This window comes from Streptomyces sp. NPDC005141, from assembly GCF_053599975.1.
Genome location: NZ_JBSFYW010000002.1, coordinates 229,438 through 285,815, shown reverse-complemented (window position 1 = coordinate 285,815; position 56,378 = coordinate 229,438). Strand labels below are relative to the sequence as shown.

General features: G+C 71.3%; 53 protein-coding genes and 2 pseudogenes (1 of these 55 running past the window's edge). 28 read left to right on the top strand and 27 right to left on the bottom strand.

The window, feature by feature from the left end; all coding sequences use genetic code 11:
• A protein-coding gene (locus ACWD68_RS02705) for a PASTA domain-containing protein (RefSeq protein WP_451804644.1) crosses the window boundary here: on the top strand, positions 1–755 show its end. 973 nt of this gene lie to the left of the window's left edge; the window shows 755 of its 1,728 coding nt (coding positions 974–1,728); the start codon falls outside the window, past its left edge; the stop codon is at positions 753–755.
• A 259-nt stretch (positions 756–1,014) separates the two neighbouring features.
• Positions 1,015–1,737, top strand: a complete 723-nt coding sequence (locus ACWD68_RS02700; RefSeq protein WP_451804643.1) for a hypothetical protein — start codon at positions 1,015–1,017, stop codon at positions 1,735–1,737.
• Between the two features lie 18 nt (positions 1,738–1,755).
• On the opposite strand, the gene ACWD68_RS02695 is transcribed toward ACWD68_RS02700, so the two are convergent.
• Entirely contained in the window at positions 1,756–2,622 is an 867-nt protein-coding gene (locus tag ACWD68_RS02695) for a ribonuclease BN (protein WP_451804642.1), read from the bottom strand.
• A 95-nt stretch (positions 2,623–2,717) separates the two neighbouring features.
• Positions 2,718–4,109, bottom strand: coding sequence for an arabinofuranosidase catalytic domain-containing protein (locus ACWD68_RS02690; protein WP_451804641.1), 1,392 nt, complete (start codon positions 4,107–4,109; stop codon positions 2,718–2,720).
• A 634-nt stretch (positions 4,110–4,743) separates the two neighbouring features.
• Here ACWD68_RS02690 and ACWD68_RS02685 point away from each other — a divergent pair.
• Genes ACWD68_RS02685 through ACWD68_RS02655 form a run of 7 tightly spaced genes read left to right on the top strand, consistent with a single transcriptional unit; the run spans position 4,744 to position 13,821 of the window.
• A complete protein-coding gene (locus ACWD68_RS02685; RefSeq protein ID WP_451804640.1) occupies positions 4,744–7,509 on the top strand; it encodes a phosphoenolpyruvate synthase in 2,766 nt (921 codons plus the stop codon).
• Positions 7,506–9,152 carry a hypothetical protein gene (locus ACWD68_RS02680; protein WP_451804639.1) on the top strand — a complete coding sequence of 549 codons (1,647 nt, stop codon included), beginning with the start codon at positions 7,506–7,508 and terminating at the stop codon, positions 9,150–9,152. Before ACWD68_RS02685 ends, ACWD68_RS02680 begins: the two co-directional genes overlap by 4 nt.
• Before the next feature lie 55 nt (positions 9,153–9,207).
• On the top strand, positions 9,208–10,299 hold the full coding sequence (locus ACWD68_RS02675) for an SDR family oxidoreductase (protein WP_451804638.1): 1,092 nt from the start codon (positions 9,208–9,210) through the stop codon (positions 10,297–10,299).
• Positions 10,296–11,240 carry a nucleoside-diphosphate kinase gene (locus ACWD68_RS02670; RefSeq protein WP_451804637.1) on the top strand — a complete coding sequence of 315 codons (945 nt, stop codon included), beginning with the start codon at positions 10,296–10,298 and terminating at the stop codon, positions 11,238–11,240. The genes ACWD68_RS02675 and ACWD68_RS02670 overlap by 4 nt, the downstream gene beginning before the upstream one ends.
• A gap of 10 nt (positions 11,241–11,250) precedes the next feature.
• Complete coding sequence (locus ACWD68_RS02665) at positions 11,251–12,234, top strand: ScbA/BarX family gamma-butyrolactone biosynthesis protein (RefSeq protein WP_451804636.1); 984 nt, start codon at positions 11,251–11,253, stop codon at positions 12,232–12,234.
• Positions 12,235–12,280: 46 nt separating this feature from the next.
• On the top strand, positions 12,281–13,180 hold the full coding sequence (locus ACWD68_RS02660) for a hypothetical protein (protein WP_451804635.1): 900 nt from the start codon (positions 12,281–12,283) through the stop codon (positions 13,178–13,180).
• Positions 13,177–13,821 carry a nitroreductase family protein gene (locus ACWD68_RS02655; protein ID WP_451804634.1) on the top strand — a complete coding sequence of 215 codons (645 nt, stop codon included), beginning with the start codon at positions 13,177–13,179 and terminating at the stop codon, positions 13,819–13,821. Before ACWD68_RS02660 ends, ACWD68_RS02655 begins: the two co-directional genes overlap by 4 nt.
• 89 nt (positions 13,822–13,910) lie before the next feature.
• Here the strand turns inward: ACWD68_RS02655 and ACWD68_RS02650 are convergent, their stop codons facing one another.
• Both ACWD68_RS02650 and ACWD68_RS02645 read right to left on the bottom strand, forming a co-directional pair.
• Positions 13,911–14,651 carry a DUF4142 domain-containing protein gene (locus tag ACWD68_RS02650; RefSeq protein ID WP_451804633.1) on the bottom strand — a complete coding sequence of 247 codons (741 nt, stop codon included), beginning with the start codon at positions 14,649–14,651 and terminating at the stop codon, positions 13,911–13,913.
• Between the two features lie 353 nt (positions 14,652–15,004).
• Entirely contained in the window at positions 15,005–15,424 is a 420-nt protein-coding gene (locus ACWD68_RS02645) for an arsenate reductase ArsC (protein WP_451804632.1), read from the bottom strand.
• Positions 15,425–15,602: 178 nt separating this feature from the next.
• Here ACWD68_RS02645 and ACWD68_RS02640 point away from each other — a divergent pair, with 178 nt between their 5' ends.
• Positions 15,603–15,917: an ArsR/SmtB family transcription factor gene (locus tag ACWD68_RS02640; protein ID WP_451804631.1), complete on the top strand. Its 315-nt coding sequence runs from the start codon at positions 15,603–15,605 to the stop codon at positions 15,915–15,917.
• 36 nt (positions 15,918–15,953) lie between these two features.
• On the top strand, positions 15,954–16,745 hold the full coding sequence (locus ACWD68_RS02635) for an aquaporin (protein WP_451804630.1): 792 nt from the start codon (positions 15,954–15,956) through the stop codon (positions 16,743–16,745).
• A gap of 79 nt (positions 16,746–16,824) precedes the next feature.
• On the opposite strand, the gene ACWD68_RS02630 is transcribed toward ACWD68_RS02635, so the two are convergent.
• The gene (locus ACWD68_RS02630; RefSeq protein ID WP_451804629.1) at positions 16,825–17,193 is read right to left on the bottom strand and encodes an ArsR/SmtB family transcription factor; all 369 of its coding nucleotides are present in this window, start codon (positions 17,191–17,193) and stop codon (positions 16,825–16,827) included.
• Positions 17,194–17,381: 188 nt separating this feature from the next.
• Here ACWD68_RS02630 and ACWD68_RS02625 point away from each other — a divergent pair, with 188 nt between their 5' ends.
• Entirely contained in the window at positions 17,382–18,749 is a 1,368-nt protein-coding gene (locus ACWD68_RS02625) for an NAD(P)-binding domain-containing protein (protein WP_451804628.1), read from the top strand.
• Between the two features lie 49 nt (positions 18,750–18,798).
• Positions 18,799–19,260 carry an ArsI/CadI family heavy metal resistance metalloenzyme gene (locus ACWD68_RS02620; RefSeq protein ID WP_451804627.1) on the top strand — a complete coding sequence of 154 codons (462 nt, stop codon included), beginning with the start codon at positions 18,799–18,801 and terminating at the stop codon, positions 19,258–19,260.
• Positions 19,261–19,296: 36 nt separating this feature from the next.
• On the opposite strand, the gene ACWD68_RS02615 is transcribed toward ACWD68_RS02620, so the two are convergent.
• Together ACWD68_RS02615 and ACWD68_RS02610 are read right to left on the bottom strand one after the other, a co-directional pair.
• On the bottom strand, positions 19,297–20,442 hold the full coding sequence (locus ACWD68_RS02615) for an RNA polymerase sigma factor (RefSeq protein WP_451804681.1): 1,146 nt from the start codon (positions 20,440–20,442) through the stop codon (positions 19,297–19,299).
• 8 nt (positions 20,443–20,450) lie between these two features.
• Complete coding sequence (locus ACWD68_RS02610; protein ID WP_451804626.1) at positions 20,451–20,858, bottom strand: YciI family protein; 408 nt, start codon at positions 20,856–20,858, stop codon at positions 20,451–20,453.
• Positions 20,859–21,070: 212 nt separating this feature from the next.
• Between ACWD68_RS02610 and ACWD68_RS02605 the strand changes: the two genes are divergently transcribed.
• Genes ACWD68_RS02605 through ACWD68_RS02595 form a run of 3 tightly spaced genes read left to right on the top strand, consistent with a single transcriptional unit; the run spans position 21,071 to position 24,584 of the window.
• Positions 21,071–21,733 carry a TetR/AcrR family transcriptional regulator gene (locus ACWD68_RS02605; RefSeq protein WP_451804625.1) on the top strand — a complete coding sequence of 221 codons (663 nt, stop codon included), beginning with the start codon at positions 21,071–21,073 and terminating at the stop codon, positions 21,731–21,733.
• On the top strand, positions 21,730–23,088 hold the full coding sequence (locus ACWD68_RS02600; RefSeq protein WP_451804624.1) for an MFS transporter: 1,359 nt from the start codon (positions 21,730–21,732) through the stop codon (positions 23,086–23,088). Before ACWD68_RS02605 ends, ACWD68_RS02600 begins: the two co-directional genes overlap by 4 nt.
• Positions 23,088–24,584, top strand: coding sequence for a pyridoxal phosphate-dependent decarboxylase family protein (locus ACWD68_RS02595; RefSeq protein ID WP_451804623.1), 1,497 nt, complete (start codon positions 23,088–23,090; stop codon positions 24,582–24,584). The genes ACWD68_RS02600 and ACWD68_RS02595 overlap by 1 nt, the downstream gene beginning before the upstream one ends.
• 153 nt (positions 24,585–24,737) lie before the next feature.
• Here the strand turns inward: ACWD68_RS02595 and ACWD68_RS02590 are convergent, their stop codons facing one another.
• From ACWD68_RS02590 to ACWD68_RS02575, 4 genes are all read right to left on the bottom strand, one after another.
• Entirely contained in the window at positions 24,738–25,076 is a 339-nt protein-coding gene (locus tag ACWD68_RS02590; protein WP_451804622.1) for a hypothetical protein, read from the bottom strand.
• A 282-nt stretch (positions 25,077–25,358) separates the two neighbouring features.
• Positions 25,359–25,532, bottom strand: coding sequence for a hypothetical protein (locus tag ACWD68_RS02585; protein WP_356757293.1), 174 nt, complete (start codon positions 25,530–25,532; stop codon positions 25,359–25,361).
• Between the two features lie 25 nt (positions 25,533–25,557).
• The gene (locus tag ACWD68_RS02580) at positions 25,558–25,914 is read right to left on the bottom strand and encodes a PRC-barrel domain-containing protein (protein WP_451804680.1); all 357 of its coding nucleotides are present in this window, start codon (positions 25,912–25,914) and stop codon (positions 25,558–25,560) included.
• Entirely contained in the window at positions 25,898–26,854 is a 957-nt protein-coding gene (locus ACWD68_RS02575; RefSeq protein ID WP_451804621.1) for a LysR family transcriptional regulator, read from the bottom strand. The genes ACWD68_RS02580 and ACWD68_RS02575 overlap by 17 nt, the downstream gene beginning before the upstream one ends.
• A gap of 115 nt (positions 26,855–26,969) precedes the next feature.
• Between ACWD68_RS02575 and ACWD68_RS02570 the strand changes: the two genes are divergently transcribed.
• Complete coding sequence (locus ACWD68_RS02570) at positions 26,970–27,335, top strand: YybH family protein (protein WP_451804620.1); 366 nt, start codon at positions 26,970–26,972, stop codon at positions 27,333–27,335.
• A 121-nt stretch (positions 27,336–27,456) separates the two neighbouring features.
• On the opposite strand, the gene ACWD68_RS02565 is transcribed toward ACWD68_RS02570, so the two are convergent.
• Positions 27,457–27,879, bottom strand: a complete 423-nt coding sequence (locus ACWD68_RS02565; RefSeq protein ID WP_451804619.1) for a pyridoxamine 5'-phosphate oxidase family protein — start codon at positions 27,877–27,879, stop codon at positions 27,457–27,459.
• Positions 27,880–28,010: 131 nt separating this feature from the next.
• Between ACWD68_RS02565 and ACWD68_RS02560 the strand changes: the two are divergent.
• A pseudogene (locus ACWD68_RS02560) lies at positions 28,011–29,480 on the top strand (molybdopterin-dependent oxidoreductase); the annotation flags it as partial.
• Between the two features lie 104 nt (positions 29,481–29,584).
• Here the strand turns inward: ACWD68_RS02560 and ACWD68_RS02555 are convergent.
• The 4 genes from ACWD68_RS02555 to ACWD68_RS02540 form a co-directional block, all read right to left on the bottom strand.
• On the bottom strand, positions 29,585–30,688 hold the full coding sequence (locus tag ACWD68_RS02555; RefSeq protein ID WP_451804679.1) for a sensor histidine kinase: 1,104 nt from the start codon (positions 30,686–30,688) through the stop codon (positions 29,585–29,587).
• 7 nt (positions 30,689–30,695) lie between these two features.
• Positions 30,696–31,391, bottom strand: a complete 696-nt coding sequence (locus ACWD68_RS02550; RefSeq protein WP_451804618.1) for a response regulator transcription factor — start codon at positions 31,389–31,391, stop codon at positions 30,696–30,698.
• Between the two features lie 68 nt (positions 31,392–31,459).
• Entirely contained in the window at positions 31,460–32,170 is a 711-nt protein-coding gene (locus ACWD68_RS02545) for a VanZ family protein (RefSeq protein ID WP_451804617.1), read from the bottom strand.
• Between the two features lie 114 nt (positions 32,171–32,284).
• Positions 32,285–33,202: a LysR family transcriptional regulator gene (locus ACWD68_RS02540; RefSeq protein ID WP_451804616.1), complete on the bottom strand. Its 918-nt coding sequence runs from the start codon at positions 33,200–33,202 to the stop codon at positions 32,285–32,287.
• A gap of 100 nt (positions 33,203–33,302) precedes the next feature.
• On the opposite strand from ACWD68_RS02540, the gene ACWD68_RS02535 reads away from it, so the two are divergent.
• Positions 33,303–34,346, top strand: coding sequence for an NADP-dependent oxidoreductase (locus ACWD68_RS02535; RefSeq protein ID WP_451804615.1), 1,044 nt, complete (start codon positions 33,303–33,305; stop codon positions 34,344–34,346).
• A gap of 451 nt (positions 34,347–34,797) precedes the next feature.
• Here ACWD68_RS02535 and ACWD68_RS02530 read toward each other — a convergent pair whose 3' ends face one another.
• The 5 genes from ACWD68_RS02530 to ACWD68_RS02510 form a co-directional block, all read right to left on the bottom strand.
• A complete protein-coding gene (locus tag ACWD68_RS02530; RefSeq protein ID WP_451804614.1) occupies positions 34,798–36,222 on the bottom strand; it encodes an FAD-dependent oxidoreductase in 1,425 nt (474 codons plus the stop codon).
• Between the two features lie 14 nt (positions 36,223–36,236).
• Positions 36,237–37,415, bottom strand: a complete 1,179-nt coding sequence (locus tag ACWD68_RS02525; protein ID WP_451804613.1) for an MAB_1171c family putative transporter — start codon at positions 37,413–37,415, stop codon at positions 36,237–36,239.
• A gap of 64 nt (positions 37,416–37,479) precedes the next feature.
• On the bottom strand, positions 37,480–38,658 hold the full coding sequence (locus ACWD68_RS02520) for an MAB_1171c family putative transporter (RefSeq protein WP_451804612.1): 1,179 nt from the start codon (positions 38,656–38,658) through the stop codon (positions 37,480–37,482).
• Positions 38,655–39,161, bottom strand: a complete 507-nt coding sequence (locus ACWD68_RS02515) for a toxin (protein WP_451804611.1) — start codon at positions 39,159–39,161, stop codon at positions 38,655–38,657. The genes ACWD68_RS02520 and ACWD68_RS02515 overlap by 4 nt, the downstream gene beginning before the upstream one ends.
• A gap of 459 nt (positions 39,162–39,620) precedes the next feature.
• Positions 39,621–40,547 carry a helix-turn-helix transcriptional regulator gene (locus tag ACWD68_RS02510; protein ID WP_451804610.1) on the bottom strand — a complete coding sequence of 309 codons (927 nt, stop codon included), beginning with the start codon at positions 40,545–40,547 and terminating at the stop codon, positions 39,621–39,623.
• Positions 40,548–40,802: 255 nt separating this feature from the next.
• Here ACWD68_RS02510 and ACWD68_RS02505 point away from each other — a divergent pair, with 255 nt between their 5' ends.
• Together ACWD68_RS02505 and ACWD68_RS02500 are read left to right on the top strand one after the other, a co-directional pair.
• Positions 40,803–41,780, top strand: coding sequence for an aldo/keto reductase (locus ACWD68_RS02505; protein ID WP_451804609.1), 978 nt, complete (start codon positions 40,803–40,805; stop codon positions 41,778–41,780).
• A gap of 190 nt (positions 41,781–41,970) precedes the next feature.
• Complete coding sequence (locus tag ACWD68_RS02500; RefSeq protein WP_451804608.1) at positions 41,971–42,822, top strand: aldo/keto reductase; 852 nt, start codon at positions 41,971–41,973, stop codon at positions 42,820–42,822.
• A gap of 88 nt (positions 42,823–42,910) precedes the next feature.
• Here ACWD68_RS02500 and ACWD68_RS02495 read toward each other — a convergent pair whose 3' ends face one another.
• Both ACWD68_RS02495 and ACWD68_RS02490 read right to left on the bottom strand, forming a co-directional pair.
• Positions 42,911–43,279: a MerR family transcriptional regulator gene (locus ACWD68_RS02495; protein WP_451804607.1), complete on the bottom strand. Its 369-nt coding sequence runs from the start codon at positions 43,277–43,279 to the stop codon at positions 42,911–42,913.
• A gap of 116 nt (positions 43,280–43,395) precedes the next feature.
• Positions 43,396–44,436 (bottom strand): MDR family NADP-dependent oxidoreductase, encoded by a 1,041-nt coding sequence (locus ACWD68_RS02490; RefSeq protein WP_451804606.1) that lies wholly within the window; start codon positions 44,434–44,436, stop codon positions 43,396–43,398.
• Between the two features lie 361 nt (positions 44,437–44,797).
• On the opposite strand from ACWD68_RS02490, the gene ACWD68_RS02485 reads away from it, so the two are divergent.
• The 3 genes from ACWD68_RS02485 (at position 44,798) to ACWD68_RS02475 (ending at position 48,171) form a co-directional block, all read left to right on the top strand.
• Positions 44,798–45,733, top strand: coding sequence for an LLM class F420-dependent oxidoreductase (locus tag ACWD68_RS02485; RefSeq protein WP_451804605.1), 936 nt, complete (start codon positions 44,798–44,800; stop codon positions 45,731–45,733).
• Between the two features lie 312 nt (positions 45,734–46,045).
• Positions 46,046–46,861 carry a DUF427 domain-containing protein gene (locus ACWD68_RS02480; RefSeq protein ID WP_451804604.1) on the top strand — a complete coding sequence of 272 codons (816 nt, stop codon included), beginning with the start codon at positions 46,046–46,048 and terminating at the stop codon, positions 46,859–46,861.
• Between the two features lie 170 nt (positions 46,862–47,031).
• The gene (locus ACWD68_RS02475; RefSeq protein WP_451804603.1) at positions 47,032–48,171 is read left to right on the top strand and encodes a winged helix DNA-binding domain-containing protein; all 1,140 of its coding nucleotides are present in this window, start codon (positions 47,032–47,034) and stop codon (positions 48,169–48,171) included.
• A gap of 320 nt (positions 48,172–48,491) precedes the next feature.
• Here ACWD68_RS02475 and ACWD68_RS02470 read toward each other — a convergent pair whose 3' ends face one another.
• Positions 48,492–50,012, bottom strand: coding sequence for an alpha/beta hydrolase (locus ACWD68_RS02470; RefSeq protein WP_451804602.1), 1,521 nt, complete (start codon positions 50,010–50,012; stop codon positions 48,492–48,494).
• 97 nt (positions 50,013–50,109) lie between these two features.
• Here ACWD68_RS02470 and ACWD68_RS02465 point away from each other — a divergent pair, with 97 nt between their 5' ends.
• The 4 genes and pseudogenes from ACWD68_RS02465 to ACWD68_RS02450 all read left to right on the top strand — a co-directional run.
• On the top strand, positions 50,110–51,024 hold the full coding sequence (locus ACWD68_RS02465; protein ID WP_451804601.1) for a helix-turn-helix domain-containing protein: 915 nt from the start codon (positions 50,110–50,112) through the stop codon (positions 51,022–51,024).
• 371 nt (positions 51,025–51,395) lie between these two features.
• Complete coding sequence (locus tag ACWD68_RS02460; protein WP_451804600.1) at positions 51,396–51,959, top strand: RNA polymerase sigma factor; 564 nt, start codon at positions 51,396–51,398, stop codon at positions 51,957–51,959.
• A complete protein-coding gene (locus ACWD68_RS02455) occupies positions 51,956–52,900 on the top strand; it encodes a hypothetical protein (protein WP_451804599.1) in 945 nt (314 codons plus the stop codon). Before ACWD68_RS02460 ends, ACWD68_RS02455 begins: the two co-directional genes overlap by 4 nt.
• Before the next feature lie 151 nt (positions 52,901–53,051).
• Positions 53,052–53,360: pseudogene (locus tag ACWD68_RS02450) on the top strand (GNAT family N-acetyltransferase); the annotation flags it as partial.
• Here ACWD68_RS02450 and ACWD68_RS02445 read toward each other — a convergent pair.
• The 3 genes from ACWD68_RS02445 to ACWD68_RS02435 are packed head-to-tail and all read right to left on the bottom strand — an operon-like array spanning position 53,316 to position 55,968.
• Entirely contained in the window at positions 53,316–53,996 is a 681-nt protein-coding gene (locus ACWD68_RS02445; protein WP_451804598.1) for an ATP-binding cassette domain-containing protein, read from the bottom strand. The pseudogene ACWD68_RS02450 and the gene ACWD68_RS02445 overlap by 45 nt on opposite strands.
• A 20-nt stretch (positions 53,997–54,016) precedes the next feature.
• Positions 54,017–54,661, bottom strand: coding sequence for a hypothetical protein (locus ACWD68_RS02440; RefSeq protein WP_451804597.1), 645 nt, complete (start codon positions 54,659–54,661; stop codon positions 54,017–54,019).
• Positions 54,658–55,968: a hypothetical protein gene (locus ACWD68_RS02435; protein WP_451804596.1), complete on the bottom strand. Its 1,311-nt coding sequence runs from the start codon at positions 55,966–55,968 to the stop codon at positions 54,658–54,660. The genes ACWD68_RS02440 and ACWD68_RS02435 overlap by 4 nt, the downstream gene beginning before the upstream one ends.
• Between the last annotated feature and the right edge of the window lie 410 nt (positions 55,969–56,378).

The window sequence follows — 56,378 nt, the reverse complement described above, 5'->3', positions numbered from 1 at the left end:
CCTTCCGGCAGGTTCCGGCCTCGGCGCCCGGCTGGCGGGTCTGCTTCCAGACGCCCTCCCACACCGAGACGGTTCGCCCGTCCGCAAGTGCGCTGACGCTCTACGCGGTCCCCGAGAAGGAGGCATGCCCGACGCGGCTGCTCGACGTGCGGCGGATCGTCATGCCGGACCTCGTCGGCGAGAGGTTCGACGAGGCATCACGTGTCCTCGGTGACCTCGGCATCGAGCACCCGAACGCCTGGCACGCCTACACGGGGCGGCGTGTGGACGGCGGATCGCAGGACGTGGACGACTGGCGGGTGTGCCGCCAGGAGCCGGAACCGGACCGTGAGGTCTCGCTGCCCGTCCAGCCCGGCCTGTGGCTGATCGGTCCCGGTGAGCCGTGCGCCAAGCCCAGCCCGAAGCCCACTCCGAAGCCCAAGCCCAAGCCCAAGCCCAAACCCAAGCCGAAGCCCGAACCCGAGCCGAAACCGCAGCCGCGCACCGGGGGCACGAGCGGCTCCACCTCGACAGGTGGCACGTCGGGTGGCACATCGGGTGGCACGTCAGGCGGTGGCACCAGCGGTGGCGGTTCCACTGGCGGCTCCTCCGGGACCTCGGGTGGAACCACCGGCGGCACCGGCAGCCAGTCCGGCATCCAGTTCGGGCAGTACTGCTCTCCCGTGGGCGCCGTCGCGACCACTGCCGACGGGCGACCCGCGAAGTGCTTCATGGGCAGGGACGGCCGGGCTCGATGGGGCTACAACTCCGGCTGAGCTGAGACGGGGCTGCACCTCCCGCTGAAGCGGGCCGAACCGTGCGGGAGCCCTCGAAGTTGCCGGACACCGGCAGTCCAGCGGGGGCTCTACGTTTCCGAGCCGCACCCTGTCGACGATCGGTGGCGTGTGGCTGACTGGCCCGGAGCGAAGAGAACGCGGGGGAGCGGCGGTGCGGACGGTGGACGAGTGGGTGTCGGCGCGGAGTCGGCGCCGAGGGTGGCGGCATGCGGCGGCCTGGTCTCTGCTCGGATCGGCCTTGCTGGCGGTGGCCTTCGGTCTGACCACCGCCGTTCCTGATCGGGTCGCCACGGAGAGGGCGTTCCTGGCCGCCCGGCCCTGCGAAAAGGACGGAGCGGCCCCGGACACGGCGAACTGCCTGCGCACGATTCGCGGGACGGTCCTCTCCGCCGAGAACGCCAAGAGCGGCAGGGCGACGGTCTTCCGGGTGCGGTTGCGGCCGCCGGTTCCGGCCCCTGCCGACCAGGCGCTCGACCTCGACTCGCACGGCGATCTGTCGGAGCTCATCGAGGCGGGCGATGAGGTGGAGGTCACCGCCTGGCGGAACGTCCGGGTGTCCGTCAGCCACGACGGGGTCCACGAGACGCTTCCCGGGCTGCCGGACGAGGACGCCACCGTCTTCGTCGGATTCGCCCTGGCCGGTGACTGGCTCGCGGCGCTGGCCTTCGTCGCGGCTTTCGGGAGCGTCCGGCGGGCACGCCGCCTCGTCACGGGCCGCCCCGTCGTTCCCCCGGTCCCGTTCGGCGTGGCGAAGTGCCTGGGCGTCGTGGCCCTGCCGTTTGTCACGGCGCTCTGCGCCGGCCGGATCTGGGACGCCTGGACGGCCGTGGTCATGACGGTGGTCATCTCGGCGCTGACAGCCGTGCCGGTGACGATTCTCGCTCTGCACTGGGACCGGGAGCCGTCCCCGACACCCCTGCCCGACCGGCAGCCCGACCCTGAGCTCAGCCGGGCCGACTGACGGCGCACGAGACACGATTCATGGGTGTCGACGCCCGCGACGCCGGACCCGCTGCTTCAACGTATCGGCCATGGTGGGCAGTTCCTCGTGCACCAGTCGCCCCAGCAGTGCGCCGTCGAAGACGACGACGCCCACACCGACCAGCCAGGACTGGACGACCAGGACGGTACCGAACGGACCGTAGGTGACAGCGCTGGACGCGATCAGCGGTGAGAAGACGAGACGGGAGAAGACTCGAAGTCCGAGCAGCCCGAGGGCTGTCAGGGCCGCGCCGGGCAACAGGGCGCTCAAGGCGACGCGTCCGCCGAGCAGCATCCACTGAGACCACCAGAAGAACAGGACGGCGCTCAGTGCCGCGGTCAGTGTTCCGGCGGCCGAGTGGCGCCACAGTGTGGTCGTCGCTGTCACGTAGAGGGTTCCGATGAGAACGGCGAGCCACAGGACCTGCCGCCATCTCGCGTACCAGCGGGCCGGAGGCAGGTCCCAGACCTTCTCGTAGCCGGTCTGTACCGCCGCCCCGAAGCTCAGACCGAAGACGGCGAGCGCGGCGAGGCCGAAAGCGGTCGTGGTCTGCAAAACCTGGCCGGGTCGCGCGAACAACTGCGCGACCTGCTGCCGGGCGTCCCTCGACACGCCGAGCCCGTCCCCCAGCCACTGGGCGAACCCCCGCCCGTGCTCCGGATCGGCGGCGGAGACGACGATCAGGAGGGGTACCAGCGTGAGAAACCCGAGCGCTGCGAAGCCCAGCGACCTCTGCCCCACTTCGATCTCGTTGCTCCGCCGCCATCCCCGGCCGACCGGGGAATCGCGCAGCACACGGCACAGCCGTACCCGCACGGACGGGTGGTCGTGGGGGTCGGCGGCAGGGGAGCCCTTCTTCGGCATGCACGTCGACTATCACAGATGGCGACATGACCGACAGTCTCAAGGGATGGGTGACCCCGGTCGGACGCAGCGCGTCCGGCCGGGGCGAGGTGTGGTCAGCCCAGGGCGAACTTCTGGGCGGCGGATCCGTTGCAGTCCCAGATCCGCAGGCGGGTGCCGTTGGCCGTGGAGCCGTCGGGGGAGTCCAGACAGCGTCCCGACTGCGGGTTGAACAGCGAGCCGTCGGCGCGCTGCACCCACTTCTGGCCTCCCACCCCGTTGCAGTCCCACAGCTCGACCTGGGTGCCGGTGCCGTTGCCGATGATGTCCAGGCAGCGTCCGATGGTGACGAGGGACCCGTTGGAGTTGTGTGTCCAGTGCTGGTCCTCGGCATAGGACTGGCAGTTCCAGAGGCCGACGGCGGCACCGTTCACACCGGTGTCGTCAGCGGTGACGTCGACGCACTGGGCTCCTGGGCCGGTGATGGTGCCTTGCGGGCCGTTCGGGACGTTGGTCTGGCCCGAGTAGCCGACCGCGACGATGTTCGCCTGTACGGCGTTCTCGGCGGCGTCGGTCGGATAGCCCGACACCATGGCGCCCTCGAAGAACGTCCCCATGTTCCAGTTGCTGTTGTCGCCGCCCGTGCCCAGGATGATGCCGCCCTCCTGGTGCATCGGCCGGTAGCCGCCCCGCGAGGGCAGCGCCCCGTCCCACCAGGTCGTCAGACCGCCCGATTGCGCGTTGCCTCCCTTCAACGCGTAGGTGGTCTGCCCGTTGTTCTTGAGGACGGCCGTCACATACGTGCTGCTGTTGCCCTTGTTCGCGGTGTTGGAGCCGTTGTCGCCCTGGAACATGCCGTTCTCCAGGTCGGCTTCGACCCAGGGTCCGGAGCCGCTGCAGGGAGCGAAGTAGCAGGTGGTGGCGATGGACACGGCGTCCATGTGGCCGTTACCGGTGTCGGCCGGTGTGGCCTCCGCGTTGCCGTAGTCGAAGCAGCAGGCGGAGCCGACGTGGGTGCCGCTGGCGACCATGTAGACGCCCTCCGGCTGTCCGTTCACGGCGACGCCCGACGCGGCACCGTGCGAGCGGTAGCCGACGCCGGGAGAGATCCAGATCCCGTACACCTTGTGGCCGCCCGCCGTGACCGACAGCTCACTGGCGTCCGCGCCTCGGTCGGCGCCCATTCCGGCCGTGCCCGCCGGGCCGAGGAACAGGTCGTTGTGGCGGGACGTCTGGTCGTACACCTTGGAGATGCTGCACGTGCTGTTCGCGCAGAAGGTGTCCTGCCCGGCGGCGTTCGCATAGCCGCCGGCCGACAGCGGTCCGACGTCGGTGGTCGCTCCGTCGGAGGCGCGGGTGACTTGGTAGAGCGGGCCGTTGAACGCCGAGAACAGCGCACGGGTCGTGCTGTGGGCGGCGACGCACGGGGTGCCCGCGGCCGCGTAGATGTCGCAGGGCTGTGATCCCGCCGCCTGGGCGACACCGGTCAGGCCGCCCAGGACGGTCACCAGGAGGCCGAGGACGGCGGCGACGGACAGCAGGGCGTGACGCAGCCGGCCCGGTCGGGGAACCGGCCCGGACGCCGGAGACGGAGAGAGACGCGAGGAGCAGATCTTCTTCTGCGCATATGTGCTCCCAAGTGGAGGATGGAGCTACAACTCGCCCTCGGAGCAGCTGAGTTCAGGCTGCCTGACGACTGTGACGGAAGTTACGCGCGCTGGTCGATTGCGTCAATATTTGTTGCTTTTCTTCTTGGTCCACCCTTCCTCGTGTCCGAACGTGTGGCTTTGGAGCGGCCGGTGGCCGCTGCGGTCCCCTGCCGTGCCGCAACCTCCTTGCCGCGCAGGGGTGTCGGCGTCGGCGCGGGCATATGCGGTGGTGCGGACGGGTGCCACCGGCCGCGATCCGGCCCGCGTCCGGCGCGAGGCGGGCCCGCGTCCGGAGCCGGGCGGAGCCGCTGTGACCGGATCGTCCCGTTCCGTGTCGAGGTCCGGCGGTCGTCGTGAGTGGCGCCGGGCAACCGGAAATTGAAAAGGCTACGACGACCGAAAAGTGCCCATGGTGGCCCGCCGAAGTGTTTTGGACGTGCCCGCTGTGAAACATTCGGTCGAGACCGAGCAACACCCATGGAGGGGAAACGCGTTGTCGCCCACCACGGGATCCGAACACCGGTCCCTGCGCATCCTTACGCCGTCCAGCGACGAATCCATGACCGCGAAATGGGCCGGTGGAAAAGGGAAGAACCTGCACACCCTGACCATTTCTGGATTTCAAGTACCGCGCTGGTCGATCCTCGGGCTGGACGTATTCGCTGAATTCTGCCGCGGCAGCGGACTGGACGAACACCTGGCGCGGCTCCTCGCGGGCGGCCGGGAGTCCGACGCCCGGCAGGTCGCCGCGGAGATCGCCCACCTGATCGAGGCAGCACCGCTCGACGACCGTGTCGTCGATGCCGTCGGACTGGCCTACGGGCTGGCCGGCGGCGGCACGGTGGCCGTCCGCTCGTCCGGCGCTCAGGAGGACGGCGCACAGCACTCCTTCGCCGGCCAGTTCGACAGCTTCCTCAACCTCCGCGGACTCGACGAGGTCATCGCCCACGTCCGCCGCTGCTGGGCCTCCGGATTCTCCGAACGCTCCCTGCGCTACCGCGCGCAGCGCCGGCTGCCGCCCGACGCCGGTGGCGTCGCCGTCGTCGTGCAGCGCATGGTGGCCGCCGAGCGCAGCGGTGTGCTGTTCACCGCCGACCCGATGACCGGCCGTACCGACCGATACGTGGTGAGCGCCGTCCACGGGCTGGGGGAGGGGCTGGTCTCCGGCGCGGTCGACGCCGACACCGTCGTCCTCGACGCCACCTCCGGCGAGCAGCTGACCACGGTGATCGGCGACAAGCAGGAGCGCTACGACGCCGGATCCGGACCCGGCTGCCAGGTGTCGCCCGTCCCCGACGAGGACCGTGCGGCGATGTCCCTGTCCACGGCCGACCTGGCCCGACTGCACGAGGCCGGTGCCCGTGTCACCGCACACTACGGTGCTCCCCAGGACATCGAGTGGGCCATCGCCGAGGGCGCCCTGTGGATCCTGCAGAGCCGCCCGGTCACCACCCTCGCCCCGGCCGCGGGCCCGGCGCCGGAGGCCGACGGAGACCTGCGGATCTGGGACAACTCCAACATCATCGAGAGCTTCAGCGGCGTCGTGTCCCCGCTCACCTACAGCTTCGCCGCCGACACCTACGCGAAGGTATACGACAGCTACGCCCGCGCCCTGGGCGTCCGCGGCGAGCAACTGCGCGAGGTGCAGGAGTGGACACCACACCTGCTCGGCTACGTCCACGGACGGGTCTACTACAACCTGTTCCACTGGTACCGCATGGTGCGCCTGGCCCCGCTGTACCCGCTCAACCGGCGCGTCCTGGAGAAATCCCTCGGTGTCGCGGAGAGCATTTCCGACGAGGTCGCCGACACGCTCCATCCGTTCACGCCCCGGTCCGGGATACGCGGCCGGTTCTCGCGAACGGCCCGCACGCTGATCTTCGTCGGGAGATTCCTCACCATCCGGAAATCCGTGGAGATGTTTCACCGAGATTTCTATCGGGCGTACGCGGTATTCAACAATGTCGACTACGACGCGCTGACCGGTGACGAGACCTACCGCCGATTCCGGCGACTGCAGCGGGAACTCATCGAGAAATGGGGCCCGATGCAGACCCTGGACGCGACGATCCTGCTCTCCGTGGGACTGCTGGCCCTCCTCACCCGCCGATGGCTTCCGGCGGCGCCCGAGTGGTTCACCTGGGCCGCGGCGGCACCCGGCGGCGCCGTGGAGTCCGCCGAACCGGTCTGGGCACTGCGCGAGTTGGCCGCGCTGGCACGCGCCGATGCCGAGATCCTGCACCTGTTGGAACGCACCCCCGATGCCGAGGCCCACCGGGCGCTGCGCGACGCGGGCCACACCCGGTTCCTGGCCGCCGTCGACGCGTACATCGCCGACTACGGCTACCGCAGCCCCGATGAACTCAAGTTGGAGGTCCCCGACCTGCACGAGAACCCGGTAGGGCTGTTCACGCTGCTGCGCGACGCGCTGCCGGACACCGCCGGCGGCGGCCCGGCCGACCGGGGCGGCGAGGCCGACGCCTATCTCGACGAGCATCTGCGCGGCCCGCGCCGCCTGTTGTACGAGCGGGTCCGGGGGAAGGCCAGGGCGGCGCTCGCGGACCGGGAACGCCTGAGGTTCTGCCGCACCCGCGCCTTCGGAGCGGCCAAGCGCATGCTGCGCGCCCTCGGCCGTGATCTGGAGCGTGCCGGTGCCATCGAGGCCTGGGACGACGTGTTCCTGCTGCGCCTCGAGGAGATCCGGGGTGCCTACGAGGGCATGATCGCCCACACCGAACTGCGGGACCTGGTCGCACTGCGGCGCAGGCGACTCGCCGCCGACACCGCGCTGCACGCCCCGTCCCGCTTCACCACCCGCGGCGCCCCGTACTGGTCGGGCAACCTGGAGCGGGCCGGCTGGACCAGTGGCCCGGCCGCCCGCACCGGCGCCCGCGAGCTGCGCGGCGTCCCCTGCTGCACAGGCGTCGCCGAAGGGCCCGCGGCGGTCACCGACACTCCGGGCGACTTCGGCGGCGGCATCCTGGTCACCTACCGCACCGACCCGGGATGGGTGACCGCGCTGCCCTCGGCCGCCGCCCTCGTCATCGAACGCGGCAGCCCGCTCACCCATGTGGCCGTCGTGGCGCGGGAGTTGGGCATTCCGACCGTGGTGCAGGTCAAGGGCGCCACCACCGAGATCCGCACCGGCACCCGACTGCGGGTCGACGGCGCCGCGGGGACGGTCACCGTACTCACCGACCCTCCCCGCGACAGCGTGAGCGCCGCCAAGGAGAGCCCCCGAACGGAGACACGTCTGTGATCCTCACCGAGGAGAGACTGCAGGACCTGCTCGACAAGTCCCTCGCCGAACTGCCCCACGGCACCGAGTGGGCCGTGACCCTGGAAGGCTCCATCGCGGAGGGATTCGGCAACCCCTCCTCCGACATCGACTTCCTCCTCGTAGGCCGCTCCGACGACGACCTGCCGACCATGCCGTCGCTGTTGTTCGTGGACGGCCGACGCGTGGAGATCCGCACCCGGTCGGTGCGTCAACTCGCCGACCAGTTGCGTGCGGTGGAGGAAGGAGCCGGACGGCCAGGCCGTCTCTCCGAGGATCTCCTCAACCGCTGCCAGCGGGTGCTGCACAGCCACCCGCTGCGCGGCCACGCCCTGGTCGAGGAGGTGAAGGCGATGCTGCCCGTCGAGCGGTTCCGCCGGATCGCCGCCGACTGGTGGGCGCACCGGGCCCGTCAGTCCCTGCGGCACGCCATGGCGCTGCTGTGCCTCGGCGAGAGCGACGAGGCCGTCGACTGGACCCGCGCCGGACTCGTCCAGGCCGTCAAGTCCTGGGCGGCCGGACTGGGCGAGACCTATCTCGAACCCAAGTGGCTCTCCATGCAACTGGACCGGACCGGCCGGACCGACATACGCGACCGCTACTGGGAGCTGGAGACCGCCGCTCCCCGGCCCGGCGACGCCGCCGAGGACCACCTGACCGCCTGCCTCGCCTTCGCCGAGGACCTCGGACTCGCCGGCGTCCCCCGAAGCCCCGAGCGGCTCACTGTCGAACGCGTGGCGGGGGTGACCACCTGGCAGACCGGCGAACGGGTCCACGTCATCCGCGGCCGGCGCGACGTGTTCGCCCTCGGCGACGACGCCGGAGCCGTCTGGCGCTCCCTCGTCCTCGGCCGACCGCTGCCCCGCGTACAGGCCACGGCCGCCGACACCGGCGTCTCCGACCCCGGCCCGCTGCTGGCCGCCTTCCTGCGCTACGGGCTGATTCGCCTCGCCTGGAAGGGCGGCGGCACCGTCACCCCCGCGCTGCCGCTCGCAGCCCCGCCCGGCCCCGTGACCCCGCCGCCGTCCACCGCACAGCCGCTCCTGTCGGTGCGCGGCGCGGCCGTCGGCGAACCCCGCGCCATCGACCTCATGCCCCTGCCGGCCGACCGGTTCGCCGCCGCCGCCATGGCCCTCGTGTGGTCCAACGTGGTCGTCGAGAACGCCGTCGAGGATGTGACCGGCGCCCTCCAGCGCGGACAGTGGCGGGTCGCCGAACTCACCGCGCGCCGCGCCGTGCACGCCGTGCTGCGCGGACTGTTCAGCGCCCATGGGGTCCACCCGCTGCCCGCCGACTCCGACCTCGTACGCCGTACGGACCTGCTGCCCCCCGTCACCCGGCCGATCGGGACGTACGCCGGAGAACTGCTGCGGCGCGGTGTGGACTCGGCGGAGGACGGCGACACCCTCCTCGCGGAGCTGCGCTCCTACATCGCCCTGGTACGCGGCGCCATGGGCGCCGACTCCTTCCCGCTCTCCTTCGACTCCGCGGACACCTGGCGGGCGACCCTGCAGCTCGGCCACGACTGGCTGCGCGTCGGCGTCCATCTCGGCGCGGAACTGCCCATCGAAGAGGCCCGCGACCTGCTGGCCGGCCAGGGAGCCCAGCCCCACCAGACCCTGTGACGCCACCAGACCCCGGACCGCACCCCACCCGACGTTCCGCTCGGAGGTTCCCTCGATGTCCGATCCGATGACCGTACTGGTGACCGGTGCCAGCGGTTTCGTGGGCGCGGAGGTGACCGCCCGGCTCACCGCCGCGGGCCACACCGTCCTGGCGCTGCTCCACAGCAACGGCGACCTCGTCCGCAACAACGGCAGAAGGCTCACCCCCGGCCCGGGCACCCTGACCCGGCTCACCGGCGACATCACCCGCCCCGGCCTCGCCCTGACCGACGCCGACCGGCGGCTCGCCGCGACCGCCGACCGGATCGTGCACTGCGCCGCCATCACCGACTTCGGACTCCCGCAGGACCGGTACGACCGCATCAACGTCGAGGGCACCCGAAACATCCTCGCCCTCGCCCTGGCGGGCCGGACCCCACTGGTGCACGTCAGCACCGCCTATGTCTCCGGGGAACGTGACGGCACCGCCCGCGAGGACGAACTCGATCTCGGCCAACGTCCCGGCAACGGCTACGAGAAGAGCAAACTGGCCGCCGAGACCCTGGTCCGCAAGGCCGCGACGGACGGCCTGCCCGTGACCGTGGTGCGCCCGACCATCGTCACCGGCGCCACCCGCACCGGCCGCGTCCGCGACCTCAAGACCATCTATCCCGTGCTCCGGGTCCTCACCAGGGGCCTGGTGCGTACCGTGCCCGGCCACTACGACGCCGTCCTCGACCTCGTTCCGGTGGACCGCGTCGCCGACCTGGTGACCGAGGCCGCCCTCCGTTTCCAGGACGCCGAGGGCCACACCCTGCACGCCGTCGGCCACGAACTGACCCTGCGGGACATGTCCGACGTCCTCGCCGAGTACCCGTCCTTCCACGTGCCGCGGTTCGTCCCCCCGTCCGCGTTCTCCGCCTCGGCCCTGCCCGACCGTGAACGCCCCTACTACGACCGGGTCGTCTCCCTCTACGACACCTACTTCCGGCGGCGTGTCCACTTCGACGACACACACGCCGCGGCGTTCAGCCGCCGGCCGGCTCCCTCCGGCGGACGGCCCTACCTGCGCCGACTCCTCGACCACTGCCTCGCGACCGGCTACCTCGGCCCGGCCCCGCGCAAGGAGCCGGCCGCCGCCCGACCCGACGGGAGCCCCCACCCATGACCGCCGCCCACCTCGCCGAGCCCCCGCACGGCATACCCGTCTCACCCCTGCTCACGTGCCACCCCGACAAGCGACTGCTGTACGGCGCGGACACCTACTACCAGGAGAGCCACGAACAACTCGCCGCCCTCACCGACGACATCACCGGCTTCGCCCACCGGCACGCCGCGCTGCTGCTGAAGCCGGACGCCGTCGTGGCCCGCAGGCTGGACGCGGCAGTGGACTGGCTGTCCGGGCAGGGCTTCCGGATCGTCGGCGCGGCGGTCACCCGGCTGACCCGCACCATGATCCGCTCCCTGTGGTACTTCCAGTGGAACCTCGCCACCCCCTACCGCAGGCGGCTGGCCGCGCTCTTCCTCGAGGACGCCGACGCCCTCGTCCTGCTCGTCCGCCCCGAACACGACCTGGACATCCCCGCCTCGGTCGAACTCACCCGGCTCAAGGGACCCACGGACCCGGACGCCCGGCGGCCCGGCCAGCTGCGGCATCTCCTCGGCCGCTACAGCTACCTGCTGAACCTGGCCCACACCCCCGACGAACCCGCCGACGTCCTGCGCGAGTTGGCCGTCCACTTCGACGACACCGCACGCGACCGCCTGTTCCGCTCCGCCCTCGCCGACGAGGACCGCACCGCGGACGCCCTGGAGCTGACCGGCCGGCTGTACGCCGCCACCAAGCCCCGGGACCTCGACTTCGACCCCGCCGTCGCACGGCTGCGCGACGCCGTGTCCCGGCACCGGTACGCCGACCCCGCGGCCACCCCGCGCATGCTCCTGGAGACCGCGTGGGAGCAGGAGATCGACCTCGACCCGTGGGACGCCGTCATCGTCGGATCCAAGGTGCTCCCCATGCGGCAGCCCGGCCGCGCGCCCGTACTCGACGGGGCCGACGTGGGCACCTGGCGCCGCCACCTGGACACCGTCCGCGCCACCCCGAACTGAGGAGCGGCCCATGCAGTTCACCCGGATACTCCCCAAGGAACTGGTGCACCGCTCCGCGGCCGCGGAGGTCTTCCTGACCGACGCCGAGCGCCACAGCGAGGACGAGATAAGGCTGGCCGCGCGATTCCCACGCCGCCACGCCTTCTACGACGACACGCTCGGCCCCCGTACCCACCACGACCCCTTCCTGCTGCTGGAGGCGTGCAGGCAGGGCATCTTCGTGGTGGCCCACCGCTACCTCGACGTCCCCCCGGAGCGGAAGTTCCTGCTGCGATCGGTCGAGTTCGCGGTGCCGGACCCGGCGGCCCTCGTCCGCGGCGACCGGCCCACCGAGGCGGTCATCACGACGCGGGTCGAGCACCGGTTCCGTACCCGGACCGGGGTGACCGGCCTGCGGCTGCGCTTCACCCTGACCATCGGCGCACGCGAGGCCCTGCTGGCGCGCATCGACTACTCCTGGATGCCCCCGGAGGACTGGACGCGTCTGCGGGCCGGACAGCGCGGCGCGCTCGGCCTGCCCGATGCGCCCGTCGCACTGCGCGGACCACGCGTCGAACCCGCCCAGGTCGGCCGGCGAGCCCCGGCCAACACGGTCATCTCGCCGCCGCGCGTCGCGAGCGACGGCAGCCACACGGCACACCTGGTCGCCGAGACCACGCACGCGACCCTGTACGACCACTGGGTGGACCATGTGCCCGGCATGCTCGAACTGGAGGCCTTCCGCCAGCTCGCCCTTCCCGCGGCCGTCGCCGCGGGCAGCGTCCGCACCCCCTCGGCCCTGCCGGTCGCCCTGACCGCGCGATTCCGCCGCTTCGCCGAGATGGACCTGCCGCTGGAGTGCAGGACCGCTCCGGTCCTGCCGGGCGCCGACATCGAGTGCGCTCTGCGCCAGTCCGGCGCCGTGGCCGCCGAGGCCCGCGTCAGACTCGCCGACCAGGACACGTCCGGACTGGCGTGTGCCCTCGCGTCGCCGGCGGCCCACGATGCCGCGTGAGCCCCGCCCCGACTCCCCGACCCCACCCCACCGGAGAGCCTTCGCAGTGACCACCGTCGCCGCCCCCCAGGTGCCCGCCAGACTGGGCCGCTTCGTGCTGCGGATGTTCCGGCCGCACATCTACGTCACCTACGGACTGCTGTGGGTCCTCGCCCTGGAGGGTTCGGCGTCGGCCGCGACCGGCACGGCCTGGCGGCCGTCCGGTGCCACCTGGGTGCGGGTCGTCAGCGTCGTGCTGGCGCTGCTGTTCCTGCGGATGCTGGACGAGCAGAAGGACCTCGCCCACGACCGTGTCCACCACCCCGACCGGCCGCTCGTCACCGGCGCGATCACCGCGGCCGAACTGCGCGGCGCGATGGCGGTCATCACCGTCGTGGTGACGGTCCTGAACGCGGCGCGGTCCGCCACGGCCGCCCTGCTGATCCTCGCGGCCCTCGCCTACGGGCTGTTCCTCGCCGTACTGGAACGGCTGTCGCCCGCGGTACGCGACCGGCAGCTGCTCAACCTGGCGGTCACCTACCCGGTGCAGGTGCTGCTCGGTGGCTATGTCTACGGCTCGCTCGTCGCCGCGGGGACCGTCACCGCGGACTGGCGCGGCGCCGCACTGCTCGCCCTGTGCGCCTGTGTCTTCCTGCACTTCGAGTTCGCCCGCAAGACGGCCTGGGAGGCGCCACCCGGTGCCCGCCTGTACTCGGTGGACCTCGGCCCGCGCCGCAGCGCCTGGGTGACCGCGGGCTTCGCGGCCGGGGCGCTCGCCTTCCAGGTCCTGCTGTTCGCTCCGCAGGACCCGCTCCTGCTGCTGCCCTGCCTGGCCGCCGTCCTGCCCGCCCGGGGCTTCCGCCGGTTCCTGGCCGCCGGCCGCGGCGAATGGTCCGTACCGGCTGCCATGGGCTTCGTCGTGATCACCTACCTCGCGCTGGCCGTCGGGGCGGTGCTGCTGCCGTGACCGACGAACCTCCGCTGTCCTGCGAGGAGTTGCTGACCACCACGCGGTGCGTGCGGCGTGGCCTGGATCTGGACCGGGCGGTCGACCCGGAACTGGTCAAGGACTGTCTGCGCGTCGCCCTGCAGGCCCCCAACGGCAACAACCGGCAGAACTGGCGCTGGATCCTGCTCACCGACCCGCGGATTCGCGCGGAGGTCGCCGAGGTGTACCGCGCCGCGTTCCACGACCGCAACGCCGCGAAACCGGAGCCGCGCGCGGAGCCGTCCGAGGCGACGCGGTCCGTGATCACCGACGCCCGCGTGCTGGCCGACCGGCTGCACAAGGTGCCCGTCCTGGTGATCCCGTGTATCGAAGTGGCCGACGGCCGGCTGCCGACTGGCAACCAAGCAGGTCTGTGGGCATCGTTGCTGCCCGCAGCCTGGAACTACGCGCTGGCCGCCCGCAGCCGCGGTCTGGTCACCGCCTGGACAGCGGTCCACCTGGACCGCGAACAGGAGGTCGCCGACCTGCTGGGTCTGCCGCCCACGGTCCGGCAGGGCGCGCTGCTGCCGACGGCCTACCCGCTGCGCGGCACGTTCCGGCCGGGGCCACGGCTGCCGCTCGAGCAGGTCCTGCACCACGACGGCTGGCGGGGCGCCTGAGCCCACGCACGGCCGGCCTGCTGCGCACCCGGTAGCACCGCGGGTGCATACGGCGTTCCTCGCAAGGGAGCCCGTCGGCCCGCGCCGGATCAGCCGACCGTAGGGCTGGGTGTCGGGGAGGCGGTGTTCACGTTCAGGTCGGGCCGCGGGGCGAGGACGAGGACCGGGGAGCCCGGCTGCGGCGGGGGCGGGGTGACCTGGTCCGCGGGGAGCGCCGGCGGGGCGCTCTGCTGGGCGAGGACCTGGCCGAAGTTGATGGTGCCGGTCTTCTCCAGCACGGTGATGTGGTCGAGGACCGTGTCATTGGCGAGGTTCGCGAGCTCGCGGACGAGCGTGTTCTCGGTGGTGGCACGGACCTTGGCGATGGCCGGGAAGATCTGGCCGTGCGTGACACGCATGATGTTGGCGGCCGTCGTGTCGAACTGCTTGCCGGACTGAGCGGCCGAGGTCGCGACGAACTGCTGCTGCTGCGGGGTGGCCTGGTTGGGCAGCGTGATGTTCAGCTCCGGGGCGATCTTGCGGCACAGCTCGTCGAGACGGGCGTGTCCCACGATCAGATGCTTGCCGGCCTCCCGCATCTCCGGCGTCGAGCCCTTCTTCAGCGCGATCTCGCCCAAGGGGTACTCCCACAGTCCGGCCGAGCGGACCTTCACGACGAAGTCGCGGTCGGCCTCGGTGAGTGGGCCCCACTGGGTGTTGGCGATGATGCGGGTGGGGGCGCTGGACGTGTTCTGGACGCCGAGCATGGCGGGGTAGGCGAGTGCGGTGAGCGTCAGGGTCAACGCGCCGCCCACGAAGACCGTTCCTGCCAAGTTGCGTGAGACGGGCATGATGCCTCCTGACGTGACTGTCCGATACGGCAGGAGGTACGGACGAGACGAGTCCGGTGATCATCGCGCTGGTCAAAGAATGCGTGCCGCCATGTGCCGTGTGTCACAGGCGGGGCGGTGTGGCGCGTGGTCGATGCCCCAGGCGGTGCTTGTGCGGCGACGGACGTGCTTCCCGATGGCCGCCCGCGATGGTCGCCCGGACCGAACAGCGGGTCCCGATCGGTACCTTCGACAGTCCGCCACTGCCACTGCCACTGCCACTGCCACTGCCACTGCCACTGCCACCGCCACCGCCACCGCCACCGCCACCGCCGACGGCGATGACTCCGTGTGCGCCGTTGCCCGTTGCGGGATCAGGGCTCCTGTCGAGCGTCGATCTCGGCGATCAGTGCCTCGATACGGGTCTTGATCTCGTCCCGGATGGGGCGGACGGCGTCGACGCCCTTGCCCGCCGGGTCTTCGAGCGCCCAGTCGAGGTACTTCTTGCCGGGGAAGATCGGGCAGGCGTCGCCGCAGCCCATGGTGATGACGTAGTCGGACGCCTGGACGGCCTCGGTGGTGAGGATCTTCGGCTCGGCGTCGGTGATGTCGACGCCGACTTCCCTCATGGCCTCGACGGCGGCGGGGTTGACCTGGTCGCCCGGGATCGAGCCGGCGGAGCGGACCTCGATCCGGTCGCCCGCGAGGTGGTTCAGGAATCCGGCGGCCATCTGTGAGCGCCCGGCGTTGTGGACACAGACGAACAGCACGGAGGCGAACGGGCTGGAGGACATCGGTTCTTCCTTCGTGGGTGATCGAGCGGGTCGCGCGGGGTGTGTGGGAGTGAGGTCAGGTGCCCGGCCCGGGGAACTCCCTGCGGGCGCGGGCGTGGATCTCCGACACCGTTTCGATGCCGGTCCCGAGGGTCGCTCCGGCTGGTATCAGCCTGGAGTGATGTGACAGTATCAGTCCATGATGATGTCAGTCGACGCTGATCTGATGCGGGTTCTCGCCGACCCGCTCCGGCTCCGGATCGTCACCCTGCTCGCCAGGGAAACGCTCTGCAGCACGCACCTGATCGAGGAGACGGGCGCCGGTCAGACCAACCTCTCCAACCATCTGAAGGTGCTGCGCGAGGCAGGGGTCGTGGAGACCGAGCCGTGCGGCCGGTTCACCTACTACCGGCTCAGGCCCGACGTCATCGCCTCCCTCGCGGGCCAGTTCGCCGACCTGGCGGAGACGGCGCGCGCCACCGCCGAGAACAACGTCAAGCGGTCCTGCCCCTGATCTCCGCCCCGCGGAGACCTGCACCGAGGAGTCCTGTTGACCGCCACCGAGGCCACCGAGCACGACCTTGCCGAGCCGGCTTCCACGGCCCCCGCGGGCAACGTGCCGCAGCCCGACCCGGGTGCCACTCCGTCCCAGGCGCCTCCGCTGATGGCCAAGGCGGCCGCCGAACTGGTCGGCACCGCGGCCCTGGTCGCGATCGTGGTCGGCTCCGGCATCCAGGCGACCGGGCTGACGAAGGACGTCGGCCTGCAACTGCTGGCCAACTCCACCGCCACCGTCTTCGGTCTCGGTGTCCTGATCACCCTGTTCGGCCCGGTCTCCGGCGCGCACTTCAACCCGGCGGTCACTCTGGCCGAGTGGTGGACCGCCCGCCGCGGCGGAGCGGGAGTCACCCTGCGCGAGACGGCTGCCTACGTACCCGCTCAGATCGTCGGTGCGATCGCGGGCGCCGTCCTGGCCGACGCCATGTTCGGCGAGCCGCTGGTGAAATGGTCCACCCACGACCGCTCGGCGGGCCATCTGCTGCTGGGTGAGGTCGTCGCGACGGCCGGGCTGATCGTGCTGATCTTCGGGCTGGCCCGCACCGACCGGCTGCGCTTCGCGCCCGTGGCGGTCGCCTCGTACATCGGCGCCGCCTACTGGTTCACGTCATCGACGTCCTTCGCCAACCCGGCGGTGACGATCGGCCGCGCGTTCACGGACTCCTTCGCCGGCATCGCGCCCGGCTCGGTCCCCGGGTTCATCGGCGTGCAGCTCCTCGGCGCCGTGGTGGGGCTGGTGCTGGTGGCGCTCATCTTCATGCCCGGCCGGAGTGAGGCCGAGTAGCCCGTCGCGCGACGCGCCGTGGATCGGCGCCGCTGTCGGACTGGCCGCGTCGAACCGGCGGGCCGATGGGGTCATTGGGTCATCCCCAAGTCGCGAGCATCTGCCCCATCGCGGCCAGCACCGCGGGCTCGACGCGGTAGTAGACCCAAGTCCCGCGTCGCTCGGAGGTCAGCAACCCGGCCTCCTTGAGCTTCTTCAGGTGGTGGGACACGGTCGGCTGAGACACGCCCACGTCGGAGATGTCGCACACGCACGCCTCGCCGCCCTCGTGCGAGGCGACCAGTGAGAAGAGGCGCAGCCGGACAGGGTCACCGAGCGCCTTGAACATCGCGGCCGTCCGCTCCGCCTCCGCCGCTGTCAGAGGCCGCTCGGTCAGCGGGGGGCAGCACGGAGCCTCGGCGACGGGCGCCTCCGGCTCCAGCAGCCGCAACACCTTCATGTTCGACATGCGTCTATGTTGACACATGTCGAACCAGGGCGGCTGGTGCGTGCGAAGCGCGGTCGGATCCCGGTCGGATCCCGGGCGGACCTCGAGGTGCCGATGAATTCGACGTCTGTCTATGTTGACGCTCATCGAATCAGGTGTCATTCTTTCTGTGTAAGACATCGACGAACGTCGAAGCAAAAGGGGATCCCGTGAACGCGCCCACCACCGACCACCTGCCCGTCGTGGTCATCGGAGCCGGCCCGATCGGCCTGGCCGCCGCCGCGCACCTCGTCGCGCGCGGCATCGAACCGCTGGTCCTGGAAGCGGGACCGTCAGCGGGAAGCGCTGTACGCGAGTGGTCGCACGTGCGGCTGTTCTCCCCTTGGGGCGAGGTCGTCGACTCCGCCGCCGAGAAGCTCCTCGCCCCGACGGGATGGGTCCGCCCCGACGGCGCCACCTGTCCGACCGGCGGCGACTGGGTCGGGCGGTACCTCCAGCCGCTCGCCGGCATCCTCGGCGACAGGGTCCGCTACGACATCACGGTGACCGGGGTCGCCAGGCAGGGCCGCGACCGGATCGTCGACGCGGGCCGTGACGAGCAGCCCTTCGCCGTGCACGTCCGTCATGCGGACGGCCGTGAAGAGCTGATCACCGCCGACGCGGTCATCGACGCGTCCGGCACCTGGTCCGTGCCCGGCCCCGTCGGAGCGGACGGCCTGCCCGCTCTAGGCGAGAGGGCCGCCGCCGAACGCATCACCTATCGCGTCCCCGATCTGAAGAACACTGAGGTCCGCGCCCGTTACGCGGGGAAGCGCATCGCCGTGGTCGGCTCGGGGGCCTCGGCCTTCACGGTCCTCGCCCACCTCGCCGACCTGGCGAAGGAGGAGGCGGGCACTCACGCGGTGTGGATCCTGCGACGCGGGATCACCGGCTCGACGTACGGGGGAGGGGAAGCCGACCAACTGCCCACCCGCGGCGCGCTCGGCCTGAGTGCCAGGGCCGCCGTCGAGGACGGTCACGCGTCTGCCGCGACCGGCTTCCGCACCGAGGGGGTCGAGCGCGACGCCAACGGTCGGCTGGTGCTGGTCGCGGAGGACGGCCGCCGTCTCGACCCGGTCGACGAGGTCATCGTCCTCACCGGTTTCCGCCCCGACCTGTCCTTCCTGTCCGAGCTCCGTCTCGGCCTGGACGAGCGTCTCCAGGCCCCGGCCGCGCTGGCCCCGCTGATCGACCCCAATGTGCACTCCTGCGGAACGGTCTATCCGCACGGCGTGAACGAGCTGTCCCACCCGGAGAAGGGCGTCTACCTGGTCGGCATGAAATCCTACGGCCGCGCGCCGACCTTCCTGGCGATGACCGGCTACGAGCAGGTGCGCTCGGTCGTCGCGGCGATCGCGGGTGACCAAGAGGCCGCCGATCGGGTCGAGTTGACGCTGCCGGAGACCGGGGTCTGCGGCGGCGCCGGCCTGTTCGACGAACCGGATACCACGCAGAACAGCGACGGCGGTGGTTGCTGCGCGGCCCCGGCCACTCTCCAGATCGGCGGTGGGGCCGAGGCCCCTTCCGGCGGTTGCTGACCCACCCCTGCCGACCACCACTCCATTCATCACCAGCAGGAGGCTCGCCATGTCCCGCGTCCAGCTCGCCCTCCGCGTCCCCGACCTCGCCGCGTCCATCGCCTTCTACACGAAGCTGTTCGGCACGGAGCCCGCCAAACTCCGCGACGGGTACGCCAACTTCGCCATCGCCGAGCCCCCGCTCAAGCTCGTCCTCATCGAAGGCACCGCGGGAGAGGACACCCGTATGGACCACCTCGGCGTCGAGGTCGAGACGACCGAGGCGGTGCACGCGGCCACCCTCCGGCTCGCCGAAACCGGGCTGGCCACCGTCGAAGAGAACGACACCACCTGCTGTTACGCCCTCCAGGACAAGGTCTGGGTCCACGGCCCAGGACAGGAACCCTGGGAGGTCTACGTCGTGAAGGCCGACGCGGGCACCCTGGCCAAGCAGCGGGGCAGCACCTGCTGCACCGGGCAGGTCGATGACGCCCCGGGCGAGACGGCCGCCTCAGCGGCAAGCTGCTGCTGAGCGCTGAGCGCTCTCTCCTGACCCCTGACGAACCGGTCAGTGAGGCCGGCGGGCGTTGAGCCGGGCGGCCTGGCGCGTCAGGTGGTCGCGCTCGGCGAGGTTGGGTGCCTTTCGGGCCGCCTCGGCGTACAGCCGTGCCGCCGTCGCCAGGTCACCGTCGCGCTCGTGGAGGTACGCCGCCACCGCGGTGTGGCGGGGCAGTGAGTCCTTCAGCGCCGCGAGCGCCGCCAGGCCGGCGCGCGGTCCGTCGGCCTCGCCGACGGCCACCGCGCGGTTGAGCCGGACGACCGGGCTGTCGGTCAGGCGCGTGAGTTCGTCGTACCACTCGACGATCTGCACCCAGTCGGTCTCCCCGGCGGTGGGCGCGTCGGCGTGGAGTGCCGCGATGGCGGCCTGGGCCTGGAACTCGCCCAGCCGGTCGCGGGCGAGGGCCGCCTGAAGGATGGTGACGCCCTCGGCGATCCCTCCGGTGTCCCACCGGCCGCGGTCCTGCTCGGCCAGCGACACCAGGCTGCCGTCCGGCGCGGTCCGGGCGGCACGCCGGGCGTGGTGGAGCAGCATGAGGGCGAGCAGGCCCGCCACCTCGGGGTGGTCGATCGCGCCCGCGAGCTGACGGGTGAGCCGAATGGCCTCGGCGGCGAGGTCGACATCCCCGGAGTAGCCCTCGTTGAAGACCAGGTAGAGGACGCGCAGCACGGTCGCGACGTCGCAGGGCTGGTCGAAGCGCACACCGGACACGGTGCGCTTGGCCCGGCTGATGCGCTGCGCCATGGTCGCCTCGGGCACCAGGTAGGCCTGGGCGATCTGGCGGGTGGTGAGCCCGCCCACGGCGCGCAGTGTGAGCGCGACCGCGGACGACGGCGTCAACGACGGGTGGGCGCACAGGAAGTAGAGCTGAAGCGTGTCGTCCGCCGATGGTGCGGGGCCGGGAACCGGCTCCTCCTCGACCAGGTCCTCACGCCTGCGGCGGGCGGTGTCCGCCCGCGTCGCGTCCAGGAACCGCCGCCAGGCCACCGTGACCAGCCAGCCCTTCGCATCCCGCGGCGGATCGGCCGGCCAGACGCGGACCGCCTCGACCAGCGCGTCCTGTACGGCGTCCTCGGCCGCCGCGAAGTCTGCTCCGCGGCGGACGAGGATCCCGAGCACACTCGGCGTGAGGCTTCTCAGCAGGACCTCGTTCACCTCGCGGGTCACTCCGTGACGGTGGGCTGCACGCCAAGGAACGGGCGCAGCTCCAGCCACTCGTGGATCGGCTTGCCGCCGGCCCCGGGGGCGGCCGACAGTTCCCCGGCCAGCTCCACGGCGCGCTCGTAGTTGTCGACGTCGATCACCATCCAGCCGGCGATGAGGTCCTTGGTCTCGGCGAACGGTCCGTCGGTGACCGGGGGGCGCCCCTCACCGTCGTAGCGGACCCACGCTCCCTCGGGGGCGAGCGCCTGACCGTCGACGAACTCGCCTGTCTTCTCCAGCCGGGCCGCGAAGTCGTTCATGTACTGCACATGCGCCGAGATCTCCTCCGGGCTCCACTGATCCATCGGCACGTCGTTGGCCGGAGCCGGGGCGCCGCGGTAGTGCTTGAGCAGCAGGTACTTGGCCATGGTGTTTCTCCTCGGTGCTGGTGCGCCCCATTGTGGTCGCGTTCACCCCGGGGACGGAGCCGGACGCGGGTTCTCGACATCACCGCCCGACTTTTTTTGCCGCATCCGACTTTCTGCCTCTCGGGGCCCTCGCGGAGAGGCAGGACGAGGCCATCGAAATCCTCTCCATCAATCGATTGATCGGGGGTCTCCAGCGGCGTAGTCTCCCCGCCATGTCAGACTCGCCGCCCGCCTCGCCGGCCCCCGACCCACCGCCCGCCGATGCCAGTCGTGAACGCATCATCGCGGCCGCCACCTCCCTCTTCGCCGACAACGGCTACGACGGGACCAGCACCCGCCGGATCGCCGCCGAGGCGGGCCTGAACATGGCCACCGTCGCCTACCACGTCGGCGGGAAGCCGGATCTCTACCGCGAGGTCATGCTCCGCGCCCACCTCGCCGAGCAGCGGGTGCTGACGGACGCGCTGGTCGCGTTCCGGGCGCTCGCGCCCACCGATCCGGTCGCGGCCGTCACCGGCCTGGTCGACCGGTACCTCGACTTCTGTCTCGACCAGCCACACATCCCTGCCCTGTGGATGCGCCGCTGGCTCTCGGACGCCGCCGAGTTCGCGGATCTGGAGGCCACCTACGCGCGACCGCTGATCGAGTCCGTCCGTGACACGGTGCGCGAGGTCGTCCCGGCCGCACTGCCGGCCGGGACCGCCGCGCCCGCCGACGTCGAGATGACCGTCTGGACGGTGCTCTGGAGCACCCACGGTTTCTGCCGTTCGGGCATCCGCGCCGAGGTCCCGCGCTTCCGCGCGCACCTGCGTGCCCTCGTCTTGCGAGATCTCGGGCTCGGTGCCCGGGAAGCACGCGACCAGGGGCACGGATGACGACCGCCGTGCTCCCCGCGAGCCCCGCCGCCGAACTCACCCGCCGCCGCCTCTTCGTCTACGGCCTCGGCTCGGTCGGCACCGGCGTGTTCTCCACCGTCCCCGGCCTGCTGCTCCTCTACTTCATGACCGACGCGCTGGGCGTCCCCGCCGGTGTCGCCGGACTCGTGGTCACGCTGCCCAAGGCCTGGGACGCCGTGTTCAACCCGTTGGTCGGTGCCGCCAGCGACCGTGAGGCCGTCCGCACCGGCCGACGTACGCGGCTGCTCGTCGCGGGAGCGCTCGCCCTGCCGGCCGCGTTCGCGGCGATGTTCCTGTCACCGATGACCGGCACCGGTGCGGTCGTCTGGGTGACCGTCACCTTCGTACTGGCCGCGAGCGCCTTCTCGCTGTTCCAGGTTCCGTACGTCGCCCTGCCGGCCGAGATGTCGTCCGTCCCGGCCGTCCGCACCCGGATCATGGTCTGGCGGATCGTCTTCCTGACCCTGGGCATCCTCGTCGCGGGCGGCGCGGCCCCCGCCCTGGTCGGCGTCGCAGGCGGCGGCCGGTCAGGATACGGAGCGATGGGGCTGACCGTGGGCCTGGTCATCACGGCCGTCCTGCTGGTGCCCGCCCTCGGTACCCGCTGGGTGCGCTCACATCCCGGACGCGAACCCCTCGGCCTGGTCGCGGCCTTCCGGACCGCACGCGGCAATCGGGCGTTCTTCGCGTTGCTGGCCTCCTTCGTGCTGCAGGCCGCCGCCGTCGCGATCATGCTCGCCGCGGCACCCTACGTCGCCACCTACCGCCTCGGTGGCTACGGCCTGACCTCGGTCCTGTTCGTCTGCCTGGTCGCACCGAGCGCGATCGCCGTTCCCCTGTGGGCCAAAGCCGCCGGACGCTGGGGGCGGCTGCGCTGTCTCACGGTCGCGACCTGCGGCTACGCCGTAGGCGCCGCGGCCCTCTTCCCGGCTGCCGGAAACGGCACCGCCGCGGTCGTCGCGACGCTCGCGCTCTGCGGGCTGCTCGGCATCTGCTACGCGGCCCTGCAGGTCCTGCCGCTCGCCCTGCTGCCCGACACGGTGCACGCCGACATGGCCAGGACCGGCCAGGTCCAGTCGGGCGCGTTCACCGGGCTGTGGACGGCCGGCGAGACCGTCGGCCTCGCGGCCGGCCCCGGCGCGTACTCGATAGCTCTGGCCGCGACCGGCTTCGTCTCCTCGACCCTGGACCATCCCGTCGCTCAGACCGCCGCCGCACGAACCGGCATCCTGCTGGGCTTCAGCCTGGTCCCCGCCCTGCTCATGCTGCTCTCCCTGCCCGCCCTGCGCGCCTACGGCCGCCGCCGCGACCGGCAAGAAACGGAATCCATCTGATGACGACTCCTCAGCGGGCCCCCGCCCGGGCCGCCCACCCCGGTCTGCCCGAGAGCGGCCGCACCGGTACCGACCTCCTCGCCGAACTCGCCGTCCTCACCGCCGGAGACCTGCCGACCCGAGGCGGGCACACCACCGCCTACGTCTACGACAGCGGCCGTCCCGAAGTGCGCGAAGCCGCCGAGCGGGCCTATCTGTCCATGATGGAGGTCAACGGCCTGGACCCGACCGCGTTCCCCAGCATCGTCGCCCTGGAACGCCAGGTCGTCGGCGCGACCGCCGCCCGACTCGGCGGCGACGACACCACCCCGGGCATCTTCACCAGCGGCGGAACCGAGTCGATCATCCTGGCGGTGAAGGCCGCCCGGGACGCCCGCCCGGACATCCCCGCCCCGGAGATCGTCGTCCCCGTGACCGCCCACGCCGCCTTCCACAAGGCCGGCAGCTACCTGCGGGTCACGGTGCGCAGCGCACCGGTGGACCCGGTGACCTACCGGGCCGACCCCGCAGCCGTGGCGGCGCTCTGCAACGAGAACACCGTTCTTGTCGTCGCCTCCGCCCCGTCCTATGCCCACGGCGTCATCGACCCGGTCGCCGAGATAGCCGCCGACGCCGCCGCCCGCGGCATCCCCTGCCATGTCGACGCCTGCGTCGGCGGCTGGCTGCTGCCCTGGCTCGCCGAGGCCGGCGCGCCCGTCCCGGCCTTCGACCTCTCCGTCCCCGGCGTCACGTCCCTCTCCTGCGACCTGCACAAGTTCGGGTACGCCCCCAAGGGCGCCTCCGTGCTGCTGTTCCGCGACGAGGCCCTGCGCCTGAACTCCTACTACGCCTGCGCCACCTGGCCCGGCTACACCGTCGTCAACTCCACCATCCAGAGCAGCAAGGGCGCCGGCCCCCTTGCCGGGGCGTGGGCCACGCTGCAGGCCCTCGGCGCCGACGGCTACCGCGAACTCGGCCGCGCCGCCCTGTCCGCGACCCGCAGACTGATCAGCGGCGTCGAGGCCATCGACGGCCTCACCGTCCTCGGCACCCCCGAAGCCACCCTCGTCGCCATCGGTACCGATCCGACCGCCGACACCCCGCTCGACCTCTTCGCCCTCGCCGACGAGACCCGCGCCCGGGGCTTCTTCCTCCAGCCCCAGCTCACCCTCGACGGCCTCCCGGCCAACCTGCACCTGACCCTCACCGGGGTCAGCGAGCACGGCGTCGAGAATCTGCTCGCGGTCCTGCGCGAATGCGTCGACATCGTCCGTCCGCTCGGCCCTCCGACGCCCCCCGCGGACATCGTCGACCTGCTCCAGCAGGTGGACCTGACCGAACTCGACAACGCGTCCTTCGCGGCACTGCTCCCCGCTGCGGGCGTCGACCTGACCGGCGACAACGCGGCCCGCATGGCCCCGGTCAACCGCCTCCTGGACGCACTCCCGGCGGCGACCCGCGAGGTCATCGTCACCCGCTTCCTGTCCGCGCTCTACAGCCCGTACCTGGGCGGGTGAGGACAACTCCGGTCACGCGGCGCCGGTTCCGGCCGACGAGCCGTGAGGGGTACGACGGTCATGGCCGGGTGCGGGAGAGCGCGGACCCGGCCATGAGCGCTCTGATCCCTCTGCGTTCGAGGCGCCGGCGGCCCTGATTCCGGCACTGCCTGATCATGAGGACCAGATCGGGTCGTCCGGTGCCGGTCGCCCGGAGAAGCGCCGAAGTGGATCCCCGGCGAGCGAGAGCCGGTGCCGCGCGGTGACGATGAAGCCGTTCTGCGCCGCTTCCACGCGCGCACGAAGGGCGAACCAGTTCTCCTCGGGGCGCAGGCCTCGTTTGACCATGGTGTGAAGACGCCATATCTGCTCGTCCAGGGCGTGTGCGGCTTCCGCGATGTCCTGGTCGGCGACGAGGTTGACCATGCTCAGCGCCTCGTTCCACGGCCGCCAGTCGATGGTCGTAGGGATGACGACACCGTGAGGAACGGAGTCCGAGCGACTGGACTCCATCTCGCTGAGACCCACGAGTACGCCCGATGACTCACGGAGTACGCGTGCGCAGGTCGACGTCACTTGGTCCCGGACCCAGTGCCTGTCCTGTGCTCTCCTGCTGACCGTACTACCCGCGAAGACTCCGATCAGCGTCGTCGCGACCGCTCCGACAGGGGCGGCAAGCAAGCTCCACAGGGCAGACATGGATTCAGTCTGAAGCGATGAAGCTCTGTCCGGGTTCGAATTCCCGACGATGCCCTGAAGCCTCCGAGGCCGGGCCGACGGCCGGGACGGTCGGGCTCACCGGGCCATGCGATGCTTTCGGCCGCCGCGACGGAAGCGCATGCCGGCGTAGGCGAGATCGGCGAGCAGGACGAGGCAGCCGATGATCAGCAGGTAGAACAGTCCGTGCGCGGCGAACCCGATGATGCCCAGGACGAGGGCTACAAGGAGCAGGAACAGAAACAGGCTCATCGGTTCTCCAGGCGGCTTCGGCGGATCAGCGACGGGCGAGGCGCCGCTCGCCCTTGACGCCCGTCATGTAGTCGAGTTCGTAGTGGGCGAAGACTCCCGGTTCGTCCTCGGCGGGCAGCACGCCGTCCGTGTCGATGGAGGGGGCCTTCTTCACCAGGTTCCTGTCGTGGGCGACCTTCAGGTACCCCGGCCCGACGGTCGCGCCGTCGAGAGGAACGAACACCAGGCGACGGCGCGTGGGCAGGCCCACCGTCACCGTCGCGAAGGAAGGGCTGTCGGTCGCCGTGTCGACGTAGACGGACTCGAGAACGCCGATCTTGTGGCCACCGGGGTCCACCACGTCGTGACCACGCCATTCGCGGATGTCACCTGCCTTGAACATCATGAACCTCCACAGGGGGGAGTACCCCCGATCGCGGACCTGATGCCCCGGTCGCCCGCGTCGGGCCGGTGAACGCCTGCCGGCTGTGGGCCAGGAACTCGCGCACGGCGGGGCTGGTCGTGCTTTTCCAGACCAGGGCGAGCAACGCTGGTGTCTCGGCGTCATCGATGGTGCGGGCGGTGAGACGGTCGCTGTGGCCCGCGGCCATGGAGGTGCTGAGGATGGCGGCGCCGAGACCGCGGGCGGCGAGGTCGGCGATGGCGTCCGCGACGCCGGCCTGCAACGCGATCACGGGTTGGAGGCCCTGTGCCGCGCAGGCGCGGTCCAGCGCGGAGCGCAACCCGGTGCCGGGCGGCATGCACACGATCGGATGGGCGACCACCTCGCGGAGAGTGACCCGCCGCTGTTTCGCCAAGGGGTGCCCGGCCGGGACCGCCACCACGAGCCGCTCGCTCGCGAGGGTGAGCGACTCCAGCCCATCCGGGTCGGCGGTCACGGTCCCGATGAGAGCCACGTCGACGGTGCCGGCGCGTACCTCCTCGACGAGCCGGTCGGAGTTGTGCTCCAGCAGCGAGAGCTCCACACCGGGATGCGCCCGGTGGAACGCGGCGAGGGCGTCGAACAGCGGCGTGAGAGTGCAGCCCATGACCATCCCGATCGTGAGCCGGCCCCGGATCAGGTCCGAGACCTCGCCCACCGCCTGGCCCACGGCCCCGGCCGCGGCGAGCGCGGCGCGGGCGTGTTCGAGCGCGGCCTTGCCCGCGGCCGTAAGGGTGGCGGTGCGCGCCGACCGGTCGAACAGATCGGCACCGAGCTCACGCTCCAGCCGGCGGATCTGAGCGCTGACACCGGGCTGGCTGATGTGGACTCGCTCGGCCGCCCGGGTGAAGCTCCGCTCCTCGGCGACCGCGACGAAGTACTCCAACTGCCTCAGTTCCATAACTGTCGATTCTAGCTTTCAGTGAATCCATCTATTGGACTTCTGATCGGCGTGCTACCACGCTGGGACTCGCGACCACGCCGGGACGCACCGAAACCGACGGCAGGAGGCACCCGTGCCGGAGTACGAGAAGGCCATGCGGCCCGAAGACATCACGCGCTTGTTCGTCGAACGGTCCAACGCCGGTGACGCTGCCGGAGTCGCCGCGCTCTATGAAGAGGACGCGGTGATTGCCTACCCGCCCGGTGGCCGGACGGTGGGCCGGGAGGCGATCCGGGCACTGTGGGAAAAGGTGCTGGCCAACCGTCCCCGCATCGAGCCGGAACAGCCGCTGCCGACACTGATCAGCGACGGCATCGCCCTCACCTCGACCCCGCCGAAGGACGGAGCCGGTGCCCGGGCGCAGGTCGTCCGGCGCCAGCCCGACGGCAGCTGGCTGCGCCTGCTCGACCAGCCCGAGTTCGTCACGCCCGTCCGCTGAGCCCCTTGTACAGGCCGGCCCGCGCAGGCCGGCCCGCGCAGGCCGGCCCGCGCAGGCCGGCCCGCGCAGGCCCGTCCGCGCGTCAGGAGGCGAAAGCCCGCCGCTGCCTCGGACTGCGGCGTCACTCCGTGCCGCGGGCTCCCCGCAGTTCGCGTCCGGTGACCATCTCGGATTCGATCCGCACGAACACGGCGTTCCGCAAAGGCATCCAAGAAATGAGGCCGACCTGCGACAGCCGCTCCCGGTCGGCGGGGTCCGTCATGACGGTGGCCCGTCCGGTGACGACCACACTCCAGCCGGACCGGGTCGCCGCGTCGAACTCGTCCGCCTCGAAGGCGACCACGACGCCGTCGACGGCGCGGACGAGATCCGAGTCCGCCGAGGTGCGCAGCAGGACGGAGGCGTCCGTGTCCAGGCGGAAGTTGACGGGAAGGACCGCGGGCAGCGCCTGTCGGGTGTACACCACGCGGCCGACCGGGACCTTGGCCAGGAGGCGCATGCACTCCTGCCGGTCGAGCTCGTGAAAGGCGTCGGACTGGGACATCGAACCATCGTCCCTCCGCGCGCCGGGACCGAGTAGGGCCGGTCGGCCCTACTCCCGGGCAGGCAGGGCTGCCGAACGGCGTTCGAGGGATCCGCCTTCTGCGGGTGAGGGCCCGAGGGCCCCGGCGAAACGCCGACCTGCCCGTCGCCTCGCCGCAGGTGTTCGGCGACCAGACCCGACGTGCCGGAGTCGGGGGACTGGTGGGACGCCGGATACCTGATCATGTGGGGTTCCAACCTGCCGGTGACGCGGACCCCGGACGCCCACTGGATGGCCGAGGCACGTTACCGCGGCCAGAAGGTCGTCGCGGTGGCGCCGGACTACGCGGACAACGTGAAGTTCGCCGACGAGTGGCTTCCCGCCCAGCCCGGCACCGACGGCGCCCTGGCCATGGGCCATGTGATCCTCCAGGAGTTCTTCGTCGACCGGCCGACGGAGTACTTCACGTCGTACGTGAAGCGGTACACCGACCTGCCGTTCCTGGTCACGCTCGACGAGTCCGGGGCCGAACCGGGCACCTACGAGCCGGGCAAGTTCCTGACCGCCGCCGACCTCGGTGGCGCGGCGGCCGAGGCCGAGCACGCGGAGTCCGCACCGTGCTGCTGGACGCGGCCACGGGAGAACCCGTGGTGCCGAACGGTACGCTCGGCGACCGCTACGGCGAGTCCGGGGCCGGAAGATGGAACCTCGACCTCGGCGACACCGACCCCTTGCTGTCCGTCGACGGCGCTGACGAGCCACCGGTCACGGTCGGCCTGCCCCGCTTCGACGCGCCGGACGGCAGCGCGGGACAACTGCGGCGCGGGGTGCCGGTGCGCCGGGTGGCCGGGCGTCTGGTGACCACGGTGTACGACCTGATGCTGGCCCAGTACGGAGTGGGCCGCGACGGCCTGCCCGGCCGGTGGCCGACGTCGTACGAGGACGCGGAGGAGCCGTACACCCCGGCCTGGCAGGCGGCGATCACGGGTGTGGACGCCGGGCGGGCGGCCCGTATCGCCCGCGAGTTCGCCGCCAACGCCGAGGAGTCCGGAGGTCGTTCGATGATCGTCATGGGGGCGGGCACCAATCACTGGTTCCACTCCGACACGATCTACCGTTCCTTCCTGACGCTGACCACCCTCACCCGCTGCCAGGGCGTCAACGGGGGCGGCTGGGCGCACTATGTCGGTCAGGAGAAGGTCCGCCCGATCACCGGATACTCGGCGATCGCGACCGCCGCCGACTGGAACCGGCCGGCCCGGCTCATGATCCAGACCGCGTACTGGTACCTGCACGCCGACCAGTTCCGCTACGACCCCTTCTCCGCGGACACCCTCGCGGCGGCCGGTCCCGGCAGGAGCGGCCCGTTCGCAGGGAAGACCACGGCGGACGTCATCGCCCAGTCGGCGCGGATGGGCTGGATGCCGTCCTACCCCACCTTCGACCGCAACCCGCTGGACCTGGCGGACGACGCCGACGCCGCGGGCCGTCCGGTCGCCGAGCATGTGGTGGACGAACTCAAGTCGGGGCGGCTGCGGTTCGCGGGTGAGGACCCGGACGCTCCGGAGAACTTCCCCCGGGTGCTGACCATTTGGCGGACCAACCTGCTGGGCTCCTCGGCCAACCGGCACCCGGGCACCGCGCCGCGGCTGGGAACGCACGGGGTAGTGAACGGCCCGTTCACCGGGCGTCCCGGAGGACCTGGTGGCCCCGCTCGGGGACGTGCCTACGGCGTGCCGGGAAGCCGGACCGTGACGAGGAGACCGCCGGAGGGCCGGGGGACGAGGTCGAGGGTCCCTTCGTGGGCGCGGACGATGCTCTGCACGATGGCAAGCCCGAGGCCGATGCCGACGTGCTCGTCGGTGCGGACGCGTTCCGTTCCGCGCTGGAAGGGTTCGGTGAGGGTCGGTACCAGTTCCGGCGGGAGCCGGCGGCCCGTGTTCTCGACCCTCAGCACGCTCGTGTCGCCGTGCGTCCCGGTGCGGACCGTCACGGTGCCGCCGGCGGGGAGGTTGTGGACGATGGCGTTCTGGACGAGGTTCGTCACCATCCGCATCAGGAGTTCCGCGGAGCCGCTGGTCCGGGCCGCCCCGCCGGTGACGTCGAGGGTGATCCGGCGCTGTTCGGCGAGGGGAAGCAGCGTTTCGGCGGCTTCTTCGGCGATGAGGGAGAGGTCGACGCTCTCGCGGGTGACGTTTCCGCGGTCGCCGCGGCTGAGCAGCAGGAGGGCCTCGGTGAGGTCGATCGCCCGCGTATTGACAGCCTGCAGGCGTTCGATGAGTTCGCCCCGGTCCCGCGTGGGGTCCTTGCGGGCGACGTCGAGGAGCGTCCGCGAGATCGCCAGCGGGGTGCGCAGCTCGTGGGAGGCGTTCGCCGCGAAACGTCGCTGTTCGGCGACGTGGGACTCGAGCTGTCCGAGCATCGAGTCGAAGGCGTCGGAGAGTTCACGGAATTCGTCCTGGCGGCCCTTCATACGGATCCGGTGGGACAGCGACCCGTTCCCGGCCGTCCGTGCCGCATCCGTGATCTGTGTGAGCGGTGCGAGCATCCGGCCGGCGAGGATCCACCCTCCCACGAGGCCGAGCACCAGCAGGAACGCCAGTACGGCGGCTGCCCTCGGAGCGAAGACGTGCAGGAGGTTGGACCGGATGGGAAAGACACCAGAGGTGGGGGTGTCGGTGGACCCGGGGACGATGAGTGCGCGATCGGGGACGTAACGCAGGAGGAACACCCACACCGCCGCGAGCAGCAGGACGCCGGCCAGCATGAGGAATCCGGCGTAGCTGAGGGTGATCTTGAAGCGAACGCTCAACCCGGGCGCTCTGTCCACGGGCGCTCTATCCACGGTCTCCTCCCTCGCGTCCGGCCTCTGCTTGCGTGTCGATGCGGTAGCCGACGCCGGGCACCGTGGCGATGACCCATGGTTCGCCGAGCCGTTTGCGCAGTGCGGAGACGGTGATGCGCACGGCGTTCGTGAGGGGGTCGGCGTTCTCGTCCCAGGCCCGTTCCAGCAGCTCCTCGGCGCTGATGACCCCTCCCTCGGCGGCGACGAGGACTTCCAGCACGGCGAACTGCTTGCGGGTGAGTGCGACGTAGCGTCCGTCGCGGAAGACCTCCCGGCGGAAGGGATCGAGCCGCAGGCCCGCGATCTCGCGGACCGGGGGCCGGGCGTACGCGCGCCTGCGGTCGAGCGCCCTCAGCCGCAGGACGAGCTCCCGCAGCTCGAACGGTTTGGTGAGGTAGTCGTCGGCGCCGAGCCCGAACCCGGAAGCCTTGTCGTCGATCCGGTCGGCAGCGGTGAGCATGAGGATGGGGATGCCGCTGCCGGAGGCGACGATGCGCCGGGCGACCTCGTCCCCGGAGGGGCCGGGGATGTCGCGGTCGAGGACCGCGAGGTCGTAGGAGTTGACGCTGAGCAGTTCCAGGGCGGAGTCACCGTCGCCGGCGATGTCGGCGGCGATCGCCTCCAGCCGCAGACCGTCACGGACGGCCTCGGCCAGGTAGGGCTCGTCCTCCACGATCAGTACGCGCATGTCCGAAGCCTAAGCAGCACAACATATCGCCGACGTATGCGAAGACGCGTGCATACCGGACAGGAGCCTCAGCCTGCCGGTGTCAGCACGGGGCGAGGCCGGTCCGACGGCGCTTCCGCCGTCGTGCGCCACCAGCGGCGCGACGCCAGCGCGGCCAGCACGGCGCCGGCGGCGTTGACCAGTACGTCGTCCACGGAGGACACCCGGTCCAGCCACAGGACGTACTGCGCGACCTCGACCAGTACCGAGCAGCCCGCCCCGAGCGCCAGGATCCGCGGCACGGACGCCGCCGCCGCGAACCGCATCGGGGCGAAGAACCCCAGCGCCGCGAAGACCAGCAGGTTGCCGACGATCCCGCCCGGCCCCATCGTCACCAGATCCCGCAGCGGTACCAGGCTCACCCGCCGGGGAGCGACGCCGGGCCCGCCGCCCGGCATCATGGTCATCCACAGGAACGGCACCGTCCCGTGGACCATGCCCACCTCGGCCAGCGACTTCCGCCACGCCCACGCCGGCGGCACGCCGGCGGCACGCCGACGGCGCGCCAGAGCCCACACCACCAGGGCGGACAACGGCAGCGCGACCAACGTCATGAGCACCACACCGTTGAACGTGTCGAAGCAGCCGTGCCACCGCCCGGCCATGCACATCGGAGCGGACATCATGAGCGGCCGCCGTACGACGAACACGGCGCCCGCCATGCCGAGGATCGCAAGGCTGAGAAGCACGATCCTGCGTGTGCGGCCGGGCGGTGCCGACGGGGAGGGGCTGTGGTCCATGCCCTCATTGGAGACGGAGGGCCGTTGCGGTGGCGTATGCGATTTTCGATACGCCCGCGATACACGGAGTCCCCGCCATCAAGGAACGGGCCCATGGCCTCCCAGGTGAGCTGATCAAGCTCCGGAGCCGGGAAGGCACACGCCCCGCGATCCCGTCGCCCGCAGTTCTCTGACCAAGGCGCGTACGACTGCCGATCCGGCCAGTTCGGAGGTGGTGACGTAGCCGACCTGGCGTGTCGGGCCTTCGGGGCCGAGGTCGGTGATTCCGACCGAGGTCGGTGCGGCGGTTAGGGAGAGTGCGGGCATGATCGCCATTCCGTGGCCTCCGCTCACCAGGGAGAGCACCGCTCCGTCGTCCTCGGCCTCCACGGTAGCCGTGGGGATCCAGTCCTGAGCGGACCACCAGTCGCGAGTGTACGAGCCGCAGTTCTCGGCCCAGTCGACCAGCGGCAACGAGCGCGGGGTGGTGTGGCCCGCCGCGTGCACCAGGGCGTACGGCTCTTCGAAGAGTCCGCTCGCGATCAGACCCGGTGGCAGCGGCGCGGAGCCGCCCAGTGTGGCGATGCCTATGTCGGCCTTCCCGTCGGCCACTTCGCCCGCGGTGCCGCGTCCCACCTCGCGGACGATCCGCACCCGCGGTTCGATGCCGGGGTGCCGGGACCGCAGCCGCCGCAGGACAGGCGGCAGCAGGTGGAGAGCGGCGCTGCGGAAAGCCACGATCCGCAGAATGCCCTCCGCGGCATCGGGCCGGGCCGCGCCACGTGCCTCGGCCGTCAGGACGTCGAGCAGGCGGAGGACGCGGCGGGCGTGCGCGACGGCCTTGGCCCCGGCCGGGGTGGCGCGGGCGCCGGTGCGGCCACGGTCGAAGAGGACGGTACCGATCTTGCGCTCGCTGCCGCGAACCGAGTGGGAGACCGCGGACTGGGTCAGACCGAGTGTGCCGGCCGCGGCGGAGAAGCCGCCGGTGTCCGCGACCGCCACCAGGACGCGGAGTTCGTGCGGGGCAAGATCGGAGTCGATCGTGCGGGCCACGGGGCGCTCACCTCAACGTATGAGAAGTACTCATGGAACGGTGTGTCGCATGAGCCCAACCGTCTGCCCCGGCGGCCCATTCCCGCCCTACGGTCCGGACATGAACGAGACCGCGCTCACCGTGCACCAGACCGCCCGTCCTCACGGCTTTCCCACCGCCGAACACTTCGCCTTCGTCGAGTCCACGCTTCCCGAACCCACCGTCGGGAGCGCGCTCGTGGAGAACCTCTACTGGTCCGTCGACCCCTACCACCGCGAGATGATGGACGACGTGCCCGGCGGCTTCGTGCTCGACGCACCGCTGGAAGGCCGCACCATCGGGCGGGTGATCGGCTCACGCACGCCCCAACTGGCCGAGGGCGAGATCGTGTTCCACCGGCAGGGCTGGCGGACTCACGCGGTGGTCACCCCTCAGGAGATCCGGCGGCTGCCCCGCTTCCAAGGGGTGCCCCTGACCGCTTACCTGAGCACCCTCGGAGGTACCGGCCTGACCGCCTATGTGGGGCTGACCCGGATCGCCCGGCTCCAGGAGGGGGAGGACCTGTTCGTGTCGGCTGCCGCGGGCGGGGTCGGCACGGCGACCGGGCGCTTCGCCCGACTCCTCGGCGCCGGACGGCTCGTGGGCAGCGCGGGCTCCGAGGCGAAGGCCGGCCACCTCATGCGGGAGGTGGGCTACGACGCCGTCTTCGACTACCACGACGGACCCGCCGCCGACCTGCTCGGCAAGGCCGCGCCGGGCGGCGTCGACGTGTTCGTCGACAACGTCGGCGGCGAGCAACTGGCCGCGGCGATAGGGGTACTGCGCGAGTTCGGACGCATCGTCCGCGTCGGCACGATCAGCCAGTACAACACCCCCGACGCACCGGCGCCCCGCTTCAACCACGCGGACATCGTGGAGAAGAGCCTCCGCATGGAGGGCTTCCTGGTCAGCAACTACCGCGACGTGCAGCAGGAGTTGTACGACTTCGCCGTACCGCATCTGCAGAGCGGACGACTCGCACTGGACGAAGCGGTGGTCGACGGGTTCGAGGGCATCGTCCACGCGTTCCTGGGCATGTTGCGGGGCGAGAACACCGGCAAGATCATCGTGCGGGATCACACACAAGCGAGCCGGCGAACCGGTACCCGGGCTCCGGGGGCATGAGGCTCATGCCGGGCCGCATCCGTCTCGAACCCGTCGCGCAGCCGCAGCCGCAGCCGCTGCCGTACGCCTTGCGCGCCGTACTGCCCGTGCCGTTCCGGATCCGACCGCGGCGCAGGGGTGCCGCGAGGCCGGCCGCGGACGGTCCGCGGCCGTGCGCCCGCTATCCCACCCGCGCAGCGGCCGCCCCGCGGTACTGCTCGGCCTGCGTTCCGGCCGGCTCCCGCTGGGCGGAGGGATCATCCGTGCGGAGCCGCTCCTCTGCCTCCGTCCGGCAGGCCGGCTCGTAGTCCGGGCGGCGAGCACCTCCAGGGCCCCGTCCAACCGGACGGCCGCGACGTGGGCCAGCGCTTCCCCCGGTGTGTCGAACATGCTGTCCACGATGCCTCTGGATGACGGCTCGGTCTGTCGGCCAGTCCCTGCGTGCTGAAGCCAAGAGGCGGGGCCCACGTCCCTACGCGGGCGTGGACGACGGGGCTCCCTCTCCGGAGGTGGTGTCGAGGGCGTCGAGGAGCTCGCGTTCACGTGGTGTCAGAGGGGGCTCCGACAGAGGGGGCAGCGGGGAACCGGTGAGGGCGGCGAGCACGGTTTTGGGGCGCAGCAGACGGGTGGGGCCCGCTTTGAGGCCGGTCACATCCCACAGAGCGGTCGCGGCGGTGTACGAACCGGTCGCGGCCTTCATGAGGCGGCGTGTGTACCGGCCGGCCACGCGGTCGGCTGCGGTCCGCTTCCCGCCGCGGACCTCCGGGTACATCCCGTCCTGGCCGACCGCGACACTCCACGCCGTCTCGACGAACTTGGCGGCGGCGCGCTGCACCTTGCGGGCGAGGCCGGGGGTGGCCAGGTCGGCATTCTCCAGCTGGTGCCGGAGGGCCTGGGCGCCGAGTGCCGCCACCGACATGCCCTGCCCGTAGGCGGGGTTGAAGGTGGCGAGCGCGTCGCCGAGGACGACGAGGCCGTCCGGCCACGCCCGCGCCTTTTCCAGGTAGCGCCGGGAGTTGCTCGTGCTGTGGCTGACGAACACGTCGGTGAGGGGCTCGGCTCCGGAGATGAGCCGGCCCACGATGGGGTGAGGGAGGTCGAGGGTGTACCGCAGGAAGCCCTCCGGATCGGCCGGGGGCTCTCCGCCCCGGGAGCCCGCGAGGCTGACCATCCAGCGGTTGCCCTCGATGGGGACGATCACCGCGCTGCGGCCCGGCCGGAACACGTAGGGGTTGGCCTGCACCATGGTCAGCGGGAAGTCTTCCGCCCCTGGCGGGGTGCGGTAGATACGGGTGGCGTTGACGAGACCGGAGTCGACGTTCTTCTCGTCTATGCCGGTGATGCCGAGGTCGGTCAGCCAGGTGAGGATGCGCGAGCCGCGTCCGCTGGCGTCGACGACGATGTCGGCGTCGAGTTCCGAGGGTCCTGTGGGTGTGTCCACGCGGACGCCGTGGACGCGCTGGGCGCTGCCGGTCAGTTCGGCCACCTGCGCGGTGCGGATCTCGACGTTGCCCGTGTTGTCGGTGACCGCCGATCGCACGGCCCAGTCCAGGAGTGCCCGACTGCAGGTGATCATGTGGTGGTCGCTCTGCCGCCAGCGGCGGAACCAGCCTTCCGGGCTCAGGGTCACCACGTCCGAGCTGAGCGATATCTCGTGGGCACCAGCGGCGAGGAGGTGATCCCTGATGCTGATCTTCGGCACCAGGTACTCCATGGCGGCCAGCCCACCGGGCAGCAGAAGGTGCGCGTGACGTCCTTGAGGGACCCCCTTCCGGTGCTCCGGCCCGTCGGGCAGGTCGTCGCGGTCCAGCACGATCACCTCGTCGACGAGAGGGGACAGCGCCGCCGCCGCCAGTACACCGCCCAGTCCGGCTCCGATGACGACAGCTCTACTCATGGTGCTCCTTGAATTCAGTCACGGAATGCTGTCACCGATCCCTGACGGGCTGCGGCGACGAGGGGCGATTGGCCCATGGCCTGGGCGAGTTCCACCAGTCCCGTCGTGCCGAGGGCGTTGGTGGCGTGCAGGCGGTAATCGCTGGGTTCTTTGAGCTGGTCGTCATCGGGGGTGTCCGCCTGCCGTGCGGCGTCGGCGAGCATGGCCGCCTCCGCTACCACGCGGGCCTGGCTGGGGGACAAGCCCGCGTCGAGCGCCGTGGCCAGCGAGATCCGGCGCACCCGGTCGTCGAAGAGGGGGGCCAGGGCGAGGAGGGCGTCGTGAATGGATACCTCCAGCCATTGGAGCCGCGCGTGCGGGAGTTCCCACCAGGAGGGCGAAGGCTTCGGGACGGTCGCTGCCCGCTTCACCTCCTTCCACAGGGGAGTCAGCCTGCGGTAGTCGGTCAGACTGCGCCAGTGGGTGATGGCCGGCGGCAGGAGTCTGGGGAGCGTGAAGCCGGCGGAGCAGAACAGCGCGCCGAGGGAGACCACGGGCGGGGCGACCGTCGTGGAGAGCACGTCGAGGTCGTGGCCCAGCCACCGCGCCACCACAGCGGTGATCTTGGCGATCTCGAAACCGACGACGTCCAGCAGCAGGCCGAGGAGGATGAGGCGAAGTCCCGTGCGGAGCGGGCCCGTCACCTCGCGCAGCCATGTCACGCACACGGCACTCATCACGAGGGCGCAGGCACCGTGGCCGACCAGGTACAGCACGATCATCTCGCGCATGTACGGCGTGTTCGCGTAGTAGGTGTCGAGATCGTTGAGTCTCTCGGTACGCGCGTCCGCCAGGGTGAAGAGGACGATGATGGCGGCGATCAGCAGGCCGTAGACGACGATGGCGTGCAGCGTGCTGCGCCTGACCCGTTCGGGCGGACCGCCTCTCCACTGGATCAGCAGAATGATCACGGAGCAGCTGTATGCGGAGATCATGCTGTACGTCAGCGGGGCACCGAAGTTGGGTATGCCGGTGAGGCGGTTGACCGCGGACAGGGTGACGGGTGCGGAGCACGTGAAGCAGACCGCACCGATCGAGACGGCGGCACAGGTGGAGGCGGTCAGCGGATTGCGCAGCGCCGTGCGCGGTCGGCGGAACAGCAGGACGGCGGACAGGGCTAACAGCCCGGCCGCCAGGTAGACGACAAGACTCATCGGTGAGAACTCCGTTCAGCGCCCCGTGCGGTGGAGAACGGCGCTGATGCCGGCGCCGTATGGTTCATACGGCGCCCCGGGTGGCCGTCCTGCGGTGAGTTCGCGTGCCCGCGACGGTGCCGGCCGCGGACAGAGCCTCGGCGATACGGACGAGAGCCGAGGCATCCGGTGCCGGGAGCCTGCGGCCGGCCCCCTGCGAGGAGTCGGGAGCCGGCTGCCCGCTTCGCTCGTCCCTCATGGCCGCCGCGATGATGGCGGCCCAGCCCGCGGCCTGGGCCCGCTCCTGGTCGCCGGTCGCTCGCAGCGCGGCGTCACGGGTCTGTTCGTACAACTCACGGCTGAACAGCGTGTCGAGGTGGCTCAGGGCGTTGTGGATGCTGGTCTGGCGCCAGATGAGCAGGGTGGCGGGCGAGGACGGCCGTGGGCGTGGCAGCCGCAGACTGCGGCGCGTCAGCACGTCGTCCAGTTCTTGTTCGAGCGGCGCAAGGCGCACGTAACTGCGCCAGGAGAGGAGCCAGACCGTCAGGCCGGGCCCGGCCCAGGGGACGAGGATCCCCGTGACCGTCAGCAGAGCGCTGAGGCCCGCGAATCCGGGCGACAGTTCCGTGTCCAGTGCCGACCAGTCCGGGCCGCACCAGCGTGCGACGACAGCCGTGAGCTTGGAGACGCTGTACCCGGCACCGACCACCGTCCCGGCCCCCATGGCCAGCAGGCCCGCGCGGAGCCAGCCGCGGACCTCGCGCGCCCAGCGCAGTGACCACATCGCCGTCGTCACCACGGCGGCCAGGTGAGCGAGCAGATACAGCACGATCATCTCGGCGGTGAAGGGGGTCGTCGCGTAGTACGTGTCGAAATCGGTGCGACGCTCCAAGGGCGTGTCCCCGAGCGCGAACAGCACGGCGATGACGACGAGGACGAGGGAGTAGCCGCTCATCAGACAGCGGACGATCCGGCGGACATGCGATCCGCCCTGCCAGTAGACGATCAGCACCAGCGACATGGCGCTGTAGGCGGTGATGGACGCATAGGTCAGCGGCGCGGCGAGATTGGGGATGCCGCTGACGCGGTTGATCGCCCCTACCGTGGGCGGTGCGCCCAGAAGGAAGCACAGGCTGGCGAGAGCCATGACCGTACAGATGACGCGCAGGATGGGATCACGCCAGTGGCGTACGAGATCGGGCGCCCGCACCGTGAGGCCGAGCCACAGCACGCCGCAGCTCACATAGTTGATCAGACCGCTCATCGTCGTGTCCCGCGGTAGTTGAGGGCAGCCCCGATGCGGCTGGCGAGGTCGCCGGCGCCATCGGCCCCGGACGCGAGGACGGAGTGGTCGGATGCCTCGAGCAGCGCTCTGAGACGTCGCCCGAGCAGCATGCCGAACAGGTCGGCATCCTGCTCGGCCCGCAGGCTGAAGTCCGTGCGGGCGGCGGCCGGTTGGGAGTCCTGGGGAACGCCCAGCTGGTGCGGTGGTGCCGCGTGTCCCTGGCTCATGTGCCACACCTCGTGACCGAAGATCACGACCTGGTGCCACAGGGCGGCGCGCTCCTCGATGATGACGTCGTCGTAGGTGTCGCGCTCGAGCCAGAGCCCGGTCGCGGTGTTCGGGGGGAAGGCGGCCTTGTGGACGAGGACCTCGCGTCCCCGCCACTCGTTGACCGACGTGACGAGCGCGGCGAACAACTCCTCGGGGTCCGCGGGAAGCTTCACCCGGATGGGATCGATGAGCGCGTCGGCAAGCCTGCGCATCTCCTTGTTCCTACGCACCATTCTCCCCGTGGTCTCTTCCGGTTCCGGGCGGCGCGACGCTCTGCCCCAAGCGCCTGAGGACGTCGCCCGGTCGCCGTCGGGCGCAAGATCGATGAGGGTGGCTCACGGCTGGCTACGCTCGCCGTTCGGCGAGTTGGGCGTGAGGATCCGCTGCCACCGAGCCTTCTCCAGGGCGCTTGCAGTGATGAGGAGTTGAGGTCTACGGGAGACTATCCGGCCTCGCCCGGGATGTTAAGTTTTCCCGCACCTCTCGGTGGGCGCAGGGCTGGTCGGAGGCTGTCCTGAGCCGGCTGGGTCTCGTTGGCCAGGCGCTGGTGGGCTGCCGAATCACCCCGGGTCCAACAGCGGCCGGCCGGACATCACTTGATCGTCCCGGCGAGTGCACACGCCCTCCCGCGCCGTCGGTGGCATCCGGCGTTCCGCGCGGGCAGGCGGGCGTCAGGGCCGGTGGTGGGACGAGCTCTGGTCCGACGGAGTGGAGTGCGGGGCCGACGGGGGCGCGGTCATGTCGAGCAGGAGCAGGGCGTCGTGGTCGGGCGTGCCGGGTTCGGCGGTGTAGACGCCGAGGCGCTGGCCGGGGGTGCCTTCCAGATGCATGGACTGGGGGACGAGGCTGATCGTGCCGACGTGAGGATGGTGGAACGTCTTGTGCACGGGTTTGCGGCCGGTCACCTCGTAGCGCTCCCAGAGTTTCGCGAAGTCGGGGCTCTTGAGCAGGAGTTCGCCGACGAGGTTGGTCAGGTCGGGGGCGTCGGGCGCGGTGCCGGCCATGGCGCGCAGCCGGGCGACGCAGGAACGGACCTGGTTGTCCCAGTCGGGGAAGAGCTCGTGGGCGGTCGGGTGGAGGAAGAGGTAGCGCGCGAGGTTGCGCTGCTTGGCGGGCCAGTCGTCCAGGCCCGCGTACAACGCCAGTCCACCCGGGTTCCAGGCGAGGACGTCCATGCTGCGGCTGACGATGTAGGCGGGGTTGGGCCGCATGGCCTCGAGGAGCAGTCTGAGGTGCGGGCGCACGGTGCGACTCGGTGGGGGCGGCGGCTCGGGGGCGTACCGCGCGGCGCGGGCGGCCAGCTCCCGCAGGTGCTGGTGCTCCTGGTCGTCGAGCTGGAGGGCGCGGGAGAGCGAGTCGAGGACGGCGGGGCTGGGCCGGGTCTCCTTGCCGCGCTCCAGGCGTACGTAGTAGTCGATGCTGATCCCGGAAAGCGTCGCGAGTTCCTCCCTGCGCAGCCCCGGAGTGCGGCGCAGCCCGGTGCCGACCGTGAGACCGACCTGCTCCGGTGTGGTCTGCGTACGCCGGGCCCGCAGGAACCGGCCCAGCTCCGCGCCCTCGCTTCCGCCGCCGCTGGTGGGAGTGTGCTCAGGTGCCATGACTTCAGTGTCACACCGCACTGATCTGCTCGGCGGCGTGGTGGGGGGCCCTGCCATTACCCCCGAAGAGCTCGGCCTGCCACAGGGACCGAAAGCGCGCGAGGGTGGGATCCAGGACGCCCCGCGGGGTCCGTGAGCACGGCCGCGGTGCGGGCCGGAAGCCGGACCAGTGCCCAGGAGTCGCCCACAGCGGGCGCGGGCCGGGTGACGGGGCCACAGTGGAACCGCCGAAAGGCGAGGAACCGGAGAGAGCGAATGCGCTACATCAAGCTGCGTGACCTGGAGGTTTCCCGGATCGGTCTCGGCGCGATGGGAATGTCCCACGGCTACACCGGCTCCGGGACCGACGAGGCGGAGTCCATCCGCACGGTGCACCGGGCCCTGGAGCTGGGGGTGACGTTCATCGACACCGCCGAGATCTACGGCCCGTACACCAACGAGGAACTGCTCGGCCGGGCGCTGAAGGGCCACCGCGACCAGGTCGTGCTGGCGACGAAGTTCGGTCTGGTCTCGCACGCCGGACAAGGGCCCTGGAGCCTGGACAGTGGCCCGGCCAACATCCGCACGGCCGTCGAGGGCTCGCTCGAGCGCCTGGGCACCGACCACATCGACCTGTACTACCAGCACCGCGTCGACCCGAACACGCCCATCGAGGAGACCGCCGGCGCAATCGGCGAGCTGGTCGCCGAGGGCAAGGTCCGCGCGTTCGGCCTGTCCGAGGCGGGCCCGGAGACCATCGGTCGCGCCCACGCCGTGCACCCGGTCACCGCGGTCCAGTCGGAGTACTCGCTGTGGACCCGTGGACTGGAGGACCGGGTGCTGCCGGTGCTGCGCGAGCTGGGCATCGGCCTGGTTCCCTTCTCGCCACTCGGGCGCGGCTTCCTGACGGGCACGATCCGTTCCGCCGACGAGTTCGACGAGTCCGACTTCCGGCACGGCAACCCGCGTTTCACCGGCGAGAACTTCCAGCGCAACCTGCGGATCGCCGACGAGGTCCAGGCCGTCGCCGCCGAGGCCGGTGCCACCGCGGCCCAGGTCGCGCTGGCCTGGCTGCTCGCCCAGGGCGACGACATCGCGCCCATCCCCGGCACCAAGCGGGTCCACCGGGTCGAGGAGAACAGCGCAGCCGACGCCGTCCGGCTGACCGACGAGCAGCTCACGCGGCTCGGGAGTCTGCCCCCGGCCGCCGGCGAGACCCACACGGAGGCCGGGCGCCAGATGCTCGAACGCTGACCAGGCCCTTCGTCCCGTCCGCCGCCCGGAAGGGCGGTCCAGCACCCGGCCGCTTCTTCGACCCGGAGCCTCGGCCTCGACCAGATACCGCACGCCTACCGGGCCACCCCGCCGGCCCTCGATCGACCGCACACCGCCCGGCTCCCTTCCATCCACCACACACACACCCGAACAGCAAGGAAAGATCCCCATGCAGACCGTCACGCTGAACAACGGTGTCGAGATGCCCGTCCTCGGCTTCGGCGTCTACCAGATTCCGCCGGAGCAGACCGAGCAGGCCGTCACCGAAGCCCTCGCCGCCGGATACCGCCTGCTCGACACCGCCGCCGCCTACGGCAACGAGGAGGCCGTCGGCCGTGCCATCAAGGGCAGCGGCATTCCGCGCGAGGACCTGTTCGTCACCACCAAGCTGTGGGTCCAGGACGCGCCCGCGGAGGAGAACACCCGGCGCGCCTTCGACGACTCTTTGCGCAAGCTCGGCCTGGACCACCTCGACCTGTACCTGATGCACCAGCCGTACGGCGACGTCTACGGCCAGTGGCGCGCCATGGAGACCCTCAACCGTGAGGGCCGTGCCAAGGCGATCGGCGTCGCCAACTTCTACCCCGACCGCCTCGTCGATCTGATCGCCAACAACGAGATCACGCCCGCCGTCGACCAGATCGAGACCCACCCGTTCTTCCAGCGGGTCGCCGACCAGGTCCTCATGCGCGAGCACGGCGTCCAGATCCAGTCCTGGGGCGGCTTCGCCGAGGGCAAGAACGACCTGTTCAGCAACCCGCTGTTGAGCGAGATCGGTGAGAAGCACGGCAAGTCCGTGGCACAGGTCGTGCTGCGCTGGCTGACCCAGCGCGAGGTCGTGGCGATCCCCAAGTCCGTCCCCGCCGAGCGCATGGCGGAGAACATCGACATCTTCGACTTCGAACTCACCGGCGAACAGATGGCCGCCATAGCCGGCCTGGACACCGGAGAGACCCTGTTCTTCGACCACCACGACCCGAAGATGGTCACGTGGCTCGCCAAGCGACGCCTGGACGCCTGAACCGGCCGGAGCACAGGGCGGAGGACGCGGATGTCCCGGCGCGAGGACAGAGGGACATCCGCTCACGCGGCAGGTCGTGCACGCACGGTCACTCGGTGTCGCCCGTCCGCCCCGCCAGACGGGCGCGCACCCTGGTCAGGCGGTCGATCTCGGCGTCGAGGGCGGCAAGCCTGCGGTGCACGACCCCGGCACCGGGCCCGGCCGGGTCCCCCGTGCACCGCCGACGCGGCTCGTCGACGAGGAGCTGGACGCGGTCGCCCAGGCCGCACAGGTCTTCCACCGTGAGCCCGAGAGCGAGCAGCTCCCGGATGACCTTGACCCGGGCCACCTCGGCCGGACCGTACTCACGCTGACCCGCGGCCGTGCGCCGCGGCGGTGGCAGCAGACCGCGCTCCTCGTAGAACCGCAGTGCGCGTGGCGTCGTACCCGCCGCTCCCGCCGCATCCCCGATCCGCATCCCGCTTCTCGCCCCCACCCTGTGCCGTGCTGCTGTGCTGCTGTGCTGCCGTGCTGCCGTGCTGCCGTGCTGCCGAGCGGCGCCGGAGCCTGCGGCACGAGGTAGCCGTCCCGCGGTCATCCCGGCGGGAGTTCCACGACGACGGTTCCGATGTGCCGCCCCTCGAACAGTTCCTGCAACGCCCAGGGTGCCCGATCGATGCCCGGGATCCGTGCGTACGGGAAGACGATGGAGCCGGAGCGCAGCCAGTCGCCGAACTGTTTGTTCCACTCCTCGGCCGCTTCGCCGAGATCCGCGCTGCTGAATCCGCGCAAGGTGACCCCCAGCGTGATGACGCGGAAGGTGTCGATCTCCGCCGGTGCGTCGCCGCCGTCGCGCCCCGGTTCGGGCGACAGCTGCCCGGAGAGCGCGCCGACCAGTGCGAACCGCGCGCCGCGGCGAGCCGCACCGATCGCCGCGGTCAGCTGCTCGCCGCCGACCGTGTCCAGCAGTACGTCGATGCCGTCCGGCGCCGCCGCTGCCAGTTGCTCGGCGAACGGAGCCGCGCCCGTCACCACCACGGCGTCGTAGCCGAGTTCGGCCCGGAGCCGTTCAGCCTTGTGCGGTGAACGGGTGCTGCCGACGACCCGCGCGGCGCCCAGCAGCCGCGCCACCTGCCCGGCCAGGCTGCCCACGGCTCCCGCGGCTCCGGTGACGAGAACTGTGTCGCCGGGGCGGAGTGCGGCGAGCCGGGTCAGCGCCGCGAAGGCGGCGACCCCCGACGACAGGTACGCCACGGGGTCGGGCAGCGCATTGCCCAGGGGTGCGCACTCGGCCTCGGGCAGCAGCGCGTGTTCGCGCCAGCCCAGCAGGTGCGTCACCTGGTCACCGGGGCGCAGCCCGCTGCCGGGGCCGACGGCGACGACCTCGCCGACGGCGGGGCCGAACAGGGCGTCACCGACATGGAGGGGAGGCAGTGGCACACCCTCGGGTTCACCCCCGATGAGGGTGCGCAGCCCTGGGAAGACGAGGAAGTACCGGTTACGGACGATGACTTGGCCCGGTCCGGGTGAGGGGAGCGGGGTCTCCACGAGGGCGAAGTGTTCGGGGCGGGGGAGGTGTTCGGGCGCGTGGACGAGCCGGATCTCCCGGGTCGTGGGCGGCGGTTCGGCGGTCATCGAGCGACTCCAGGCGTCGGGTGGGAGGGTGGACGGGAACCGGTGCGGGGCACGGCTGCGGACGCCGGGCTGGGGCGGCCGGCTGCGACCGTCGGGCCGTACCGGACCTGCCGGCCGTACCGGTCGACGCACGCTAATCCCTGACGCGTACGTCAAAGGCAAGGCGGCCGCAGCGGCCCGGCCCGCTCGGCGAGTCGGGGGCGAAGGGAGCCTCGGTACAGCCGACATGGCGGTTCTCGGCCCACCGGCCGGGGCGCCGTGACGGGCGGGTGGCCACCCGCGAATCCCCGTTACGAGGCCGCCACAAGCTTGTCATCCAGGAGCAGGAATGCCCCTCGCGCACATGGCGGTTGCCCCAACCATGACTATCGGAGTGACGCTCAGTTCGAACCCCGACCAGCACCCGATCGAGAGCAAGGTGCGGCTTGCGAGAGAGGCCCATGAGGCCGGACTGCGTTCCGCATGGTTCGGTCAGACCTTCGCGTACGACTCTCCCTCCCTGGCCGCGATCGTCGGGCGCGAGGTGCCAGGACTGCATGTCGGGACGGCGGCGATCCCCGTCTTCGGCCGCCATCCGCTGCTGGTCGCGAGCCAGGCCCAGACAGCCCAGGCGGCGACGGGCGGCCGCTATCACCTCGGCCTCGCGCTCGGTACCAAGCAGTTCACCGAGGCAGGCTTCGGCATCCCGTACGAGCGTCCCATCGCCCGGCTCCGCGAGTTCCTCACCGCCCTGCGTCAACTGGTGGAAACAGGCGGTGCCGATTTCCACGGGGAGTTGCTGACCGCCACCACACCGCTGCCGGCGGCGGTGCCGGGCGCCGAACCCCAAGTGCCGCTGCTGGTGGCCGCGATGGGACCACAGGCGCTGCGCGTCTCCGGCGAACTCGCGGACGGCATCCTTCCCTTGCTGGCCGGGCCGCGCGCACTCGCCGAGCACATCGTCCCGGCCGTGACGGCCGCGGCCGAGGAGGCGGGCCGCCCCGCACCGCGGATCGTGGCCTTCGTCCCCGGAGTCGTCACCGCCGACGTGGAAGGAGTACGGGAGTCCGCGACCGAGGCGCTCGCGTTCTACGAGCGGTTTCCTTCCTACCAGCGTGTCATCCAGCTCTCCGGCGGCACCCGGGCCGCCGATCTGGCCGTGATAGGAGACGAGGAGACCGTTGCCGCAGAGGTGCGGCGATACCGCGAGGCCGGAGCCACGGAGGTGGTGTTCACGGCGACGGACCTGGGCGGTGCGGCCGACCGTCGCCGCACCTGGAAACTGCTCGGAGAGCTGGCACGGCCGACAGACGGTTGAGACAAGGCGCGGCGCCGAAGCCGTCGGCAGCGCCAGGGTCGGATCTGACCCGCTCGCACCCTCGTCGCCGCCGTGTGCGCAACCGCGTGTCCACGTCCCGCTCACGAGTGAGCGGGACCGCCGAAGCGCGCGACCGAGGTCCGCCGCCCGGACGGCTCCGGCACCCGAGCCGTGGCAGTGTTGAAGTGGGCCGGCAGCGACGCCGACGAAACCTCGCGGGTGTTCGACCGCCCCTGACAGCCGTGGGTCGGCGCGAAAACCGCGCCCACCTCGCCGAAGTCGCCGCGTGAGCGAGCCGAAGGAGAGCCGGTCATGACCACATTCCCCACCGCGCGAGCTGTCAGGACAACCCCGGAGGGCCTCCTGTGGGAGCCCAGCGAACGCTGGGTGCGCGGCCGCAAGGGCGAGGTCACCGTCGTCGACAGCAGGCACCCTGTCCTCGTGTGGGAGCCGGGGGTGCCGGTGCCGCTGTACGTCTTCCCGCGCGAAGAGGTCCGCGCGGACCTCCTCCGCCCCGCGAAGAACCCGCCGACGGGCACGCACACCGGATCACGGATCTTCTACGACCTCGCGCTCGACGGTGAGGTGCTGGAGAACGCGGCATGGACGTTCTCCGCCGCCGACCTGGCCGGCCACATCGGCTTCGAGTGGTTCCGGCGCGTCGGCCGGGGCCTGGACCACTGGTACGAGGAGGAGGAAGAGATCTTCATCCACCCCCGCGACCCGCACAAACGGGTGGACGCCCTCCCCAGCGGCCGCCACGTCCGGGTCGAGATCGACGGCACACTCGTCGCCGACACCCACCGCCCGGTCCTGCTCTTCGAGACGGGCCTGCCGACGCGGTTCTACCTTCCGCGCGAGGACGTCCGTCTGGAACTGTTCGCGCCCACCGATCACAGCACCGGCTGCCCCTACAAGGGCACGGCCGCGTACTGGTCGTGGCAGGGCGAGGCAAGTGTCCCGCCGAACATCGTCTGGAGCTACCCGGAGCCCCTGCCCGCGGTCGGCGCGGTCAAGAACCTCCTGGCCTTCTACAACGAGGCGGTCGACATCACCGTGGACGGTGAAGGCCTCGAACGTCCCGTCACGCCCTTCACCAGAACGCTTTCGGCGCAGACGCCGAAGTGACGGCACCAGTCGTGGTGAGGCGGGCACGCGCACAAGGAACCCCAAGGTCCAAGTCTCCCTGGTGAACAGGCAGTTAGACCGGCCGAGCCCGAGCCCAGGGTGCCAACGGCCATGGCCCCGGGATGACGGAAGGCGGCGCGCGGGGCGGGTCGGGGCGGCATAATCCGGGCGTGATCCTCACCGCGCGACAGCTCGCCCTGGCCACGCTGGACCGACAGCTCCTGCTCGAACGCGGACGCCTCGATGTGGCGGAGGCGGTCCGCCGGGTCTGCGCCCTGCAGGCACAGTCGCCCGCGTCGCCCTACCTGGCACTGTGGAACCGCGTGCGGGACTTCGTTCCCGAGGACCTCGACGCGGCGTTCACGGATCGCCGGATCGTGAAGGCGACCCTCATGCGGATCACCCTGCACGCCGTCCACGCCGACGACTACGCGCACTACCACGCCGCCATGCGGAGCACTCTGCGGGCGTCGCGACTGTACGACCGCCGCTTCACCTCGACAGAGCTGGCCGATACCGACGCCGACGCGCTGCTCCCGTGGCTCGCCGAGTTCCTGGCGCGACCCCGCACCGGCGCCGAGGTCGAGGAGGAAGCCACCGATCGTTTCGGCGAGGACGCGCACCGCTTGTGGTGGGCACTGCGGACGTACGCGCCGATTCATCATGTGCCGACCGGCGGCCCGTGGTCCTTCACACTGCCGAACGCCTACCTCGCCTCCCGCGCGGCCCCGGGGTCTGCGCCACCGGACCCGGCAGCGGGGGTGCGGCGGCTGCTGCTCGCCCACCTCCGGGCGTTCGGACCCGCGTCGGCCCAGGACTTCGCCCGGTTCACCCTGCTGGGCCGCAAAGTGATCACTCAGGCGCTGCACGAACTCGGAGACCGAGTGGTGCGGGTGACCGGTCCGGACCGTGCCGTCCTGTTCGATCTGGCAGGCGCCACGGTGCCCGCCGAGGACACCCACGCGCCGCCGAGGCTGCTGCCGATGTGGGACAGCACGCTGCTGGCCCATGCCATCCCCGGGCGGGTCATGCCCCAGGCGTACCGGCCACTGGTCGTCCGGCGCAATGGCGACATGCTGCCCACCCTGCTTGTCGACGGGCAGGTCGCCGGAGTGTGGCGCGCGGTTGACGGCAGGCTGGAACTGACCGCCTTCCGCGAACTCGGCAAGGCCGCGTGGCAGGGTCTGACCGAGGAGGCGGAGAAGCTGGCGGCGCTGCTCGCGGACCGGGATCCAGCCGTCTACCGACGCTACGGACACTGGTGGGACAAGGGATTCGCCGGCGTGGAGAGCACGACGGTCAAGGTCTGACCGCGCGAAGGAAGGCACGGTCCGGCACGTGTCGGGGCCGAGACGCTGAGAGCGCGTCGAATGCCGCTTGGAGCGCTGCCTGGAACGCTTCCGCCGTGGGGCCATGACAACCGCCTCCCCCCGGAGGCCCGCAGGAAGACGACGGCGCTCGCCGCCGTGGACGAGCGCGGGCGCGCATCCGGCCCGGCGGCAACTCCCGGGCCGGATGGGTCACTTCTGGCCCCGGGCCGGATGGGTCACTTCTGGCCCGGTGAGCACTCCCACCCGCCGGTACGGGCTTCGGTGGACTCGGCAGATTCGGTAAACGAAGCAGGGATGCCTCAGCGCTTCAAGTGCCCCAGCACAGACCGCACCGCGCGTTCCACCGCGCGGCTCGCCCGCTCGGTGTGGTCGGTCGTCTCGAACCCGTGGTGGCCGAGCGGCACGTCGATCACCTCGACATCCGCGTCGCACTCCTTGGCGGCGGCCAGGAACTCCTCGACCGTCACGGCGATCTCGGCGCGCTCCAGTTCCACCCGGGTCAACACGATCGGCAGGCGTCCGGCGGTACGCACCGCGTCCGCCGGTCGGAACCGGGAATCGACGAGCCCCCAGTTCGGCAGCGGGGCGAGGATCGGATAGGTCGCCGCCACACACCGCAGCCACGGCGGGGGCGCCGCGAGCCGGTCCGCCGACAGCAGCCCACCCGCGGAGAAGTACCAGAGCGCCACACGGTTCTCGTCGACGCGCGGATCGGCCCGTACGAGGTCGACCGCGTCGGCCAGGTCCTGGGCGGCCCGCCCGTAGTCGGCGAGATCGTGCAGCCGATGGTCCAGTGTCACGCCGACCGCTCCCCTGCCCGCCACGTAGCGGGCGTAGCCGACGAAGGCCGGCCAGTCCCTCGGTGTCGGCCGCACGTCGGGGTGGACCGGTCCGCCGTGGACGAACACCACGGCCGGCCACGGTGAACCGTCTTCGGCGGGGGCGTCGGGGAGGTGGAGATCGACGCGTCCCACCCGCTCGCGACGCCGCTCCGGTACGTCCATGAGGAACGGGCGAAGGTGTGCCGGCTCTTCGCTCACGGTCGCGGCGACCCGGTGCCCTTCTCCCGCGGCGGCCCGCAGCAGTACGTCGGCCACTTCGTCGGCGCGGGAGAGCATCGGCCAGTGCCCGGTGTCGAGTTCGAAGAAGCTCACCCCGGGGTCGGTGAGCACCTGGAAGCGCGGGTCTCCCAGGCCCACCAGGCCCTCGACCATGGCGATGCTCGAACCGTTGGCGGTGCAGAGGACGCCGGTCGACGGCAACTCGGAGACCGCCCCCGAAAGGCGGAGCGGCTGAGTCAGTGTGCCCACCGGCTGAGCGACGGCGTTCTCCGCCAGCCTCGCCAGCACGGTCGGTGAGAGCCCTTCGACACTGCCCCAGCGGTGCCACTCCTCGAGAGCGGGTGGCTGGATGCGCCACTCGTCCTCTGCCGCACCGACCCGGTTCAGCAGCCCATCCCGGACTGCTTGTTCGGGCACCAGGGCCAGGGCCTGGTCGCCGTTCCCGGGCATGCCCGCGTCCAGGTGGACGATCCGCGCGATCCGCTCCGGACGCCGGTCGGCGGCGCCGAGCACCGGGTAGATGCCGTAGCAGTGACCGACCATCACCACCTCCGCCGCGTCCACCTGGTCGATGAGCCGCAGCAGATCGTGGACATGCGTCTCCAGGTCCGTTCCGGGTCCCGCCGGGAGGGCCTGCTCACCCATGCCGGTGAGCGTCACCGGATACACCTCCGCCCCCGACTCCCGTAGCCGAGCGGCCACCTCCTGCCAGATCCAGCCGCCGGTGTGGGCGCCCGCCACCAGGACGAATGCCGTCATCCCTGCCTCCTCGCACACTGTGGTCCGCGGGGCCGGCCGTACCGGCGCTCCGCGCTCGCCGGTACGGTAGGAACTCCCCCTGAGGGAGGTTCAAGTCGTGCCGCCTGACAGCATGTGGAGCATCGGAGAGCTCGCCGAGCGCGCGGGCGTCACCGTCAAGACCGTCCGCTTCTACTCGGACCGCGGTCTGCTGCCCGAAGGCGCCCGCAGCACCGGTGGCCACCGCCGGTACGGCCCCGACGCGCTCGACCGGCTGCACCTGATCCGCTCCCTGCGCACCCTCGACCTGCCGGTTCCCGCGGTGGGCCGGATCCTGGACGAGGAGGACACGCTGGAGGACGTCGTCGCGGGGAAGCTGCGGCAGATCGGCTCGCGGCTGGCCGCGCTGCGCTGGCAGGAGGCGGCCCTCCACCTGCTCCAGGAGTGCGCCCCGGAGGAGCGTGCCGAGCGACTGCGGCTGATCGGTGCCGTGGCCGTCCCGCCCAGCACCGCGCCCCTCGCACGCTTCTGGCGGCGCTGGCTGCCGCCGCGGCTCCCGGCCCGGCTGGTCTCCGCCATCCTCGATCAGGCAGTTCCGCAGCTCCCCGAAGGCCCGACTCCGGCCCAGGTGCTGGCCTTCACCCGGCTGCACGCCTTCGTCACCGCGCCCTGCCCCGGCACCGGCCAGGGCCAGCCCGCGGCACACGGACCCGACGGGGGCCGCCCGGCCGTGCTCTACGACGGTCTCGGCGAGGCATATGGACTGGCCGCGGGGCAGTTGCGAGCGGAGCGGTCACCGCACGAGGGGGAGGCACTCGACTGTTTCGTCTCCGCCTACGCGCGCTCTCGGGGGACGCGGGACACTCCCGCCTTCCGCCGCCGGCTCAGTGGGCTGCTGGCCGCGGACCCCCGTATCGACCGCTACTGGAAACTCACCGCCGAGCTCACCGGCCCGTCGGAACCGACCCCCGGTGCCACCCATGACTGGCTCTGTGCGGCGCTGGACCATCAGATCGCCCACGTGGCGGGCTGAACCGGGCCGCCATGGTGGGTGGCGGCCACACAAGCCGCCGCCTCCGCTGTCACGGACCCGCGGAAGGAACGGCGAGCCAGGCACGGTCCGGCCGGTGACGGCTCGTCAGTGAACGGTGAGCCCTGTCGGCTCCTCGGGGCCGGACGGCTTCTCCCCTGGAACCTTGCACGCGACCGGTCAAGCACGAACGCTTCGGCCCGTAGGACCCGTAGGACCCGTAGGACCCGTAGGACCCTTAGGTCCGTGGGATCCGTAGAGCCCGTACGGCCCGACGCACCGTCGTGCGGCCGTGCGGCCGTGCGAACGCTCGCGCCGCCGCCGTGCAAGTACGGGATGAGACCGCCACCCGGCGGGCTCGGACAGGAGATTCCATGGACCCGGACGAGGATCTGCTGGTGCGCGCCGCACGCGAGCCGGCGGCATTCGAGCCCCTGGTCGATCGGCATTCCGTCGCCCTGCACGGCTATCTCGTACGCCGTGCGCCGACGGTCGCCGACGACCTGCTCTCCGAGGTGTGGCTGCAGGCCTACGCCACCCGTCACACCTACGACGTCGCGCGTGGCTCCGCCAGAGGCTGGCTGTTCGGCGTCGCCAGGAACGTACTCGCCCGTCACTGGCAGACCGTGTCCCGGGCGACCGGCCGTCCGCGGCCGTCGTCGGAGGCCTCGGAGGGCGACCCGTGGCAGGCGGTCGACCAGCGACTGGACGCCGCCGCGGTGGGACCGGAACTGCGCAGGGGGCTCGCCCGGCTTCCCGAGTCGGAGCGGGAGTTGATCCTGCTCGTGGCCTGGGAGCAGTTGACGCCGACCGAGGCCGCGGCCGTCGTCGGCATCCCCGCCGGCACCGCCCGCTCCCGTCTGCACCGGGCCCGCACGCGACTGCGGGACGGACTGTCCGGGACCACCCTCACGAACCTGACGGGAGACTTCGCATGACGCACATGGACCAGGACACCGACGTACTCGACTTCCCGGACGCCACGGCCCTCAAGGACGCCGGCCGGACCGAGCCGCCCGACCCCGCGGTGCTGGCGAGGGCCCACTCCCTCCTCCGCGGCGCGATCGCGGCGGACACCGGGCATGCCGTACCCGCCATCGCCTCGGCCACCACCGTGGTGACGCCCCGCTTCGGCCGGCGCCGGCTCGTCGCGTGCGCCGCAGCGGTCGCGGCCGTCGCGGCGGGTGTGGCCGTCCTCCCGGTGGTCGGCGTCGGCAGCGAGCCGGCGGCCAGTGCCTCGGCGGCCGATCTCTTCAACACCATGGCCGACCGCGCCGCTTCCGGGAGCGAACGGAACGCCCTCTACTGGAAGACCACCGTGAAGACCTGGGTGGAAGGCGACAAGCCCCACACCGACGACTTCTACCTGAGCCGGAACAAGCTCGTCATCAAGACCCAGAACGGCCGAACCGTCACCAAGAAGGCTCCGCCGGGCGGCACGAGCTGGAGTGTCGGCAACCGGCAGGTGAGCTGGGACAACCTCGGCAAGCTCCCCACGCGGCCGGACGCACTGCGCCGAATCCTGTCCGCGGGCGCCGAGGGATCTGCCGCCGCCGAGCAGACCGTCCGGCAGTCGGGCGAGCTGCTGACCGACTCGCCGGCCTCTCCGCGACTGCGCGCCGCGCTCTTCCGCGTTCTGGCGGACACCCCTGGCGCCGAGGTGACGGAAGGTGTGAAGGACGGAGCCGGCCGGATCGGCACGGAGATCTCCTGGAAGTGGTCCAAGGACTTCGCGCACAGCCCCCACAACCCGAACTGGATCGTGAGGCCGTCCGACGGGCAGCTCCTCGAGTTCAACAACGTGCGGGAAGACGACGCGGACCACATCACTGGACGGGGCACGTACCTGTACGCCGGGCCGGCCGACCGCGTGCGCTGAGCCGTCGTCAGCGGGAACCGCGGAGCCGGTCATCGGCGGTTCCCGCCTCGACGAACTGGGCGCCCGGACGAACCGGACGGATCATGCTTCACTGCCGAGTCGGGTCGAGCCCTTCGGTGAGCGAGTTCCCCCGGTGGTCAGCGCGCAGCGGCCGTCATGGGCGAGGTTCCTCGCCGAGCTGTGCCGAAGGCAGCCGGCTCCAGGGGTGCTCGCCTGCGACGGTGACGAGCCCGTCGGCTGGGCCGCCGTGGCACCACGCTCGGACACCTCGTTCGCCCGCAGCCGCAGGATCCCGCACATCGACGATCTCCCGGTGTGGTCGCTGTGGTCGCTGTGGTGCGTCCGCGTACGCCCCGGCCATCGGAGGAAGGGGATCTCGCACGTCCTCATCGCCGGCGCGGTCCGGGTTCTCCCGTCAAGGGACGCTGCCTGCGACCACCCCGGTGTAGCCGCCCGCCCCTTCCAGTTCCCGGGGGGATCCGACGAAGACCTTGCGGGACGCTCGGATGACCACCGCGGTGTCGCAGCAGGTACGCACGTCCTCCATGAGGTGGGTGGCCAGGACCACGGTCGTGGTGGCGCCCAAGTGCCGGAGCAGGGCGTGGAAGCGGTCCCTCTCGGCAGGGTCGAGGCCGGTGGTGGGTTCGTCGAGCAGAAGCAGCTGGGGGCTGTTCACCAGGGCCTGGGCGATCCCGACCCGGCGCTGCATTCCGCCGGAGAGCGTGCGGTACTTGGCGTCCATCCGCGCGGTCAGGCCGACTTGGTCCACGGCGCGCTCCACGGCTTCGAGGGCGCCGCGGTTGGGCATGTCCTTCAACCAGGCGGCATAGCTGACGCACTCCCGCACAGTGAAGCCTCGGAACATGCCGAACGTCTGGGGCAGGTAGCCGAGTCGGCGGCGGATCTCCATCAGTTCGGCGGGACGTCGTGGGTCGCGCCCCAGCAGCTTCAGCTGCCCTTCCACCGCGCCGGCGGCCGTGGCCAGGACGCGCAGCAGGGAGCTCTTACCGGCGCCGTTGGGCCCGAGGAGGGCATGGACACCGTGCTCCAGGTCCAGATCGAGGCTGTCGACGGCGGTGGTGCGACGGTGCCGCACGGTCAATCGGGTGGCGCTGATCACCGAGACCTCAGATCGTTGAAGGAATGCCGGCGGAGTACGAGCAGGGCGCTCAGCAGGCCGGAGGCCGCTCCCCAGACGAATTGGGCACCGCCGTCGAGCAAGTTCTTGAGCACACTGAGCAGAACGGTCCTGAAGGAGCTGACTCTGCCGTCCTGGCGCATGGACAGCTGGGCGACGGCGGTGATGATCACCAGCCAGGTACCGCTTGTCACGGCCGCGGCGAGCGTACAGCCGATGTAGGAGCCCAGAACCAGCGTGACGAGCGTCAGTCCCAGGCTGGGCACCAGCCAGGCGACCGCCCACGCCGAGACGCCCACACCTGCCGTCGCCGCGACGACGAGGAGGGGAAGGCAGACGGCGAGTACGACGCCCGTGCGCACCATCAGCAACCGCAGTCCTCCGGCCGGGGTACTGCGGATCACCGGTGCGAACGGATCGGCCCTACCGCCGTAGCTGGCCGCCACCCACATCAGGGGCAGCACCGGTGCGAGCAGCAACAGGAAGGGGAGGGAGTCCTCCGCCCCGGCTGTCGAGGCGAGCCAGGCGCCCGCCGCGCAGACTCCGGTGACGGCCAGCAGCCAGGGCCAGCGCAGGCCGGGTACGGCGCGCAGCCACGGGGGCGGGTGAGGGACGGGAATCAAGGCAGTCGTCCTCCGTCGGATTCAGGGATGCGGGGCGGGCGGCTGCCGTGTTCGACAGCTGTCAGATACCGGTCGATCCACGTCGCGCGCTCTCGTGCGGAGAGGCGGGCCAATCGGTCGGCTGCGGAGCGCTCGTCGGCGGTGGGACGGTGTGCCGGAGCTTCCCGCGTGAGCCATCGGTACAGCGCGGAGGCTTCCGGCGAAGCGGCCCCCTCGGAGGAAGCGGGACCGACGAGGCAATCGGCGAGGTTTCGCAGGCTTGCCTCTTCGCGCGGTGAGATGCCGATCGTCCACGCGGAGTCGGCTCCGTTCCTGCCCCGGCATGAGTGCAGACTGCCCTCGGTCAGCAGGTAGTGGGTGGGACCGACGCCCTCCAGTCGCCGGGACAGGCGTGCGGCCAGGTGCTTCAGGCGCTGCCGCCGTTCCTCGTACGCGGAGGAGACGCAAACGGCCGGATGGTGTCCATTGCATCGGAGCTCCCTCGCGTTGAGCACCGATCCTGAGGCATTCGCGTCCGGCGTGAGCGCCATGGACGGGATCGCTGCCACCAGCACGAGGATCAGGGCGCCCGATGTCTTCCACCGACGGGCGCACAACAGAACCGCGGTCGCCGCCACCGTGGTGAACAGGGCGGCTCTGCACCAGGGCAGCCAAGCGGGCGGACCCGGCGGCGCCCCCAGTTCGGCCCCTCCCGGGACCGCATCTCCGCTGTAGGTGAACCGGAGATCGAGGTAGGGACCGAACAACGGCTCGCCCCATGGAGAGGCGGACACGATCACCGCGGCCGGAGCGGCGAGCAGGAACACCCCTCGCAGCGGTATCGTCCGGCCCACCAGATGGGCCAGGCATGCCCAGGCCCCGAGCATCGCCGCGTCGACGGCCATCGTGTCGAGGGGCGGACGGCCCACGGGCTCCTGCGGATAGGGCGACGACACCATGACGGTCATGGCCAGCAGATAGCCGGCCAACGGCCACAGGACTCCTGAAGCCAGCCCCAACAAGTGGTAGGACACCCCACCTCGGGCGGACGTCTTCGCGGCCCAGCCCGCGTCGTCGCGTGATTCCGACCCGCCCTGCCACGCCGCGAGGAGCACCGCGCATCCCACTCCGACGGTTCTCGCGGCCAGGCCGCACGTCTCACCGATGTAGACCCAGCCGGTGTCCCGCCACATGCCCCGGGCGTACAGCCCGTCCCAGACCACGGACACGATCACCGCGGCCACCACGAGCGCCACCAGCGGACCGGCCTGCCGCCGCAGGTTCGCCCGGAGGACGATGCCGAGCGGAGTCCGTTGTTTCGGGAACACGCCTTAAAGAAGGCGTGCGGAGGTCTACGGTTCCTGGTGCTCAGGGGCGTGAAGAGGCGGAGACGAGCGTACGGGGCGCACGCGTGCACTCTCGCACGCACAGGCACGTCGCCGGTCCGGCCCGGGCCCGGGAGGGCGTAGCGCTGCAGCTTCTGCGAACTCCCGCCCGGGCGCCGACGGTTGGGGCCGTCGAGTCAGGCGCCGGTCCGACTGCCTCCCCGGTTTCTCGCACGCCTGGATATATCGTCTCAGTGACGATAACGTGGTGGCCGCAGGCATCGCGGGTGTGGAGATCCGCACATGCCGTCAACCACCCATGTCCGAGAGGAACTTCCATGCCTTCCACTCGCCGTCGCCCGAAGCATTCGGGCGGTGGGAGCACAACGGTTCGGCTCATCCCGCAGGACCCG

Coding starts and splice junctions, on each gene's coding strand:
- ACWD68_RS02490 (WP_451804606.1), bottom strand. CDS start 44,436: ATGACCGCCGAACCGCCGCCCACGACCCGGGAGATCCGGCTCGTCCAC.
- ACWD68_RS02535 (WP_451804615.1), top strand. CDS start 33,303: ATGAACGAGACCGCGCTCACCGTGCACCAGACCGCCCGTCCTCACGGC.
- ACWD68_RS02610 (WP_451804626.1), bottom strand. CDS start 20,858: ATGGCCAAGTACCTGCTGCTCAAGCACTACCGCGGCGCCCCGGCTCCG.
- ACWD68_RS02600 (WP_451804624.1), top strand. CDS start 21,730: ATGACGACCGCCGTGCTCCCCGCGAGCCCCGCCGCCGAACTCACCCGC.
- ACWD68_RS02670 (WP_451804637.1), top strand. CDS start 10,296: ATGACCGCCGCCCACCTCGCCGAGCCCCCGCACGGCATACCCGTCTCA.
- ACWD68_RS02515 (WP_451804611.1), bottom strand. CDS start 39,161: ATGCGCAGGCTTGCCGACGCGCTCATCGATCCCATCCGGGTGAAGCTT.
- ACWD68_RS02675 (WP_451804638.1), top strand. CDS start 9,208: ATGTCCGATCCGATGACCGTACTGGTGACCGGTGCCAGCGGTTTCGTG.
- ACWD68_RS02665 (WP_451804636.1), top strand. CDS start 11,251: ATGCAGTTCACCCGGATACTCCCCAAGGAACTGGTGCACCGCTCCGCG.
- ACWD68_RS02455 (WP_451804599.1), top strand. CDS start 51,956: ATGACGCACATGGACCAGGACACCGACGTACTCGACTTCCCGGACGCC.
- ACWD68_RS02510 (WP_451804610.1), bottom strand. CDS start 40,547: ATGGCACCTGAGCACACTCCCACCAGCGGCGGCGGAAGCGAGGGCGCG.
- ACWD68_RS02630 (WP_451804629.1), bottom strand. CDS start 17,193: ATGTCGAACATGAAGGTGTTGCGGCTGCTGGAGCCGGAGGCGCCCGTC.
- ACWD68_RS02620 (WP_451804627.1), top strand. CDS start 18,799: ATGTCCCGCGTCCAGCTCGCCCTCCGCGTCCCCGACCTCGCCGCGTCC.
- ACWD68_RS02590 (WP_451804622.1), bottom strand. CDS start 25,076: ATGGAGTCCAGTCGCTCGGACTCCGTTCCTCACGGTGTCGTCATCCCT.
- ACWD68_RS02650 (WP_451804633.1), bottom strand. CDS start 14,651: ATGCCCGTCTCACGCAACTTGGCAGGAACGGTCTTCGTGGGCGGCGCG.
- ACWD68_RS02470 (WP_451804602.1), bottom strand. CDS start 50,012: ATGACGGCATTCGTCCTGGTGGCGGGCGCCCACACCGGCGGCTGGATC.
- ACWD68_RS02530 (WP_451804614.1), bottom strand. CDS start 36,222: ATGAGTAGAGCTGTCGTCATCGGAGCCGGACTGGGCGGTGTACTGGCG.
- ACWD68_RS02640 (WP_451804631.1), top strand. CDS start 15,603: ATGATGATGTCAGTCGACGCTGATCTGATGCGGGTTCTCGCCGACCCG.
- ACWD68_RS02595 (WP_451804623.1), top strand. CDS start 23,088: ATGACGACTCCTCAGCGGGCCCCCGCCCGGGCCGCCCACCCCGGTCTG.
- ACWD68_RS02525 (WP_451804613.1), bottom strand. CDS start 37,415: ATGAGTCTTGTCGTCTACCTGGCGGCCGGGCTGTTAGCCCTGTCCGCC.
- ACWD68_RS02550 (WP_451804618.1), bottom strand. CDS start 31,391: ATGCGCGTACTGATCGTGGAGGACGAGCCCTACCTGGCCGAGGCCGTC.
- ACWD68_RS02545 (WP_451804617.1), bottom strand. CDS start 32,170: ATGGACCACAGCCCCTCCCCGTCGGCACCGCCCGGCCGCACACGCAGG.
- ACWD68_RS02565 (WP_451804619.1), bottom strand. CDS start 27,879: ATGTCCCAGTCCGACGCCTTTCACGAGCTCGACCGGCAGGAGTGCATG.
- ACWD68_RS02645 (WP_451804632.1), bottom strand. CDS start 15,424: ATGTCCTCCAGCCCGTTCGCCTCCGTGCTGTTCGTCTGTGTCCACAAC.
- ACWD68_RS02605 (WP_451804625.1), top strand. CDS start 21,071: ATGTCAGACTCGCCGCCCGCCTCGCCGGCCCCCGACCCACCGCCCGCC.
- ACWD68_RS02500 (WP_451804608.1), top strand. CDS start 41,971: ATGCAGACCGTCACGCTGAACAACGGTGTCGAGATGCCCGTCCTCGGC.
- ACWD68_RS02575 (WP_451804621.1), bottom strand. CDS start 26,854: ATGGAACTGAGGCAGTTGGAGTACTTCGTCGCGGTCGCCGAGGAGCGG.
- ACWD68_RS02495 (WP_451804607.1), bottom strand. CDS start 43,279: ATGCGGATCGGGGATGCGGCGGGAGCGGCGGGTACGACGCCACGCGCA.
- ACWD68_RS02695 (WP_451804642.1), bottom strand. CDS start 2,622: ATGCCGAAGAAGGGCTCCCCTGCCGCCGACCCCCACGACCACCCGTCC.
- ACWD68_RS02585 (WP_356757293.1), bottom strand. CDS start 25,532: ATGAGCCTGTTTCTGTTCCTGCTCCTTGTAGCCCTCGTCCTGGGCATC.
- ACWD68_RS02520 (WP_451804612.1), bottom strand. CDS start 38,658: ATGAGCGGTCTGATCAACTATGTGAGCTGCGGCGTGCTGTGGCTCGGC.
- ACWD68_RS02505 (WP_451804609.1), top strand. CDS start 40,803: ATGCGCTACATCAAGCTGCGTGACCTGGAGGTTTCCCGGATCGGTCTC.
- ACWD68_RS02460 (WP_451804600.1), top strand. CDS start 51,396: ATGGACCCGGACGAGGATCTGCTGGTGCGCGCCGCACGCGAGCCGGCG.
- ACWD68_RS02580 (WP_451804680.1), bottom strand. CDS start 25,914: ATGTTCAAGGCAGGTGACATCCGCGAATGGCGTGGTCACGACGTGGTG.
- ACWD68_RS02480 (WP_451804604.1), top strand. CDS start 46,046: ATGACCACATTCCCCACCGCGCGAGCTGTCAGGACAACCCCGGAGGGC.
- ACWD68_RS02485 (WP_451804605.1), top strand. CDS start 44,798: ATGACTATCGGAGTGACGCTCAGTTCGAACCCCGACCAGCACCCGATC.